Source organism: Actinoplanes sp. NPDC000266 (genome assembly GCF_042899005.1).
GTDB lineage: Bacteria > Actinomycetota > Actinomycetes > Mycobacteriales > Micromonosporaceae > Actinoplanes.
In genome coordinates this window covers 1-55,657 of record NZ_JBIAZI010000022.1, presented here as the reverse complement: position 1 = coordinate 55,657, position 55,657 = coordinate 1, and the positions used below count along the sequence as shown (strand labels likewise).

56 protein-coding genes (1 of these 56 cut by a window edge) are annotated in these 55,657 nt (G+C 70.4%); 36 read left to right on the top strand and 20 right to left on the bottom strand.

The features are described 5' to 3' along the window. Nucleotides 1–1,132, top strand: the 3' portion of a protein-coding gene (gene lepA / locus ACFY36_RS50020) for a translation elongation factor 4 (protein ID WP_499752993.1). 749 nt of this gene lie to the left of the window's left edge; only the last 1,132 of its 1,881 coding nucleotides appear in the window; the start codon falls outside the window, past its left edge; the stop codon is at nt 1,130–1,132. 81 nt (nt 1,133–1,213) lie between these two features. Further along, a complete protein-coding gene (locus ACFY36_RS50015; RefSeq protein WP_097320277.1) occupies nt 1,214–1,489 on the top strand; it encodes a GlsB/YeaQ/YmgE family stress response membrane protein in 276 nt (91 codons plus the stop codon). Between the two features lie 48 nt (nt 1,490–1,537). Here ACFY36_RS50015 and ACFY36_RS50010 read toward each other — a convergent pair whose 3' ends face one another. From ACFY36_RS50010 to ACFY36_RS50000, 3 genes are all read right to left on the bottom strand, one after another. Continuing rightward, the gene (locus ACFY36_RS50010) at nt 1,538–3,175 is read right to left on the bottom strand and encodes a PAS domain-containing protein (protein WP_499752992.1); all 1,638 of its coding nucleotides are present in this window, start codon (nt 3,173–3,175) and stop codon (nt 1,538–1,540) included. A 140-nt stretch (nt 3,176–3,315) separates the two neighbouring features. After that, on the bottom strand, nt 3,316–4,182 hold the full coding sequence (locus ACFY36_RS50005) for a hypothetical protein (RefSeq protein ID WP_499752991.1): 867 nt from the start codon (nt 4,180–4,182) through the stop codon (nt 3,316–3,318). Between the two features lie 38 nt (nt 4,183–4,220). After that, nucleotides 4,221–5,000, bottom strand: coding sequence for an enoyl-CoA hydratase-related protein (locus ACFY36_RS50000; RefSeq protein ID WP_499752990.1), 780 nt, complete (start codon nt 4,998–5,000; stop codon nt 4,221–4,223). Between the two features lie 36 nt (nt 5,001–5,036). Here ACFY36_RS50000 and hemW point away from each other — a divergent pair, with 36 nt between their 5' ends. After that, nucleotides 5,037–6,239, top strand: a complete 1,203-nt coding sequence (hemW, locus tag ACFY36_RS49995; RefSeq protein WP_499752989.1) for a radical SAM family heme chaperone HemW — start codon at nt 5,037–5,039, stop codon at nt 6,237–6,239. A gap of 35 nt (nt 6,240–6,274) precedes the next feature. Here hemW and ACFY36_RS49990 read toward each other — a convergent pair whose 3' ends face one another. After that, nucleotides 6,275–6,817, bottom strand: coding sequence for a DUF4870 domain-containing protein (locus ACFY36_RS49990; protein ID WP_499752988.1), 543 nt, complete (start codon nt 6,815–6,817; stop codon nt 6,275–6,277). A gap of 156 nt (nt 6,818–6,973) precedes the next feature. On the opposite strand from ACFY36_RS49990, the gene hrcA reads away from it, so the two are divergent. Together hrcA and dnaJ are read left to right on the top strand one after the other, a co-directional pair. After that, entirely contained in the window at nt 6,974–7,996 is a 1,023-nt protein-coding gene (hrcA, locus tag ACFY36_RS49985; protein WP_499752987.1) for a heat-inducible transcriptional repressor HrcA, read from the top strand. Between the two features lie 17 nt (nt 7,997–8,013). Next, entirely contained in the window at nt 8,014–9,156 is a 1,143-nt protein-coding gene (gene dnaJ / locus ACFY36_RS49980) for a molecular chaperone DnaJ (protein ID WP_097320270.1), read from the top strand. Nucleotides 9,157–9,415: 259 nt separating this feature from the next. On the opposite strand, the gene ACFY36_RS49975 is transcribed toward dnaJ, so the two are convergent. The 3 genes from ACFY36_RS49975 to ACFY36_RS49965 all read right to left on the bottom strand — a co-directional run bounded on the left by ACFY36_RS49975 (nt 9,416) and on the right by ACFY36_RS49965 (nt 12,257). After that, the gene (locus ACFY36_RS49975; protein ID WP_499752986.1) at nt 9,416–9,724 is read right to left on the bottom strand and encodes a hypothetical protein; all 309 of its coding nucleotides are present in this window, start codon (nt 9,722–9,724) and stop codon (nt 9,416–9,418) included. 262 nt (nt 9,725–9,986) lie between these two features. Beyond that, on the bottom strand, nt 9,987–10,817 hold the full coding sequence (locus ACFY36_RS49970) for an IclR family transcriptional regulator domain-containing protein (RefSeq protein ID WP_499752985.1): 831 nt from the start codon (nt 10,815–10,817) through the stop codon (nt 9,987–9,989). A gap of 3 nt (nt 10,818–10,820) precedes the next feature. Beyond that, nucleotides 10,821–12,257 carry an amidohydrolase family protein gene (locus tag ACFY36_RS49965; protein ID WP_499752984.1) on the bottom strand — a complete coding sequence of 479 codons (1,437 nt, stop codon included), beginning with the start codon at nt 12,255–12,257 and terminating at the stop codon, nt 10,821–10,823. A 179-nt stretch (nt 12,258–12,436) separates the two neighbouring features. Here ACFY36_RS49965 and ACFY36_RS49960 point away from each other — a divergent pair, with 179 nt between their 5' ends. From ACFY36_RS49960 to ACFY36_RS49940, 5 genes are read left to right on the top strand one after another with little or no spacing between them, the layout of a single operon-like run. Then, nucleotides 12,437–13,558: a CaiB/BaiF CoA transferase family protein gene (locus tag ACFY36_RS49960; RefSeq protein WP_499752983.1), complete on the top strand. Its 1,122-nt coding sequence runs from the start codon at nt 12,437–12,439 to the stop codon at nt 13,556–13,558. Further along, entirely contained in the window at nt 13,543–14,322 is a 780-nt protein-coding gene (locus ACFY36_RS49955; protein ID WP_499752982.1) for a citryl-CoA lyase, read from the top strand. The genes ACFY36_RS49960 and ACFY36_RS49955 overlap by 16 nt, the downstream gene beginning before the upstream one ends. 2 nt (nt 14,323–14,324) lie before the next feature. Beyond that, the gene (locus ACFY36_RS49950) at nt 14,325–15,188 is read left to right on the top strand and encodes a DODA-type extradiol aromatic ring-opening family dioxygenase (protein WP_499752981.1); all 864 of its coding nucleotides are present in this window, start codon (nt 14,325–14,327) and stop codon (nt 15,186–15,188) included. Then, nucleotides 15,185–15,547 (top strand): hypothetical protein, encoded by a 363-nt coding sequence (locus tag ACFY36_RS49945; RefSeq protein ID WP_499752980.1) that lies wholly within the window; start codon nt 15,185–15,187, stop codon nt 15,545–15,547. Before ACFY36_RS49950 ends, ACFY36_RS49945 begins: the two co-directional genes overlap by 4 nt. After that, entirely contained in the window at nt 15,544–16,506 is a 963-nt protein-coding gene (locus tag ACFY36_RS49940) for a quinone oxidoreductase family protein (protein WP_499752979.1), read from the top strand. The genes ACFY36_RS49945 and ACFY36_RS49940 overlap by 4 nt, the downstream gene beginning before the upstream one ends. A gap of 283 nt (nt 16,507–16,789) precedes the next feature. On the opposite strand, the gene ACFY36_RS49935 is transcribed toward ACFY36_RS49940, so the two are convergent. Next, nucleotides 16,790–17,638: a sigma-70 family RNA polymerase sigma factor gene (locus ACFY36_RS49935; RefSeq protein WP_499752978.1), complete on the bottom strand. Its 849-nt coding sequence runs from the start codon at nt 17,636–17,638 to the stop codon at nt 16,790–16,792. A gap of 139 nt (nt 17,639–17,777) precedes the next feature. On the opposite strand from ACFY36_RS49935, the gene ACFY36_RS49930 reads away from it, so the two are divergent. The 3 genes from ACFY36_RS49930 to ACFY36_RS49920 are packed head-to-tail and all read left to right on the top strand — an operon-like array spanning nt 17,778 to nt 19,996. Further along, nucleotides 17,778–18,233 (top strand): carboxymuconolactone decarboxylase family protein, encoded by a 456-nt coding sequence (locus tag ACFY36_RS49930; RefSeq protein ID WP_499752977.1) that lies wholly within the window; start codon nt 17,778–17,780, stop codon nt 18,231–18,233. 55 nt (nt 18,234–18,288) lie between these two features. Further along, complete coding sequence (locus tag ACFY36_RS49925; protein WP_499752976.1) at nt 18,289–19,224, top strand: hypothetical protein; 936 nt, start codon at nt 18,289–18,291, stop codon at nt 19,222–19,224. A 37-nt stretch (nt 19,225–19,261) separates the two neighbouring features. Next, nucleotides 19,262–19,996: a 16S rRNA (uracil(1498)-N(3))-methyltransferase gene (locus ACFY36_RS49920; RefSeq protein ID WP_499752975.1), complete on the top strand. Its 735-nt coding sequence runs from the start codon at nt 19,262–19,264 to the stop codon at nt 19,994–19,996. Here ACFY36_RS49920 and ACFY36_RS49915 read toward each other — a convergent pair. After that, a complete protein-coding gene (locus tag ACFY36_RS49915) occupies nt 19,984–20,829 on the bottom strand; it encodes a hypothetical protein (RefSeq protein ID WP_499752974.1) in 846 nt (281 codons plus the stop codon). The genes ACFY36_RS49920 and ACFY36_RS49915 overlap by 13 nt on opposite strands. Then, nucleotides 20,829–21,203, bottom strand: coding sequence for an S-adenosylmethionine decarboxylase (locus ACFY36_RS49910; protein WP_498657698.1), 375 nt, complete (start codon nt 21,201–21,203; stop codon nt 20,829–20,831). The genes ACFY36_RS49915 and ACFY36_RS49910 overlap by 1 nt, the downstream gene beginning before the upstream one ends. A 157-nt stretch (nt 21,204–21,360) precedes the next feature. Between ACFY36_RS49910 and ACFY36_RS49905 the strand changes: the two genes are divergently transcribed. The 6 genes from ACFY36_RS49905 (at nt 21,361) to ACFY36_RS49880 (ending at nt 28,256) form a co-directional block, all read left to right on the top strand. After that, nucleotides 21,361–22,389 (top strand): iron chelate uptake ABC transporter family permease subunit, encoded by a 1,029-nt coding sequence (locus ACFY36_RS49905; RefSeq protein WP_499752973.1) that lies wholly within the window; start codon nt 21,361–21,363, stop codon nt 22,387–22,389. Between the two features lie 322 nt (nt 22,390–22,711). After that, nucleotides 22,712–23,746, top strand: coding sequence for a FecCD family ABC transporter permease (locus ACFY36_RS49900; RefSeq protein WP_499752972.1), 1,035 nt, complete (start codon nt 22,712–22,714; stop codon nt 23,744–23,746). After that, nucleotides 23,743–24,537 (top strand): ABC transporter ATP-binding protein, encoded by a 795-nt coding sequence (locus ACFY36_RS49895; RefSeq protein ID WP_499752971.1) that lies wholly within the window; start codon nt 23,743–23,745, stop codon nt 24,535–24,537. Before ACFY36_RS49900 ends, ACFY36_RS49895 begins: the two co-directional genes overlap by 4 nt. Then, complete coding sequence (locus ACFY36_RS49890) at nt 24,534–26,060, top strand: ABC transporter transmembrane domain-containing protein (RefSeq protein WP_499752970.1); 1,527 nt, start codon at nt 24,534–24,536, stop codon at nt 26,058–26,060. The genes ACFY36_RS49895 and ACFY36_RS49890 overlap by 4 nt, the downstream gene beginning before the upstream one ends. Continuing rightward, the gene (locus ACFY36_RS49885; RefSeq protein WP_499752969.1) at nt 26,057–27,787 is read left to right on the top strand and encodes an ABC transporter ATP-binding protein; all 1,731 of its coding nucleotides are present in this window, start codon (nt 26,057–26,059) and stop codon (nt 27,785–27,787) included. Before ACFY36_RS49890 ends, ACFY36_RS49885 begins: the two co-directional genes overlap by 4 nt. Nucleotides 27,788–27,827: 40 nt before the next feature. Further along, nucleotides 27,828–28,256 carry a response regulator gene (locus ACFY36_RS49880; RefSeq protein ID WP_499752968.1) on the top strand — a complete coding sequence of 143 codons (429 nt, stop codon included), beginning with the start codon at nt 27,828–27,830 and terminating at the stop codon, nt 28,254–28,256. On the opposite strand, the gene ACFY36_RS49875 is transcribed toward ACFY36_RS49880, so the two are convergent. Beyond that, complete coding sequence (locus ACFY36_RS49875; RefSeq protein WP_499752967.1) at nt 28,239–29,189, bottom strand: ABC transporter substrate-binding protein; 951 nt, start codon at nt 29,187–29,189, stop codon at nt 28,239–28,241. The two genes, ACFY36_RS49880 and ACFY36_RS49875, sit on opposite strands and share 18 nt — an antisense overlap. Nucleotides 29,190–29,222: 33 nt before the next feature. Next, nucleotides 29,223–31,592, bottom strand: a complete 2,370-nt coding sequence (locus ACFY36_RS49870; protein WP_499752966.1) for a beta-glucosidase family protein — start codon at nt 31,590–31,592, stop codon at nt 29,223–29,225. A gap of 51 nt (nt 31,593–31,643) precedes the next feature. Here ACFY36_RS49870 and ACFY36_RS49865 point away from each other — a divergent pair, with 51 nt between their 5' ends. The 8 genes from ACFY36_RS49865 to ACFY36_RS49830 all read left to right on the top strand — a co-directional run bounded on the left by ACFY36_RS49865 (nt 31,644) and on the right by ACFY36_RS49830 (nt 39,941). After that, a complete protein-coding gene (locus ACFY36_RS49865; RefSeq protein WP_499752965.1) occupies nt 31,644–31,997 on the top strand; it encodes a histidine triad nucleotide-binding protein in 354 nt (117 codons plus the stop codon). After that, nucleotides 31,994–33,370: a serine hydrolase domain-containing protein gene (locus tag ACFY36_RS49860; RefSeq protein ID WP_499752964.1), complete on the top strand. Its 1,377-nt coding sequence runs from the start codon at nt 31,994–31,996 to the stop codon at nt 33,368–33,370. The genes ACFY36_RS49865 and ACFY36_RS49860 overlap by 4 nt, the downstream gene beginning before the upstream one ends. 149 nt (nt 33,371–33,519) lie before the next feature. Next, complete coding sequence (locus tag ACFY36_RS49855; RefSeq protein WP_499752963.1) at nt 33,520–34,596, top strand: PhoH family protein; 1,077 nt, start codon at nt 33,520–33,522, stop codon at nt 34,594–34,596. 22 nt (nt 34,597–34,618) lie between these two features. Beyond that, nucleotides 34,619–35,089, top strand: a complete 471-nt coding sequence (gene ybeY / locus ACFY36_RS49850) for an rRNA maturation RNase YbeY (RefSeq protein ID WP_499752962.1) — start codon at nt 34,619–34,621, stop codon at nt 35,087–35,089. A gap of 6 nt (nt 35,090–35,095) precedes the next feature. Next, on the top strand, nt 35,096–36,478 hold the full coding sequence (locus tag ACFY36_RS49845) for a hemolysin family protein (protein ID WP_499752961.1): 1,383 nt from the start codon (nt 35,096–35,098) through the stop codon (nt 36,476–36,478). Then, complete coding sequence (locus ACFY36_RS49840) at nt 36,471–36,851, top strand: cytidine deaminase-like protein (protein ID WP_499752960.1); 381 nt, start codon at nt 36,471–36,473, stop codon at nt 36,849–36,851. Before ACFY36_RS49845 ends, ACFY36_RS49840 begins: the two co-directional genes overlap by 8 nt. A gap of 974 nt (nt 36,852–37,825) precedes the next feature. Beyond that, nucleotides 37,826–38,779 (top strand): GTPase Era, encoded by a 954-nt coding sequence (gene era, locus ACFY36_RS49835; protein ID WP_499753029.1) that lies wholly within the window; start codon nt 37,826–37,828, stop codon nt 38,777–38,779. A gap of 82 nt (nt 38,780–38,861) precedes the next feature. Next, the gene (locus ACFY36_RS49830; RefSeq protein ID WP_499752959.1) at nt 38,862–39,941 is read left to right on the top strand and encodes an acyltransferase family protein; all 1,080 of its coding nucleotides are present in this window, start codon (nt 38,862–38,864) and stop codon (nt 39,939–39,941) included. 67 nt (nt 39,942–40,008) lie between these two features. Here ACFY36_RS49830 and ACFY36_RS49825 read toward each other — a convergent pair whose 3' ends face one another. Further along, nucleotides 40,009–40,743, bottom strand: a complete 735-nt coding sequence (locus ACFY36_RS49825; RefSeq protein WP_499752958.1) for a thioesterase family protein — start codon at nt 40,741–40,743, stop codon at nt 40,009–40,011. A 7-nt stretch (nt 40,744–40,750) separates the two neighbouring features. Next, complete coding sequence (locus ACFY36_RS49820) at nt 40,751–41,536, bottom strand: DUF4097 family beta strand repeat-containing protein (protein ID WP_499752957.1); 786 nt, start codon at nt 41,534–41,536, stop codon at nt 40,751–40,753. Between the two features lie 109 nt (nt 41,537–41,645). Here ACFY36_RS49820 and recO point away from each other — a divergent pair, with 109 nt between their 5' ends. Both recO and ACFY36_RS49810 read left to right on the top strand, forming a co-directional pair. Then, nucleotides 41,646–42,425: a DNA repair protein RecO gene (gene recO / locus ACFY36_RS49815; RefSeq protein WP_499752956.1), complete on the top strand. Its 780-nt coding sequence runs from the start codon at nt 41,646–41,648 to the stop codon at nt 42,423–42,425. After that, a complete protein-coding gene (locus tag ACFY36_RS49810; protein WP_499752955.1) occupies nt 42,422–43,204 on the top strand; it encodes an isoprenyl transferase in 783 nt (260 codons plus the stop codon). The genes recO and ACFY36_RS49810 overlap by 4 nt, the downstream gene beginning before the upstream one ends. On the opposite strand, the gene ACFY36_RS49805 is transcribed toward ACFY36_RS49810, so the two are convergent. Continuing rightward, nucleotides 43,191–43,868: an HAD family hydrolase gene (locus ACFY36_RS49805; protein ID WP_499752954.1), complete on the bottom strand. Its 678-nt coding sequence runs from the start codon at nt 43,866–43,868 to the stop codon at nt 43,191–43,193. The two genes, ACFY36_RS49810 and ACFY36_RS49805, sit on opposite strands and share 14 nt — an antisense overlap. Continuing rightward, nucleotides 43,865–44,158, bottom strand: a complete 294-nt coding sequence (locus tag ACFY36_RS49800) for an MTH1187 family thiamine-binding protein (RefSeq protein WP_097320239.1) — start codon at nt 44,156–44,158, stop codon at nt 43,865–43,867. The genes ACFY36_RS49805 and ACFY36_RS49800 overlap by 4 nt, the downstream gene beginning before the upstream one ends. Before the next feature lie 147 nt (nt 44,159–44,305). Here ACFY36_RS49800 and ACFY36_RS49795 point away from each other — a divergent pair, with 147 nt between their 5' ends. Continuing rightward, nucleotides 44,306–44,539, top strand: coding sequence for a type II toxin-antitoxin system VapB family antitoxin (locus tag ACFY36_RS49795; RefSeq protein ID WP_499752953.1), 234 nt, complete (start codon nt 44,306–44,308; stop codon nt 44,537–44,539). After that, the gene (locus ACFY36_RS49790; RefSeq protein WP_499752952.1) at nt 44,536–45,018 is read left to right on the top strand and encodes a PIN domain-containing protein; all 483 of its coding nucleotides are present in this window, start codon (nt 44,536–44,538) and stop codon (nt 45,016–45,018) included. Before ACFY36_RS49795 ends, ACFY36_RS49790 begins: the two co-directional genes overlap by 4 nt. Here the strand turns inward: ACFY36_RS49790 and ACFY36_RS49785 are convergent. Beyond that, on the bottom strand, nt 44,946–45,626 hold the full coding sequence (locus ACFY36_RS49785; RefSeq protein ID WP_499752951.1) for an NADPH-dependent F420 reductase: 681 nt from the start codon (nt 45,624–45,626) through the stop codon (nt 44,946–44,948). The genes ACFY36_RS49790 and ACFY36_RS49785 overlap by 73 nt on opposite strands. A gap of 59 nt (nt 45,627–45,685) precedes the next feature. On the opposite strand from ACFY36_RS49785, the gene ACFY36_RS49780 reads away from it, so the two are divergent. From ACFY36_RS49780 to ACFY36_RS49770, 3 genes are all read left to right on the top strand, one after another. After that, nucleotides 45,686–46,531: an aldo/keto reductase gene (locus tag ACFY36_RS49780; RefSeq protein WP_499752950.1), complete on the top strand. Its 846-nt coding sequence runs from the start codon at nt 45,686–45,688 to the stop codon at nt 46,529–46,531. A gap of 12 nt (nt 46,532–46,543) precedes the next feature. Then, entirely contained in the window at nt 46,544–48,547 is a 2,004-nt protein-coding gene (locus ACFY36_RS49775) for an NACHT domain-containing protein (RefSeq protein WP_499752949.1), read from the top strand. A 102-nt stretch (nt 48,548–48,649) separates the two neighbouring features. Beyond that, a complete protein-coding gene (locus ACFY36_RS49770; RefSeq protein ID WP_499752948.1) occupies nt 48,650–50,827 on the top strand; it encodes a hypothetical protein in 2,178 nt (725 codons plus the stop codon). Here the strand turns inward: ACFY36_RS49770 and ACFY36_RS49765 are convergent. The 3 genes from ACFY36_RS49765 to ACFY36_RS49755 are packed head-to-tail and all read right to left on the bottom strand — an operon-like array spanning nt 50,816 to nt 53,969. Then, complete coding sequence (locus ACFY36_RS49765; RefSeq protein WP_499752947.1) at nt 50,816–51,733, bottom strand: 5,10-methylenetetrahydrofolate reductase; 918 nt, start codon at nt 51,731–51,733, stop codon at nt 50,816–50,818. The genes ACFY36_RS49770 and ACFY36_RS49765 overlap by 12 nt on opposite strands. A 23-nt stretch (nt 51,734–51,756) precedes the next feature. Further along, nucleotides 51,757–52,254: a hypothetical protein gene (locus tag ACFY36_RS49760; protein ID WP_499752946.1), complete on the bottom strand. Its 498-nt coding sequence runs from the start codon at nt 52,252–52,254 to the stop codon at nt 51,757–51,759. Further along, nucleotides 52,251–53,969, bottom strand: coding sequence for a CehA/McbA family metallohydrolase domain-containing protein (locus ACFY36_RS49755; RefSeq protein ID WP_499752945.1), 1,719 nt, complete (start codon nt 53,967–53,969; stop codon nt 52,251–52,253). The genes ACFY36_RS49760 and ACFY36_RS49755 overlap by 4 nt, the downstream gene beginning before the upstream one ends. Before the next feature lie 174 nt (nt 53,970–54,143). Here ACFY36_RS49755 and ACFY36_RS49750 point away from each other — a divergent pair, with 174 nt between their 5' ends. Beyond that, entirely contained in the window at nt 54,144–54,848 is a 705-nt protein-coding gene (locus ACFY36_RS49750) for an ABC transporter ATP-binding protein (RefSeq protein WP_499752944.1), read from the top strand. Further along, the gene (locus ACFY36_RS49745) at nt 54,845–55,561 is read left to right on the top strand and encodes an ABC transporter permease (RefSeq protein ID WP_499752943.1); all 717 of its coding nucleotides are present in this window, start codon (nt 54,845–54,847) and stop codon (nt 55,559–55,561) included. Before ACFY36_RS49750 ends, ACFY36_RS49745 begins: the two co-directional genes overlap by 4 nt. Nucleotides 55,562–55,657 lie beyond the last annotated feature (96 nt).

Genomic DNA, 55,657 nt, shown 5'->3' with positions numbered 1-55,657 from the left:
CGTGCACGAGCTGCTCGAGATCGGCGTCGTGTCGCCCGAGATGGAGAAGGCCGGCGCGCTCGGTGTGGGCGAGGTCGGATATCTGATCACCGGCGTGAAGGACGTCCGCCAGTCCCGGGTCGGTGACACCGTCACCGGCAACGTCCGGCCCGCCACCGAGCCCCTCGGCGGCTACAAGGACCCGAAGCCGATGGTCTACTCGGGTCTCTATCCGATCGACGGCTCCGACTACCCGGCGTTGCGCGACGCGCTCGACAAGCTCAAGCTCAACGACGCCGCGCTGGTCTACGAGCCGGAGACCTCGGCCGCTCTCGGCTTCGGCTTCCGCGTCGGATATCTCGGCCTGCTCCACCTGGAGATCATCGGGGAGCGGCTGGAGCGCGAGTTCAACCTCGACCTGATCTCGACCGCGCCCAACGTGGTCTACCGCGTCTACACCGAGGACGCCGAGGAGAAGGTCGTCACCAACCCGAGCGAGTTCCCCAACGGGAAGATCGCCGAGATTCACGAGCCGGTCGTACGGGCCACCGTGCTGGTGCCCAACGACTACGTGGGCGCCGTCATGGAGCTGTGCCAGAGCCGGCGCGGATCGCTGCTCGGCATGGAATACCTGTCGCCCGAGCGGGTCGAGCTGCGGTACACGCTGCCGCTCGCGGAGATCATCTTCGACTTCTTCGACCAGCTCAAGAGCAAGACCAAGGGGTACGCCTCGCTCGACTACGAGCCCTCCGGCGAGCAGGTGGCCGATCTGGTCAAGGTGGACATCCTGCTGCACGGCGAGCCGGTCGACGCGTTCAGTGCGATCGTGCACAAGGACAAGGCGTACAACTATGGCGTGACCATCGCGGCCAAGCTGCAGAAACTCATTCCGCGGCAGCAGTTCGAGGTCCCCATCCAGGCTGCCATCGGCAGCCGGATCATCGCCCGCGAGACCATCCGGGCCATCCGCAAGGACGTCCTCGCGAAGTGCTACGGCGGTGACATCAGCCGTAAGCGCAAGCTGCTCGAGAAGCAGAAGGAGGGCAAGAAGCGGATGAAGATGGTCGGCCGCGTGGAGGTCCCGCAGGAGGCCTTCATCGCCGCACTGTCGACATCCGACTCTCCGGACTCCAAGGGAGCAAACAAAAAATAGGCGGTTTGGCTTTCGAGGGGGTCGGGAACTCTGGGTCTCGACGGACGCAACGAATTGCTTCACCCCCGAGAGGATCCCCCAATGACTGTCACCGGCATCATCACCGCCCTCATCGTCGGTCTCATCATCGGCGCCCTGGGCCGCCTGGTTGTTCCGGGCAAGCAGAACATCCCGCTGTGGCTGACCCTGGTCATCGGCGTCGTGGCCGCCCTGCTGGGCACGGTGATCGCTCGCGCTACCGGCGTCGCGGACACCAAGGGCTTCGACTGGATCGAGCTGTTCTTCCAGGTCGTCCTGGCCGCGATCGGTGTTGCCCTGGTGGCGGGTGTCGGCGGTCGTCGCCGCCTCACCCGATAAGGCACCAACAAAAGCGCCGGACCGAAAGGTCCGGCGCTTTTGTGTTTTCTAATACCGGAACTTGTGCTGGGCGCTGCGGCGGTTCACCCAGGCCGGCAGGTCCTCCACCTGCTCGCGGTGCGGAAGGTGCTCGGCCGCGGCGTTGCCCTCGGTGACGTTGCGCATCGTCACCACGAAACCCTGGACCAGGCGATCCTCGCGCAGATCGCGGTACGTGGCCTCGACCAGCACCCGGCCGTGGTCGGGACGGCGCAGCGCGCAGAAGATCGTCCCGTCGCCGCCGGCCGCGAACGCGCGGCGGATCTGCCCCTGGTCATCCCCGTCGACCAGGTCGGCGAAGGTGGACAGCGGGGAGAGATCATCGTCGCCCAGCAGGTCGTGCAGGCCGGGGCTGGCGTAGCGGACCCGCTGGTCCTCATCGAGCACCAGCATGAGGTCGGCTGTGTTCCGGATCACAGCTCGCAGGTAGAGGTCGCTGTCGCGGCGGCCGACCGCCTCGACCAGGCTGATCCGGTCGAGAGCCAGGGCGGCCTGGCCGGCCAGCACCTCGAGCGCGTCGCGGGCGGCGGCCAGGGCGTCGCGGCGGCCGGTCAGCACCAGGGCGCCGCCGCTGGGCCGGGCCACGGCCAGCGGCTCCAGCCACAGCGGGCAGATCAGGATGCCCTCGGCCGAGGGCGACTCGTCGGCCCACCAGCTGCGCGTGCGACGGCCGGCGGGGGCGGGCGGCAGGGCCTCCAGCGCCATCTGGCGATCGTCGGTGGCGAAGACCACACGCCGCACGGTCTGCTCCGGCAGCAGGATCGCGACGGCGGAGCGGAGCGCCTCGTCGACGGCCGGCAGGTCGGCCGCGGCCACCAGATCGGCGCTCGCGCCGCGCAGACCGCGCTCGCGGGCCAGGGCCCGGCTGTTCAGGGTCACCGCGTCGGCCAGGCGGGTGATCGTCAGGGTGAGGGTGATCGCCGCCGCCACCGCGATCGGCACGCCGTCGTCCACAGTGCCGGTGAGCGCCTCGATCATCAGGACCAGTGGCGGGGTGGCCACCGACAGGACCAGCAGCGCCGCCCAGTGGCCGCGCCACGCGGGCGGGCGCGGGGTCTCCGGCATGGTGAGACGGGCCATCGACGGGTGCAGGGCGGCCAGGCCCCAGGCCACGTAGAGCACGCGATAGCCGGTCTCGGCGGCCGTGCCCGGGCTCAGCGGATAGATGATGTCGCCGGCCAGCATGCCCAGCGCGCCCAGGAGCAGCAGCATGGCGGCGATGTTGCGGCCGGTGGCCAGGTTGAGGCGCACGGCCACCCCGACCAGCAGGACGGAGCCGATGACGTCGGCGGCCGAGATGCCGCCCAGCTCGGACATGCCGCCGAACACGAAGACCCACAGGACCAGCAGGCTGGCGCAGGCGAACGCGAGCAGGTCGATCAGCCGGGCCCGGTCGTCGATCGCCGAGCCGCCGCTGGTGAACCGCAGCAGCGCGCCGGCGACCAGCGCGTACATCGCCAGATAGAACGCGTCGGCCAAGCCGTGATCACGCAGAGCGAAAAAGACGTCGCCCGTGGCCAGCGCCGCGACCGCGGCGGCCAGCAGCAGCCAGGGCCCCAGCCGGGCCGGACGGTAACGGCGGACTCCCGCCAGGATCGCCAGACAGCTGCCAGAACCCAGAAGGATCCACTCGATCGCCCTCGACACGTCCTACTTAGTACCAGGACGGTAGCTGTCTGTCCACGTCGATGTATACGCTACGCAACTGCGTACCGAAAACGGCCAACACCACTCAGAGTGAGGGAAACGCCGTCCGAAATTTCCGGCCACACACCGAAAATCGGACGTCAATCGAACACTTCGGCGATCACGCGGCGGCTGTCGGCGCCACCCTGCGCGGTCGCCGCCTGCCACTTGCCGTCCGGCGCGTGCCACTCGAGATCAGCGAAACGTACCCGTTCGAGGCCGGTCGCCGAGGCATGAGCGACGAGCCAGTGGGCATAGCGCCAGCCGGCGTTCACGTCGGCCACCGCGACGGTCAGGCCGGCCGCCGGCCCGGTGGTCGCCGACTCGGTCAGGCCCTTGCCCCAGTCGAGCCGCAGGCCCTCGAGCAGAGCGGCCGACGCGGCGGCGCCGCGCAGCACCGGCGAGCCGCTCACCGAGCACTCCACGGCGCCGGTCGCCCGCCCGGTCAGCGCCCTGGCCAGCACGGCCGACTCGTCGGCCCATTTCTCGTACGCGTTGGGATAGGCCGAACGCTGCACCTTCTGCGCGGCGTCGGTGACCCGCATCTTCTGGTAGCCCTTGACCTTCTTGAGCGCGGTGTAGAACTTGTCGGCCGCGTACCTCGGGTCCTTGATCTTCTCGACCGTGCCCCAGCCCTGGCTGGGACGCTGCTGGAAGAGCCCGACCGAGTCGCGGTCGCCGGTGTCGAGGTTCTCCAGCTTCGACTCCTGGAGCGCGGTGGCCAGCGCGATCACCACGGCCCGCTCGGGCATGCCCTTGCGCACGCCCACGGCGGTGATCGTCGCGGCGTTGGCCATCTGCACGTAGTCGAGCGTGACCTCGCCGTCGGCCCGCACGACGCACTCGGGGCCGATGGTGGGCAGCTTGAGGCCGCCGGAGAACGAGCGGACGACGGCGAACACGCCGAGCGCACCGACGAGCGTGACCACCGCCAGCGCCGCCACGACCGGTGTCCTGCGCACCCACACCCCCAAGGTTGTTCAGGCAACAAGAGTAGTCAACGAGATCACCCCTGCCTGGTCACTGGGACCCAGGCGGCGTCGCGCTTCTCCCGGAAGGCGGCGACGCCCTCGCGGCCCTCGGCCGAGCGGAAGTATCCCGCCGAACGCTGGGAAAGTTCTGCGAGCTCCTCACGGACGCTTTCATGAGGCGTACGGCGGAGAAGTTGTTTGGCGCCCGCAAGCGCGAGTGGCCCGCCTCGCACCAGGCTGGCGCAGTACCGCGAAATGGTCTTGTCGAGATCGTCGGCCGTGGTGACGGCGGTGACGAGGCCGATCTCCCTGGCCCGGAACCCGTCGAAGACGTCACCGGTGAGATAGAGCTCGGCGGCGGCCCGAGGGGCCAGGCGGGGAAGCACGGTCGCGCTGATCACGGCCGGGATGACGCCGAGACGTACCTCGGAGAAAGCGAATGTCGCCTCGTCGGTGCAGACCGCGATGTCGGCGGCGGCGATCAGGCCGAGCCCGCCGGCCCGGGCCGGTCCGCCGACGCGCGCGACCACGGGCTTGGGGAACTCCCAGAGCGCGGCCAGGACGTCGGCCAGGAGCTCGGCCGGGACCCGGCCGGTCTCGCGGGCCTCGGCGGTCTCCTTGAGATCGGCGCCCGAGCAGAAGACGGGGCCGGTGTGCGAGAGGACGACGGCCCGGACCGAGACGTCGGTCAGGGCCTCGGCCAGCGCGTCCAGAAGCTCGCGCATGAGAGGGGTGGAGAGAGCGTTGCGGTTCGCCGGGCTGTCCAGGGTCATGGTGGTCACCCCGGCGTCGGTGACGGTACGGACCAGAGCCATGGCGGCACCCTAACGGGCGGCGTGCACACTTGACGGATGGCCGGCGCACTTCCCGATGGTTCACCTGTCCCTTCCGACGGGTCGCTTCCCGCTACCGCGACGGCGGAGGTCGGCCGGAACGGGTTCGCCGTCTATGTCCACGTGCCGTTCTGCGCGTCTCGATGCGGATACTGCGACTTCAACACGTATACCGCCGCCGAGCTTGGGGGAGGGGCGAGCCGGGATTCGTACGCCTCGACGGTTTTGCGTGAGTTGAAGCTGGCCTCTAGCGTCATAAATCCGGAAAAAGTGGACACGGTGTTCTTCGGGGGAGGGACGCCGACGTTGCTGAGCGCCGACGATCTCGGGCGGATCCTGAACGGGATCGACGAGACGTGGGGCCTGGCACCCGGGGCCGAGATCACCACCGAGGCAAATCCGGAATCTGTGGACTTGTCGTATCTGCGCACGCTGCGGAAGCACGGCTTCAACCGGATCTCGCTGGGCATGCAATCGGCGGCGCCGGGAGTGCTGCGCATCCTGGATCGCAAGCACACGGCGGGACGCGCGCCACAGGCCGCTCGTGAGGCCCGCGAGGCCGGCTTCGAGCACGTCAACCTCGACCTGATCTACGGAACACCGGGTGAGACAGCCGACGACTTCGAGGCGTCGCTGCGGGCGGTGATCGACGCGGGCGTCGACCACGTCAGCGCGTACTCGCTGATCGTCGAGGACGGCACCCGGATGGCCGCCCGCATGCGGCGCGGCGAGATCCCGTACCCCTCGGACGACGTCGCCGCCGACCGCTACCTGGCGGCCGAGCGGGCCCTGAGCGGCGCCGGCTTCGAGTGGTACGAGGTGTCGAACTGGGCCACCTCGGACGAGGCCCGCTGCCGGCACAACCTGCTCTACTGGACCGGCGCCGACTGGTGGGGCCTCGGGCCGGGCGCGCACAGCCACGTCGGCGGGGTTCGCTGGTGGAACGTCAAGCACCCGTCGACGTACACGCAAAGGCTTGACGAAGGTGTTTCTCCCGGCCAGGCGCGTGAGCTGCTGACCGGCGAGGACCGGCACGTCGAGGACGTCATGCTGCGGGTACGCCTGCGCGAGGGGATCGCCCTCGACCGGCTCGACCAGGTGGGCGCGAAGCAGGCGCTGGCCAACGGGCTGCTCGACGCCAAGGCGTACGAGAAGGGCCGTCTGGAACTGACCCTGCGTGGCCGTCTGCTGGCCGACGCCGTGATCCGCGACGTCGTATAGGAAATTGAAGCGCCGGGCCCCCGTGCCCGGCCGAACTACTTGATGAGCTTCAAGGACATCGGATAGTCGTACGGCTCGTTGTTGATGGCCTTCACGCCGGCGATGATGCCGAAGATGATGGCGATCAGCGCGGCCGCCGCGATGATGATGAAGCCGATGCCGATGCACGAGGTCACCCAGCCGATCAGGGTGGCGATCGCCCAGGTGATCTGGAAGTTGAGCGCCTTGACCGACTCGGCGCGCACCGACGGCGACTGGTTGCCCTTGGCCAGCAGCGAGATCAGCGGGGCGATCCAGCCGGAGAGGCCACCGCCCAGGAAGGCGCCGGCGGCGCCGCCGAAGTGGGCGACCAGGATCCACGTGCGGTCGTCCTGCGTGGGGCCGCCGTAGCCGCCGTATCCCGGCTGGTAGCCCGGCGGAGGCTGCTGCTGATAACCGGGCGGGGGGCTGTATCCCGGAGGCGGCGTGTAGGGCGGCGGTGTCGATCCGGAAGTCGGGTCGTTAGCCGCATAAGGGTTGAACGGCCTGGTGGGGTCATTCGGGTTCGGCTCACCAGGCGGGCGAGGCGGTTCAGTCATGGCTGACACGGTAGGGCCGCACTTCAATGCGGTCGAGGGCGACATGCTGATCAGGTGGATGAATAGACAGTGCACTCGATCATCGCGCTGCCGTCCACGGCGACGTAGACTGGCACTCTGTCATCCGGAGTGCCAAGCCAGTGGGGGAGGGGTCATATGAGTCTCGATGACCGCAAGCTCGAAGTGCTTCGCGCGATCGTCGAGGACTACGTCGAGACCCAGGAGCCCGTCGGCAGCAAGGCGCTGGTCGAGCGCCACCAGCTGGGCGTCTCCCCGGCCACCGTGCGCAACGACATGGCGGTGCTCGAGGAGGAGGGCTACATCCGGCAGCCGCACACCAGCGCCGGCCGGGTGCCCACCGACGCCGGCTACCGGCTGTTCGTCGACCGCCTCTCCAAGGTCAAGGCGCTGAGCCCGGCCGAGCGGCGGGCCATCGAGCGGTTCCTGATCGGCGCGGTCGACCTCGACGACGTGGTGCACCGCACGGTGCGCCTGCTCGCGCAGCTCACCCGTCAGGTCGCCGTCGTGCAATACCCGTCGCTGGCTCGCTCCTCGGTGCGTCACCTCGAGCTGGTGCCGATCTCCACCACGCGCCTCATGCTGGTGATGATCGCCGACACCGGCCGCGTCGAGCAGCGCCTGGTCGAGCTGCCCGGCCCGGTGCCGGCCGACGACGTCACCGACCTGCGCCGCCGTGTGAACGAGAAACTCGCCGGTAGGAAGCTCGCCGAGACCCCGCCGCTGGTGCAGGGCCTGGTCGACGACTGCGCGCCGGAGAGCCGGGCCACGATGGCGTGCCTCGCCTCGGTGCTCCTCGAGACATTGGTGGAGCGCAGTGAGGAACGCCTCGCGTTGGCGGGTACGGCTAACCTGACAAGAGGGGGCGTGCTGGACTTCCAGGGCACCCTCCGGCCGGTCCTCGAAGCCCTCGAGGAAGAGGTCATCCTGCTGAAGCTGATCGGCGATCTGGAACCGAGCACCACCAGGGTCCGGATCGGCGACGAGAACGAGATCGACAACCTGCGGTCGGCGTCCGTGGTCAGCACGGGGTACGGCCCCGGTGCGACGATCGTCGGTGGGCTCGGTGTGCTCGGCCCCACCCGGATGGACTACCCCGGCACCATCGCGACCGTGCGCGCGGTGGCACGCTACGTGGGCGACCTTCTAGCACAAAATTGACGAGGATTGCGGAGCCCGTGGCCAAGGACTACTACGGCATTCTCGGCGTGAGCCGGGAAGCCACCGACGACGAGATCAAGCGCGCCTACCGCAAACTGGCTCGGCAGTACCATCCGGACGTCAACCCGGACCCGGAAGCGCACGAGAAGTTCAAGGACATCAACGCGGCGTACGAGGTCCTGTCCGACGACCAGAAGCGCCAGATCGTCGACCTGGGCGGCGACCCGCTCGCGCCCGGCGGCGGCATGGGCCCCGGCGGCCCGGGCGGAGCCGGCGGCCCGTTCGTCGGTTTCCAGGACATCATGGACGCCTTCTTCGGCACGGCGGCCGGTGGCGGCGGCCGTGGACCGCGCCCGCGCACCCGCCCAGGGGCCGACGCGATCCTGCGGCTCGAGCTCGACCTGAACGAGACGGCCTTCGGAGTGGAGGCGCCGATCACGGTCGACACGGCGGTGCTGTGCACGCAGTGTTCGGGAGCGGGCACGGCGCCGGGCACCCACCTGGCGACGTGTGAGACCTGCGCCGGCCGGGGCGAGGTGCAGAGCGTGCAGAGGACATTCCTGGGCCAGGTCGTGTCGTCGCGCCCCTGCGCCACCTGCCAGGGCCACGGCACGGTCATCCCGCACCCCTGCCCCACGTGCGCCGGCGACGGCCGCGTGCGCACCCGCCGCTCGCTGACGGTGAAGATCCCGGCCGGCGTCGAGGACGGCATGCGCATCCGCCTGGCCCAGCAGGGCGAGGTGGGTCCCGGTGGCGGCACCCCCGGCGACCTGTACGTGGAGATCCACGAACGCCCGCACGACGTCTACTCCCGCAAGGGCGACGACCTGCACTGCCGCGTGACGCTGCCGATGACCGCGGCCGCCCTGGGCACCCGCCTGACGATCAAGACCCTCGACAGCGAAGAGGGCATCGAGGTCAAATCGGGCACGCAGCCGGCAAGCACGCTCCGCATCCGGGGCAAGGGCGTGCCCCACTTGAGGGGCCAGGGCCGAGGCGACCTGTTCGTGCACTTGGACGTCAAGACCCCGACGAAGCTGACCGCCGACCAGGAGCGCATGCTGCGCGACTTCGCCAAGACCCGAGGCGAGGACGTGGCCGAGCTGAGCAAGCAGGGCGGCTTCTTCAGCCGCATGCGAGACGCCTTCAACGGCCATTAATTCAAGGTCAAGGTCATGTCGTAGCGGGGTGGGGCGTACGGTCCGCTGCTCCCGCCGAGGGCCGCGACGGGGTGAGCTGGGCGCTGGCGCGCCCAAACCGCTCACCCCGCCACGGCGACGTGCGTGAGCGGTGACGCTCAAAAACCCGACCTCAGCCCGCGACCGCTGCCCGGTCTCAGCCCGCGGCGGCCGCTTGGCTGGTTTCAGCTCGCCGCGGCGGCTTGGCTGGTTTCAGCCCGCGGCGGCTGCTTGGCTGGTTTCAGCCGGCGACGCGGCTGCTCGCCCGGTCGAGGAGCAGCGGGATGAGCTCGGCTCGCCAGGTGTCCAGGTGCACGGCGCCGCTGGAGATGCCGCCATGCGCGAACTCCTCACGGACCACCCACTCGGTGGTCTCGGACGCCAGGTTGACGCTGACCAGCCGATCGAACTCGGCGTAGAGCAGCCGCTCGATCTCACCGAGGGAAGGCGGCAAGTAAGTGGTGGCCAGGCGCTCGGCCATGGCCCGCCACACCCACGGGTCGCCCCGGAGACCCCAGCGCGGCGGCTCGGGATCGAAGAGTTCTGACACCACCTTCATGAAATTCACTCATACCCGCCGATGACCCGGATCAAGCGGCGGTGTGCACAGTCTGCAAGCGTGCCCAGCCCGGCCGTGGCCGCCGGCACGGCTGGTGGTGATTGGCTAGGTTGTGGTTGCCGGCTCAGCCGTGGTCGCTGGGCCAGCGGGTGGTTGCCAACCCGGTTGTGGTTGCCAGCTCAGCTGTGGCTGCCGGGTCGGGTTGGGGTTGCCGGCTCAGCTGTGGCTGCCGGGTCGGGTTGGGGTTGCAGGCTCAGGCTGTGGTCGTCGTGGCGGGGACGGCGACCGTGGTCGTGGGGACCGCGGCGAGCCGGGCGTAGTCGGCGCTGATCTCGGCGGCCGTGCGCAGCAGGTGGGGCAGGTGTTTCTCGACCAGGGTCTCCACCGACGTCTCGGCCGCGTGCACGGTCACGTTGATCGCCGCGATCACCTGGCCGTTGCCGTCCCGGACCCCCGTGGCGACCGACCGTATCCCGGGCGCCAGGTCCTGGTCGGCGAGCGCCCAGCCCCGGGCCCGCACCTCCAGCAACGCCGTCATGAAGGCGTCGAGGGTAGGCCGGTACCGCGCGACGATCCCGGACCGTGAGTGCTCGGCCAGGATGTCCGGCACGAACCGGGGCTCCTTCGCGGCGAGCAGCACCTTGCCCATCGACGTCGCGGGGGCCGGGAACCGGGTACCGATCGAGACCGCCAGCGTCACGATCTTCGGCACCGCGACCCGGGCGACGTAGACGATGTCGCAGCCGTCGAGCTGCGCCATCGAGGTGGACTCGCCGGTGGTCGCGACCAGCTCCTCCATGTGCGGGCGGGCCACCTCCCAGAGGTTCAGCGAGTTCACGTACGCCATACCGAGTTCCAGCACGCGCGGCGTCAGCGCGAAGCCGCGGCCCTCGCTTCGCGCGTAGCCGAGCGCCTCCAGCGTGAGCAGGATGCGGCGGACCGTGGGCCGGGCCAGGCCGGTCTCGGCCGCGATGTCGCTCAGCGTCATCGACGGCTGACCCGGGCGGAAGGAGCGCAGGACGTCGAGGCCGCGCGCGAGCGCCTCGATGAAGTCAGGCCCAGCGCCCCTTCCGGTATCGGTCATCTCCTAATGCTTCCACTGCGCCGAACCGGCGTCCCACTCGGTGTACTGGTACGGGTTCTCGCGGATCGCCGTCTCAGGCACATCGGGGTTCATCCCGCGCCGCCAGGCCTCCTCGCCCATCGTCTCGCGCAGGTAGTCGACGGTCGCCTCGACCTTGGCCCGGGCCGCCGCCAGGTCGACGCCGACGAGCCGGCCGTCCTGTTTCACGACCCGGCCGCCGACCAGCACGGTGTGCACGTCGCCGCGCTGCGCCTGGAAGGCGACGTGCCCGTACGGGTGGAGCACCGGGAACATCACGGGCGAGGCCTCGTTCGTGATCAACACGATGTCGGCCTGCCGGCCCGGAGTGAGCGCGCCGACCTGCGAGTCCATGCCGAGCGCGCGAGCGCCGCCGCGGGTCGCCCACTCGACGACGTGCTCGGCCCGCAGGTGAGCGTGGGTCACCGTCTCCTGCTTGGAGTGGGCCTCGAGATGTTCGCGCGAGCGGTCGGCGCCGAGCGTGGTGCGCATCGCCGAGAACAGGTCGCCGCTCCACCAGACGCTGGTGTCCATCGACAGCGAGACCGGGATGTCGTGGTGGCGCAGCTGGTAGGTGGGCGGGTAGCCCTGGCCGGCGCTCTGCTCGCTCTCGGTGGAGACCGAGACGGAGCCGCCGGTGGCGGCGATCCGGTTGTACGAGTCGTGCGTGAGGGTGGCGGCGTGGACGTACACATTGGTGGGGCCCATGAAGCCGTTCTCGTGCATGAGCCGGATGCCGTCGTCGTTCGTGGCGCCCCAGACGCCGGCGTGCGTGGTCACGGCGGCGCCGAGCTCGCGGGCGACCTCGAACGCGGCCTTCTCGGGGAAGGAGGGGTCGCCGGTGACGTCGAAGGCCATCTGGAAGCCGGCCAGCTTGCCGCCGTCGACGCGCCGGCGGTAGAAGTCGCGGAACGTGTCGGAGGTGGCCCACTCCCACGGCCCCTGCTGGATGTTTCCGTACGCCAGGACGAACCGGCCGGGCACGGCCTCGAGCGCGTCGACCGCGGCGTCGGCGTGATCGGCGGTCTGCAGGCCGTGTGACCAGTCGACGGTGGTGGTCACGCCGGCGTCGATCGCCTCGATGGCGGCGAGCAGGTTGCCGGCGTGGATGTCCTCGGGGCGGAACAGCTTGCCCGACTCCAGGTAGTACCAGACGAAGTACTGCGTGAGGGTCCAGTCGGCGCCGTAGCCCCGCATGGCGGTCTGCCACATGTGCCGATGGGTGTCGATCATGCCGGGCATGATCACGCCGCCGGTGGCGTCGATCTCGAGGGCGCCCTCGGGCGCGGTGAGGCCGGTGCCGACCTCGGCTATGCGGCCGTCGACAACGAGCACGTCGGCGCCGGGGAGAACGGTATGTGAGTCGTCCATGGTCAGTACCAGGCCGTTACGCAGGATGGTCGGCCGGCTGTCAGTGCTCATCGCAGCTCCTCTCGGACGCTCGTCCGCCACGCGGACAACGAGTTCGCGCCAGTCTTCTCCCGGCCTCTTCGCGGTGTCAATGGTTTGTTTCGTGCAGATCAACAAGGCGTTGACAGCGTGCAGATCTTGGTCGAGGCTGGTCCGGCGGACAGATGTCCGCAGAACGGCGGTTGGGATCGATGGGACCATTGAACGGCTTGCTGGTGGCGGATTTCTCGAGGATCCTCGCCGGGCCTTACGCGACGATGCTGCTGGCCGACCTCGGCGCGCAGGTGATCAAGGTGGAGGGCCCGGGCGGCGACGACACACGCACGTGGATGCCGCCCACCCGCGACGGCGTCTCGACGTACTACCTGGGCATCAACCGCAACAAACGCTCGATCGCCCTTGACCTCAAGGATCCCGACGACCTGGCCGCCGCGCGTGAGCTCGCCCGTCGCGCCGACGTCATGATCCAGAATTTCCGGCCCGGCGGCCTGGCCCGCTTCGGTCTCGACTACGAGTCCGTCGCCGCGGCCAACCCCGCGATCGTCTACGCGAGCATCAGTGGCTTCGGGTCCGGCGCCGGCGCCGACCTTCCCGGGTACGACCTGATGATCCAGGCCATCTCCGGTCTGATGAGCCTCACGGGCGACCCCGAGGGCCCGGCCTACCGCGCCGGCATCTCGGTCTTCGACGTGATGGCCGGCATGCACGCCAACATCGGCATTCTGGCCGCCCTGCACTCTCGCGCCGAGAGCGGGCGTGGCCAGCACATCGAGGTCAACCTGCTCAGCTCGGCTCTCTCGGGCCTGGTCAACCATTCCAGCGGGTACGTCGCCGGCGGCACCGTGCCCTATCGGATGGGCAACGCGCACCCCAGCCTGTTCCCGTACGAGCCGCTGCCCACCGCCGACGGCGAACTGATCGTCATCGCCGGCAACGACGGGCAGTTCCGCAAGCTGTGCCAGGTGCTCGGCCTGCCCGACCTGCCGTCCGACCCGCGCTTCGGCCGCAACCAGGACCGTACGGCCAACCGCGCCGACCTGCGCCCGTTGCTCGTCGAGCGGCTGATGACCCGGACCAAGGACGAGTGGTTCCGCGACCTGATCGCGGCCGGCGTGCCGTGTGCGCCGATCAACACGATCGACGGCGGGGTGGCGATGGCCGAGGAGCTCGGGCTCGACCCGGTCGTCACCGTGGGCGACGTGCCCGGCGTCCGTAACCCCATCACCTTCTCCGGGACCCCGGCGCGGTACGAGCTGCCGCCGCCCGGCCTGGACGAGCACGGCGAGGAGATCCGCAAGTGGCTGAGGAGCTGACCTTTCCGACCGGCATCGGCACGTCGACGCCGACGAGCATCTCGCTGCTGGGCCAGGACCTCGCCGCCGACCTGATGGGCAAGGTCGGCTTCGGCGAGCTGGCCTACTGGCTGGTCGCCGGCCGGCGACCCACCCCGGGTGAGGTGCGCGTCTTCGAGGCGGTGCTCGTGGCGCTCGCCGACCACGGCTTCACGCCGACCGCGATCGCCGCGCGCCTCACGTACCTCTCGGCCCCGGAAGCGTTGCAGGGCGCCCTCGCCGCCGGTCTCCTCGGCGGCGGCTCCCGGTTCCTCGGGGTGACCGAGGACTGCGGCCGCTTCCTCGCCGACACGCTGATCGAGGCCGGGACCGAGCGCGACTACGACGTCATCGCGCTGGAAGCCGTGCGCCGCGCCAAACAGGAGGGCCGGTTCGTCCCAGGTCTCGGCCATCCGGTGCACAAGGACGAGGATCCGCGCACGCCCGTGCTGATCGCGATCGCCGAGGCGGAAGGACTGCGTGGCCCGCACCTGCGCCTGTTCGAGGCCATCGGGCGGGTCCATCCCCAGGTGCTCGGGCGCAAGCTGCCGCTCAACGGCGCCGGGGTGTGCGGCGCCGCTCTCGCCGACCTGGGACTGCCCACCGACCTGCTGCGGGGCTTCGCCCTGCTGGCCCGGGCGGCGGGTCTGCTCGGGCACCTCGCCGAGGAGCGCCGCCGGCCGCTCGGCATGGAGATCTACAAAACCGTCGACCGTAACGCCGTCTACGAACCCCGAGAGGACTGACTATGGCCAGCATCGTCGCGGTCATCGCCTCCACCCATCACCCGTTCTACTACAAGGCCAGCACGGCGACGGGGGAGGACAGGCCGCCCTTCGCCGACGAGTGGACCCGCAAGATCCTGGCGTTCCGCGAGACCCTCACCCGCGCCAACCCGGACGTGCTGGTCATGGTCGGCTCCGACCACTTCCATCAGCTCTGGCTCGACAACATGCCGCAGTTCCTCGTTGGCAAGGCGCCCTTCTACGACGCGAACTGGTACAACGAGGAGCGCGAGTTCGGCCTGCCTCGCATGCTGCTCAAGGGCCAGGAAGACCTTTCGTCGCACGTGTTGCGGGCCGGCCTCGACGCCGGGTTCGACCTGGCGTTCAGCAACGAGCTGCGGATCGACCACAGCATCACGTGCCCGATCATCACACTGCGGCCCGAGGCCGATCTGCCGATCGTGCCGATCTACACCAACATCTTCGCGCCGCCGCTGCCGCAGCCCTCGCGCTTCGTCAAGCTCGGCGAGACCATCCGGCAGATCGTCGAGCAGTGGCCGTCCGACCTGCGGGTCGCGATCATCGGAACCGGCCATCTGTCGCTGGAACTGGGCGGGCCGCGCCAGTTCGGTCCCCACGGTCCCGACCCGGAATTCGACCGGCGGGCGGTCGAGTGGATCGCCAGTGGCGACCTCGACAACTGCCTGCGCGAGGTGACGCTGGAAAGCCTCCACTCGCCGGGCAACGCCACTCACGGGTTCATGGACTTCATGCTGATGATGGGCGTGGCCGGAGCGGGCGCCAAGGCCCATCACGTCGACACGCTCGACCTGTTCCACACCATGGAGGCCTACTTCACCTGGTATCCGAACGGAGTTCCGGCGTGAGCAAATACCTGCTGAACAAGTTCCTGTACACAGTGGATCGCGATCCGGAGCTGGTGGAGCGGTACCGGGACGAGCCGCGTGAGATGGTGACCTGGTGGGAGGCCGAGCGGGCCAACTCGGTGCTCAACTGTCACACCGGCGAGGCGAGCACGTGGCTGCGCTTCTCCGACGCCGAGCGGGAAGCGCTCATCGCGCACGATCACGTGCGCCTCTTCGAGCTGGGCGCGCACCCGTTCCTCACGCTGACGCTGTTCATCGCGATGTTCGAGCGGGACAACACGGAGCCGCTGGAATATCAGAAGGCGTTCGGGGTGCGCCTGGCCCACTTCGCGCTGCCGTACCCGGACATCGCGACATGATCCGCGCGGCCGTGCTGACCGTGTGCGGGTCGCCGCCGGCGGCGACCGAGCGGCCCGCGCCGTCACCCGGCGACGGCCTCCTGCCGATCACGGTGGCGGCCGTGCCGATCACCCCGCTCGACCTGCTCTGCGCCTCGGGCACCAGCTATTTCGGTACGCCGGCGACGCCGTACGTGCCGGGCGTGCAGGGTGTCGGGCATCGCGAGGACGGGACGCCGGTCTGGTTCGCCACCACGGCCGGCATGCGCCCCGGTGACGGCAGCATGGCCGCGCAGGTCGTGGTGCCGGCGGACGACGTCGTGGAGCTTCCGCCGGACGTGCCCCTGCCGTTGATCGCGGCCCTGGGGTTGTCGGCGGTGGCGGCGCACTCGGCACTGATCCGCTCGGGCGGGCTGGCCGCCGGTGAGCAGGTCGTCGTGCTCGGAGGCGGGGGAGTGGTGGGCCAGGCCGCGATTCAGCTGGCATTGCTGGCCGGTGCCCGCCGGGTCGTCGCGGTGGCCCGGTCGGGAACCGCGCGAGATCGAGCCGTCGAGCTAGGTGCGGCGGCGGCCGTGCCGTTCACGCCGGGCGATAATGTGTCCACTGTGGCCGACGCCCTGCGGGAAGCCGTGGACGGGCCGGTCGATCTCGTGCTCGATCCGGTCTTCGGGGTGCCGGCTGCGGCGGCGCTGCGGGTGTTGCGTCCGGGCGGGCGCCTGATCAACCTCGGTAGCGCGGCCGGCGCGGAGGCACCGTTCGAGTCGGCGGTCCTGCGCGGCGGCTCCCTGCGGATCATCGGCTACACCAACAACGCGCTTTCGCCCGCCGAGCGGGCCGAGTCACTGCGTGCGATCGCCGGCCACGCGGTGGCGGGTCGGCTCGTCGTCGATCACGAGGTGGTGCCGTTCGAGTCCGTCGCCGAGGCGTGGCAGCGGCAGGCGAAGGGGGAGGCTCGTGGCCGCATAGTGCTGGCGTTCTGAGATCTCCGCATGTCGATCATCGGTTGGGGGAACTTCACCTCTCGCGGCCGTCGCTGTCCGCTTCCCTCCGGTGTCCCGGCCCGGGCGGCGCGCCACCTCCTCCCGTTGCGCGGCCATGCGGAGCCGGTTGTTCCGAGGCGCCCTCGATCCCCGTCTCCCGGATCGAGCGAAGGGTGAGGTGCCGCCACACCTCACCCGACCCGATCCGGGAGGCGGCCCGGCCGCCGGCCGAACGCCGCGCGGGCTCCGGCGTGGTTTGGGCGGGCCTGGTCCGGTGTTGCGGCTACAGCGGGTTGATCGTCAGCGTGGACAGGTGGGAGGGGTCGGCTATGGCTTGCATGGCGGTGATGTGGCCGGACTCGAAGGTGAGCAGGACGGCGATTCGGGTCTTGCCGCCTGGGGCTACGGCGATGCCCACGGTGCCGTTGATGAGGGCGGTGACTGCGGCTGCGGCTCGGCCCGAGAAGAACTGGGCCACGAGGGTTGAGCCCTCTACCTCGGCGGGGGCGCCCAAGCGGCGGCCGGCCTCGTCCACCCGGAGGCGGACGTCGGGGTCCAGCAGGCTCAGCAGTTTGACGAAATCGCCGGCCCGGGAAGCGGCCAGGAAGGCGTCTACGAGGTCACGTCTGGCCGGCTGATCCGCGGGTGCGGGCTGTGGTGAGGGGGACTGGATGCGGCGGCGGGCTCGGCTGGCCAACTGGCGGGTGGCTTCGGGGGAGCGGGCGACTATGGGGGCGATCTCGTCGAACGGTACGGCGAAGAGGTCGTGCAGGACGAAAGCCAGGCGCTCCACGGGGGACAGTGTTTCCAGGACGACCATCAGGGCCAGGCCCACCGAGTCGGCCAGCAACGTCTCCTGTTCGGGGGTGGGAGCCGTGGGGTGTGTGGGAGGTTCGGTCTCGTAGGAATCCTCGCGGCGCGTGGTTCGGGAGCGCAGCATGTCCAGGCAGACCCGGCCTACCACCGTGGTCAGCCAGGCGTCCAAATTGTCGATCGTGTCGGGGGCGGTGCGGTTCAGGCGCAGCCAAGCCTCCTGGACGGCGTCCTCCGCCTCGGTTGTTGAGCCGAGCATGCGGTGGGCCACGGCTCGCAAGCGTGGGCGGTTCGCCTCGAAGCGGTCATGCACGTCCATCCTCTGGTGCCTTTCTGACGACGATCGTGACCGATTCATGTGGCGGGCGCCACATCGGTCACAGAGTGGCTCTCCGGTCCGTCGACCTGCCGACGGATGAGAACGCGCGGATGTGACGCGCCCAGTCGGAGGAGACATCATGCAGGCACGGCTCGAGAACCCGGCGGAACTGCTTCCGGACGCGGTCAAGGCGATCAACCTGCTCTACAAGGCGGCGCACTCGGCGGGAGTGCCCAGCAGCACTCTGGAACTGGTGCATCTGCGGGCCAGCCAGATCAACGGCTGTGGGCCCTGCGTCGACTCGGGAGCGCGGGCCGCCCGCAAGAACGGTGAGACGGACGAGCGGCTCTTCGCGATCGCCGTGTGGCGCGAGACGCCGTACTTCACCGATGCCGAACGGGCGGCGCTCGCCCTGGCCGAGTCGGCGACGCGGCTTGCCGACCGGTCCGATGCTGTGCCGGACGACGTCTGGGACGAGGCGGCCAAGCATTTCGACGACAGTGGACTGGCGGCGATCGTGTTGTGGATCGCCACCACGAACCTGTTCAACCGGATCAATGTGACGACCCGGCAGCAGGCGCCGCAGAATTGGTGAGGCATCGGCCGTTCGGCCATGGAGCCGCACGTGGTTACGGGACTAGCATTCCGTCATGACGGGGAGCGATGTCCCCCGCGGCGTTCGGGTGATCACGTTGCTGGCCTGGCTGATGGTGCCGGCCGGAGTGCTGCTGGTGTCCGCCGGGGTGCTCGACCTGACGTGGTGGGCTTCCGGCGACGCCGCGCGGCTGACCGCGATCATGACCGAGATCAAGGATGAGTACGGGGTCAACGAGCCCGCGCTCCTGCGGAACGGCGACGGAGCGGTCACCTTGATCGTTCTGGGGATCGCCGCCATGGCGTACGGAATGTTGGCCCCGATGATCCGTCGCGGCCGGAGATGGGCGCGGAGTTGGGCGCTCGGGGTGGGGTTCGCGTTCTTCCTGATCGCGATCATGGGCATCGGGGCCGACGCGAGCCAGCCGAGCTATCTGCGGGACTACTACGAGACGCTGACCTGGACCACGCAGACGGAGCGGATCGCCGAGATCAAAGCGGTGCTCTATCCGGCCTGGTACCAGTGGTTCGAAGACTTCGCTCAAGGGCTGGGCGCGCTGGCCGCCCTGGCCGTCGTGGTCGGACTGTCGTGGGCGGCGGTGGCACACGCCGACCACTTCGTGGGGTTCCGTACCGGCGCGGCCACCACCGACGGCAAACCGGACGAGTGGGACGCCGCGCTGACCCGCATCCGCAACAGCGGCGGCATCGACGCGGTCCGGGACGACGAGAGGCGCGGCGGCCCGGCGACAGGCCGCAGCGGCTCGCCGACGGAACGCAGCGGCTCGCCGACAGAACGCGGCGGCGGCGGGGCGGTCGCGGGCGCCACGGCCGGGATGAACGGCAGCCGTGACGCCGGCGGCTCGATCAACGGACGCGGCGCGGTCAGCGGAGGCGGTGCGGTCGGGTACGACGACGACATCGACCGGCTCTACCGGCGGCCGCCCAGGAAGAACGGGAACGCCGGGCCCGAGACGGGGAAGGGTGACTGAGCGGCGGAGTGGCAGCGCGGTTCGGTAGCGTGCGGGAGTGTCTGCGCCGCTCTTCCTGGTTGATGCCCTGCCCGTCGGGGCCACCTGCACGCTTGACGGGCCCGAGGGGCACCACGCCGCCACCGTTCAGCGGCTCCGGGCCGGTGAGCCGCTGATCCTCGCCGACGGGCGTGGCGGCAGCGTGACCGCGCGTGTGACCGCGGTGGGCAAGGGCAGCGTCGACGTCGAGGTCGTCGAGCGCGAGCTGGTGCCGGCGCCCGATCCGCGTCTGGTCGTCGTGCAGGGCATCGCCAAAGGTGACCGTGGTGAGCTGGCCGTGCAGGCGATGACCGAGATCGGCGTCGACGAGATCCTGCCGTGGGCGGCGTCCCGGTCGGTGGCCCAGTGGCGTGGCGATCGGGGCTTCAAGTCGCGCGACCGCTGGGCGTCGACCGCCCGCGAGGCGGCCAAGCAGGCCCGCCGCGCCTGGCTGCCCGAGGTCGGCGGCGATCCGGACTGCTCGACCAAGCAGGTCACCAGCCGGCTCTCCGAGGCCGCCGCGGCCTTCGTCCTGCACGAGGAGGCCACCGAACGTCTCACCACAGCGGACCTGCCGGGACAGGGGGAGATCGTTCTGGTGGTCGGTCCCGAGGGTGGCATCAGCGACGCCGAGCGCGACACCTTCGTACAAGCCGGTGCCGTTGCCGTTCGTCTCGGCCGTGAAGTGCTGCGCACCTCGACGGCGGGCGTCGCGGCCCTCTCGGTCCTCTCGGCCCGGCTTCAGCGCTGGTAGGGCGCCGTCAAGGGGCGGCGGCGCTCCAGACCCGGAAGGGCGATGTGCGCGTCCAGGCCCGAGCCGGTGGAGACCTGGTGCGAGATCTTGGCGCCCAGGCGGCGGATCACCAGGCGGCGGAGGCCCTTGGCGCGGATCTCGCCGCTGAACGGGGCGCCCAGGCGGCGGAGCAGGCGGCTCTGCCGAGCCAGGGACGGCTCGATCTCGGCGAATGGCACGTGCAGGGCCATCGTCGACGGCGAACCGAGGTAGGCGAACGGGACCGAACCGGCCATCGGGACGAACGGAACGCCCAGGAGGGCCAGGTTGCGGTGGGCCCGGTGGTCCAGCAGGGCGACGAGATGCCGTACGCCGGCGCGGTGTCCCGCCTTGAGGAACGTGCGATAGAGCAGCGAGCTCACCATCAGGCCCGACTTCCCGCCCCGATAGGCGGGCAGCACGCCGACGGTGGCGAAGTCCCAGATCCGGCCGTCGTGCATCTGGTGCGCGGCGACGATCTCGGACAGGTCCTGGCCGATCAGGTCGGGCGCCTCGTCGAGCGTCTTTCCGCCGCCGTCGATCACGCGCCCGGCGCCCGCCGGCATGCCGGTGCGGCGGTCGAGGACCAGAAAGAAAAGGCTGCTTTCCTCGTACGGGCCGTACTCGGCGGCCATCTCGTCGGCGTCGTTGCCGAACGTCTGCTCGAACACCTGGCGCTCGACCGTGCGGGCCACCCCGGCCATCGGGTCGGACGGGCCGACGGCCAGGGCGACGAAGCGGCCGGCCGACGGGTGCGCGTCCAGCGCGGCGGCGGAGAGCAGGCTGACCTCGGAGAACGAGAGCGAGTAGGACATCAGAAGCCCTTCGCGACGATCTCGGTGGTGCGGAAGTACTCGGCCGTGAACGCCACGACCTTCTCCGGGTCGAAGGCCTTGCAGGTGTAGATGTCGACGCTGAAGAACGAGACCGGGCGCTCCCACGAGTAGAAGTGGGCGCCCGAGGTCTCCCAGTGGATCCAGCCGGCCCAGCCGTACAGGTCGCTGCAGTGGGTCACCGGCTCGATCAGCGTGATCATGTCGGTCACGACCGAGAGCTTCGACAGGTAGTCCTTGATGTGCTCGGCGGTGATCACATACGTGGGGTAACCCTCCACGACAAGACGCTGACGGTGGATCATCGGCGCGAGGTCACGGTACGTGGCGTCGGCGTGCAGGACGGGGAGCGTCATGGGAGCGTTCCTTACGGGTGAATCGGACCAACCAGGCGTCTCCCACTATAGGCTGAAATTACGGAGAGTGAAAGCGGCTCTCATCACACAGAGTCACAAGATCGCCGAACATGAAGGTGATCACGGAACGGAGAGTTGGTTAGGCTAGCCTTCCGTCATGGTTCTGACGCGCGCTGCAACATCCGCGCGCCCGGACACCCGGCGCGGCCCGGGACTGGTGGTCGCGATCGCCGTGCTCGCCGCGGTCTGCGCCCTGAGCGTCGCCGTCGGCACCCGGACGATCCCCCCGGGAACGGTCTGGGACGCCTTCGCCCACTACGCCGGCACTGACGACCAGACGATCGTTCGCGAGCTGCGCGTGCCCCGGACCCTGCTCGGACTGCTCACCGGCATCGCGTTCGGGTTGTCGGGCGCGGTCATCCAGGCGGTCACCCGCAATCCGCTGGCCGACACCCAGATCCTCGGCGTCAACTCCGGGGCCTCGCTGCTGATGGTCTTCGCGGTCGGCTTTCTGGGGCTGACCGAGGTGAGCCGGTACCTGTGGTTCGGCTTCGGCGGGGTGGCGGTCGCGCTCATCCTGGTCTACCTGCTCGGCTCGGCCGGGCGTGGCGGTGCGACCCCGATCCGGCTGACCCTGGCCGGCGTCGCGCTCGGGGCGGTGCTCGACGGCGTCTCGGCCGGAATCCGGCTGGTGCGGCCGCGCGCGTTCGACTACCTACGGTTCTGGGACGCGGGCTCGATCGCCGGGCGGCCACTCGACGTGGTCGTCACGATCCTGCCGTTCATCCTGGCCGGCACGCTCCTGGCGGTGCTGGTGGCGAAGGAGCTGAACGCGGTCGCGCTCGGCGACGACCTGGCCCGCACGCTCGGTGCGAACATCACCCGTACCCGGATCCTGGCCGTGCTCTCGGTGATGCTGCTGGCCGGGGCGGCGACGGCGGCGGCCGGGCCGATCGGCTTCGTGGGCCTGATGATTCCGCACCTGGTGCGCGGATTCGCCGGGCCCGATCAGCGCTGGATCTTCGCCTACACGATCGTCTGCGGGCCGATCTTGATGCTGCTGGCCGACATCGCGGGCCGGCTCGTCATCCGGCCCGGCGAGTTGCCGGTCGGGCTGGTGACCGCTTTCGTGGGCGCTCCGGTCTTGATCTGGTGGATCCGCCGGGCCAAGGTCGGTACCCGATGAACGTGGATCAAGCCGGCCGGCGCCGGCACCCGATGAACGCGGCCCGTGGCGGCGGCCGTCGGCGCGCGGTGGACATGGATGGAGCAGTGCGGCGCGCGGTGGGCGCGGATGAGGCGGGTCGGCGCGCGGTGGGCGCGGATGAGGCGGGTCGGCGCGCGGTGGGCGTGGACGGAGCCGGCCGCGGGCGGCGCGTGGTGAGGGTGGCGCGTGGCGGTCGCGGTGGAAGCGCGACAGGCGTGGGTGCGGCCGGTCGGTGCGTGGATGTGGGTGCAGCCGGTTCGAGTGTGGCGAGCTTGGATTCGCCGGGTGGGGCCGGGCGTTCATGAGCGTTGATTTCGGGCGCCGCACGATTGTGCTGCGGCCGGTGGCCCGCGTGCCGGTGCGGCCACTGGTCGTCTGTGTCGTTCTGGCCGGTGTGGCTCTGGCCGTTGCCGTGCTGGCACTGTCCACTGGGGAGTTCACGGTTCCGCCCGGTGAAGTGGTCAAGGCTCTGACCGGGCAGGGCGAGGGGGCGTACCGGCTGGTCGTCGTCGATTGGCGGTTGCCCCGGGTTCTGCTGGCGCTGATCGTCGGAGCGGCGCTCGGCGTGGCCGGGGCGATCTTCCAGGCGCTCACCCGGAATCCGCTCGGCAGTCCGGACGTGATCGGCTTCAACACCGGGGCCTACACGGGGGTGCTGGTCGCCACCGTCACCGTCGGGGCCGGCTACGCCGCCACCGTGACCGGCGCGCTCGTCGGCGGGCTCGCCACCGCGGCCGGGGTCTACCTGTTGGCGTACCGCCGCGGGGTCCAAGGGTTTCGGCTGATCATCGTGGGGATCGCGGTCAGCGCGGTTCTCGTGTCGGTCAACCAGTGGTTCATCATGAAGGTGAAACTCCAGGTGGCCGTGTCGGCGGCGATCTGGGGGCAGGGGACACTCAACGGGCTCGGCTGGCGCAGCGTCGGCCCGGTCGTCGTGGTGCTCGCCGTGCTGGTCGTGGCGTTGATCGCGCTCGGCGGGCGGCTGTCCCTGCTGGAGATGGGTGAGGACGCGGCCGCCGCCCTCGGCGTGCGGGTCGAGGCGTCCCGCCTGGCCTATCTGATCATCGGCGTCGGCCTCACCGCGGCCACCACCGCCGTGGCCGGGCCGATCTCGTTCGTGGCGCTGGCCGCGCCGCAGCTGGCACAACGGCTCACCCGCACGTCCGGGATCGCCATGATGCCCGCCGCGGCGATGGGCGCGCTGGTGCTGGTCGTCAGCGACTGGCTGGCGCAGCACGCCTTCGCGCCGACCCAGTTGCCGGTCGGCGTGGTCACCGTCGCGGTGGGCGGGACCTATTTCGTGTGGATGCTGCTGCGGCAGGGGAGGAAGCAGTGAGTCTCGCGGCGCATGACGTCACGGTCGGCTACGACCGGAAGACGATCAGCGAGCATTTGAGCCTGGAGGTGCCCGAGGGCAGGTTCACGGCGATCATCGGACCGAACGCGTGCGGGAAGTCGACGCTCCTGCGGGCGCTCTCCCGGCTGCTCAAGCCGCGGTCGGGCACCGTCCTGCTGGACGGGGCCGACATCCACGCCAAACCGGCCAAGCAGGTCGCGCGCCGGCTCGGGCTGCTGCCGCAGACCTCGATCGCCCCGGACGGCATCACGGTCGCCGACCTGGTCGCCCGCGGCCGGTTCCCGCACCAGACGCTGATCAGGCAGTGGACCGCGGCCGACGAGGAGGCCGTGGTCGAGGCGATGGCCGCGACCGGGGTCAGCGAGCTCTCCGGCGAACTGGTCGACACCCTCTCCGGCGGGCAGCGCCAGCGGGTCTGGGTGGCCATGGTGCTCGCCCAGCGGACACCTATCGTGCTGCTCGACGAGCCGACCACCTTCCTCGACATCGCCCACCAGATCGAACTGCTCGAGCTGTGCGTACGGCTCAACCGTGAGCAGGGCACGACGATGGTCGCGGTGCTGCACGACCTGAACCAGGCCGCCCGCTACGCCGACCACGTGGTGGTCATGAAGGACGGGCGGATCGTGTCACAGGGCGAGCCCACCGACGTGATCACGGCCGAGCTCGTGGGCGACGTCTTCGGACTGCCGTGCCGGATCATCACCGATCCGGAGGCGGGCAGCCCGCTCGTCATTCCGAGACGCAGCATCCCCCGGCAGCGGCCGTGAACATCCTCTGGCGGGCGCTCGCCCGCAACCGGGGCAAGGTCTCACTCGGCACCTTCCTCATCGGCGTGCACCAGGCCTGCGAGGCGCTGGTGCCGATCCTCATCGGGGTGATCGTCGACCGGGCGGTGGCCACCCGTGACCTGGGCCAGCTGGTGCTCTGGGTAGGCGTGCTGGCGGTGCTCTTCCTGGCCCTGACCACGGCCTATCGCATGGGCGCGCGCCTGCTGATGCGGGCGATCGCCGACGAGGCCCACCTGCTGCGGCTGGAGGTCGCGGCGAAGGTCCTCGACCCGCGGACCGAGGTGCGCACGGGCGACGTGCTGACGATCTCGACGACCGACGCCGACACCACCTCCTATCTGCTGGACTATCTGCCGCGCCTTTTCGGCGCGCTGGTCGCCACGGCCATTTCGGCGGTCGGGCTCTGCCTCATCTCCGTACGGCTGGGACTGGTCGTACTTATAGGGACACCTCTGGTGCTCCTGGCGTTGCAAAGGGCGGCTCCCAGAATCACGAAGCGGGTCGCGGCCCGGCAGGAGGTGGCCGGGCGGGCGGCGTCGCTGGCGACCGATCTGGTGACCGGGTTGCGTCCTTTGCGGGGAATCGGGGCGCAGGAGGCGGCGGCCCATCGCTATCGCGAGGTGAGCGGGGAGTCGCTGGAGGCGACGCTGCGGGCGGCGCGGACGATGGGGCGCTTCCAGGCGGCCTCGTCCACCGTGAGCACGCTGCTGGCCTGCGGGATCGCGATCCTGGCGGGATGGTTCGCGCTGAGCGGGCGGATCACTCCGGGCGAGCTGGTGACCGTGATCGGGCTGGCGGCGTTCCTCGGCGAGCCGTTCGGGACGCTCTCGGCGGCGCCCGGGTGGATCGCGTCGTCGCGGGCCTCGGCCGAGCGGATCGCGTCGGTTCTCTCCGTTTCGCCGGAAAACCCACCCCCAGGTCAAATTCCCATTCCTTCCGTACGGGGTGGGGAGTGCGTCGGCGTGGTGGCCGAGTCGGACGCGGCCGCTCTCGTCGAGCTCTTCGACGACGGTTCACCGGACGTGCTGGTCGCGCCGCATCATCCCGAGCTCTTCTCCGGCACGATCCGGCAGAACCTGATCAACCCGGAGAAATCTGGCCTGGCCGACGTGCTCGGGGCGTCGGCGGCGGACGACGTCGTGGCGGCGCATCCCGACGGACTCGACCACGCGATCGCGGATCGGGGCGCGGCGCTGAGCGGAGGGCAGAGGCAGCGGCTGGCGCTGGCCCGCGCGCTGCTGGCCGAGCCGAAGTTGCTGGTGTTGCACGAGCCGACGACGGCGGTGGACGCGGTGACCGAGCACGCGATCGCACGGGGGATCCGGGATCTGCGGCACCGGCCGGGCTCGACGCTGGGCACGCTGCTGGTCACGACGAGCCCGGCGCTGCTGGCGGTCACCGACCGCGTGATCGTCCTGCGCGACGGCGAGGTGGTGGCCACGGGCACGCACGCGTCGCTGGCCGCCACGGACGAGACCTACCGCGCGGCGGTGCTCCGGTGAGCGATCCTTCTCTGCCCATCGCGTCGACCGGGGAGACGTGGGCCTGGCTCTGCCGGCAGCTGCGGCAGCGCAAGGGGGAGCTGGCCCTCACCTTCGCCGTCGGGCTGGTCGCGGCCGGGGCCTCGGTGGTTCCGGTCACGGCGCTCGGCCGGCTGGTCGATCTCGTACGGGACGACGCCTCGCATACGAGCCTCGTGCCCATCGCCGTGATCGTCGTCGTGGCCGCCCTCATCGGCGGTATCGCGGCCGGCACCACCACCACCCTCGTGAGCCGGCTCGGGGAGCGCATCCTGGCCCGGCTGCGGGAGGAGACCGTCGGGGTCGCGCTGCGCCTGCCGGGGCAGACCCTCGACCGGGCCGGGCGCGGTGACCTTCTCTCCCGGGTCGGCGCCGATGTCGCCGCCGTCGGCAACGCCGCCGGCGAGGTGCTGCCGACCGTCATCTCGGCGCTGTTGCTCGGCGTGCTCAGCCTGGCCGCCATGTTCGGGCTGGACTGGCGGCTCGGCGTGGCCGGGCTCGCCGCCGTACCCTCCTATCTTCTGGCTCTTCGCTGGTATCTGCCGCGGTCGGCGCCGATCTACGCCGCCGAGCGCTCGGCCATCGGCGCCCGCTCGCAGTTGCTCATGGAGAGCCTTCAGGGTGTGCGGACCGTGCACGCCTATCGCCTGGAGCGCCGCCACCTGAACTCGATCGACGACGCCTCGGCCCGGGCCCGTGATCTGTCGGTCGGCGTTTTCACGCTCTTCACCCGGTTCGTCGGGCGGATCAACCGGGCCGAGCTGCTCGGCCTGGCCACGATCCTGGTGGCCGGTTTCTGGTTCGTGCGGGAGGGCTGGGTCACCGTCGGTGAGACCGCGGCCGCGGCCGTGCTCTTCCACCGGCTCTTCAACCCGATCTCGATGATCCTGTTCACCTTCGACGAGATCCAGGCCGCGGGGGCGGGGCTGGCCCGGCTGGTCGGTGTGGGCACGCTGCCGGTCGCGCCGGCGGGGACGGCGCCGTTGCGTACGGCCGAACTGACCTTGCGGAATGTGACCTTCGGCTATGACGATCGGGTCAAGGTGCTCGACGGGATCAGCCTGCGGGTCGCGCCCGGTGAGCGGGTCGCGCTGGTCGGCTCCACCGGCGCCGGCAAGACGACCGTCGCCTCCATCGCCGCCGGCATCCTGCGGCCCTCGGAGGGCACGGCCGCCGTCGGTGGCGTGCCGGTCGACCAGCTCGCGCCCGGCATCGTGGCGATCATCAGCCAGGAGACGCACGTCTTCGCCGGGCCGCTGATCGAGGACCTGCGGCTGGCCGCGCCCTCGGCCGACCGGGAGGAGGCCGAGGCCGCCCTGGAGCGGGTCGGCGCCCTCGACTGGGCCCGCGCCCTGCCCGACGGCCTGGACACCATGGTCGGCGAGGGCGGTCACCCGCTGACCGCCGCCCAGGGCCAGCAGCTCGCCCTGGCCCGGCTCGTCCTGCTCGACCCGGCCGTGGCCGTGCTCGACGAGGCCACCGCCGAGGCCGGCAGCGCCGGCGCCCGGGAGCTGGAGGAGTCCGCGCTGTGCGCCACCAAGGGCCGGACGACCCTGCTGGTCGCCCACCGGCTCACCCAGGCCGCCGGGGCCGACCGGATCATCGTGCTCGAACACGGCTCGGTGCTGGAGGAGGGCACCCACGACGACCTGGTCGCGGCGGGCGGGCGTTACGCCACGCTCTGGTCCGCCTGGCAGAGTCGCGGCTGACTTCGCTCAAGCGCGCCGGGCGGGAGCCGATGGTGGGGCCATGAAGCTGTCCTTCAAGCTGGATGACTCGGGCATGGCGAGCTGGCGCCCGGCCGACGATCCGGTCGTGCTGGTGGCCGACGACGACGAGGACGTCCGCGACCTGATGACGTTCAAGCTCGAGCGGGCCGGCTTCCGCGTGATCGCCGCCGACAACGGCGCGACGGCCCTGGACATGGTCCGCGCGAACCGCCCGGACGCGGTCATCCTCGACATCGACATGCCCGGCCTGGACGGCCTCACCGTCTGCCACCAGTTGCGCGCCTCGGCCGCGACGACCGGCATCCCGGTGCTCATGGTCAGTGGCCGGGCCCGCGACCTCGACGTGGACTTCGGGTTCCACGTCGGTGCCGGTGACTACGTGGTGAAGCCGTTCAAGCCGGACGACCTGCTGCGCCGCCTGCGCCTGCTGCTACTGGGCGGCTCGTGACAGCTGGGGCACCAGCTCGTCGATGGCGTAGAGCAGCGCGTCCGGCCCGCTGTAGGACAGCGCACCGGCCAGCGGCGACTCGAACGGCGTGTAGATCGTGCGGTCCTCGGTCACGACCTTCAGCCGGCTGAAGACCGGCGAGGCCAGCATGGCCTCCTTGGTGGCGCCCTCGACCAGCAGCACGTCGCGGTCGAGCAGGTCGAGGCGTTCCTCGCTGACCTCCTCGCCCTGTTCCTGGGTGGCGAAGCCGAGCGCGTCGAACAGGCTGCGCCGCGGGTCGCCCTGGGGCAGCAGCCAGTGCTGGCCCTTCTCGGGGCCGTAGTCGACGACCAGGGTCTTGCCGGCGAACTGCGGATTGGCCTTCTTGGCCTCGGCCACCTTGGCGTTCACCTTGTCGACCAGGGCCCGCGCCTCGGCCTCTTTACCGAGCGCCTTGCCGGTGGTCAGCGTCTGCACGTCCCAGGGCGTCTCCTCGTCGGGGTACTTCGACGACTGGATCACCGTGGGCGCGATCTGGGACAGCTTCTCGTACGTCTCCTTGGTCACCGTCTCGTAGATGGCCAGGATGAGATCGGGCCGCTCCTTGATGATCGCCTCGTAGTTGATCTCGGCCGAGAACGTCGGCAGCTTGGCGCCGTTCAACTTCGCCGAGACCCAGGGGTACGACGGGTACTCGGTGAACCATTCCCGGGTGCTCACCGGAGTCGTGCCGAGCGACAACGCGAAGTCCTGGTCGTTCCAGCCGACCGTGACGACGCGCCGCGGCTCGGCCTTGATCGTGGTGCTGCCGAACTTGTGCTCGATCGTCACCGGGAACGCCGCCGCCCCGGCCGGCGTGACGGCGGCCGGGGCGGAAGTGTCGCCCCCGCAGGCGGCCAGGCCGGCACTCAGCAGTGCCGCGGCCGCCAGCGAGGCGAGGGCGCGAAGTCTCATCGAAAGTGCTCCTCACTGAAAAGTGAGGTTAGGCTACCCTTCGATCGACAGGGTGGCGGTCACCTGTGGGGCGTCCACCGCGCGGCCGGCGATGATCCGGTACTCGCCAGGCATCCGCTTCCAGCCGCCGTCCCAGATCTCGAAGACGCGCGGGCGCAACGGGATCCGTACGGTCACCGTCTCCTCCGGGTGAGCCTCCACGTTGGCGAAACCGGCCAGCCAGCGCTCCGGCCGGTTCGGGTCGACCGGCGACGGCCCCACGTAGATCTGCACGACCTCCCGGCCGGTCCGCGCGCCCGTGTTGGTCAGGGTCACGACCGCCTCGCTCTCGTTGACGGCCATCTCCTCGTACCGCCAAGAGGTGTAACCCAGACCGTGACCGAAGGCGTAGAGAGGCGCCACGCCCGAGCGCAACCAACCCCGATAACCCACAAAGACGCCTTCGTCGTACGACACCACGCCGTCGCGCGGCTCGACGGCCAGCACCGGGCAGTCCTGCTCCTCGCGCGGCCAGGTGGTGGGCAGGCGCCCGCCCGGCTCGGCCACCCCGAGCAGCACGTCGGCCAGGGCGGCGCCCGCCTCCTGACCCGGGAACCAGGTGAGCAGGACCGCCGCCACCTCCTCGGCCCACGGCATCAGCACCGGGGAGCCGGCGTTCACCACCACGACCGTGCGGGGATTGGCCGCGGCGACCCGCGACACCAGCTCGTCCTGCCGGCCCGGCAGCGCCAGCGACGCCCGGTCGAAGCCCTCCGACTCGACCTGCTCGGTCGTGCCGACCACGACCACCGCCACGTCGGCGCCGGCGGCCAGGCGCACCGCCTCCTCGATCATCCCGTCCGCGTCGGGCGACGGCGGGCGGTGACCCAGCGTGGTGGCGACCGAGTGGGCCAGGCCGCGTTCGAGCGTCTGGCGGAGTACGACCGGCACCGGCACACCGGCGTCGAGCTCGACGGTGACCCGCTGCTCGCGCGGTGACAGGAGGAGGTCGGCGCGGCCCGTGCCCGGCGGGTGCAGCGAACCCTCGTACAACACCTGGGTGTTGACCGTCAGCTCGAACGTGCCGAAGCCGGACACGGCGAAGGTGTGCTCGCCCGCGACGTCCGGGACGAAGGTGGCCTCCAGCACGATGGACTCGACGTCCTGGGGATCGAGGCCGCCGGGCAGCGAGCCGATCCAGCGGACGGCGGCCGGGTTGACCGTGAACGCGTGGGTGCCGACCGTGACCCGGGTGTCCGACCACTGCGGACCGTGGGCGGCCGGGAGGAACGGGCGGGGGTCGGCGCCGATCGCGTATTCGACGTCCACTCCGGACAGAGCCCTCGAGAGGCCGTCGAGCGGGGAGATCGTGTGGGGTGGCGAGACCTGCGCGCTGCCGCCGCCGAGCACCCGGGCGTCGGTCGCGAGAGCGCCGATCACGGCGACCTTCGTGAGGGCGGCCGCTTCCAGGGGAAGGGTGTAGTTCTCGTTCCTGACCAGCACGAACGAGCGCGCCGCGACCTCGCGGGCGACTTCGTCACCATCGTACTTTTCTGGATTTACCGGAATTGGTCCCAGTGCGCCGACCCGTTGCGCCAGCCTCAGGACCCGCCGCACCTTGTCGTCGACGAGTTCCTCGGGCACTTCGCCGTTCTGCACCGCCGCGACCAATTTGCCGCCCCACGGGTTCTCCAGCGCCGGCATGGCGATGTCCAGGCCGCCCAGGGCCGCGCCGACCGTCTCGCGGGCCGCCCGCCAGTCGGAGACGACGATGCCGTCGAAGCCCCACTCGTCCTTGAGGACGCCCTGCTGGAGCGGGCCGTTCGAGGCCATCGGGAGGCCGTTCACGGCGTTGTAGGCGCTCATCACGCCCCAGCCGCCTTCTTCGACGACACGCTCGAACGGCGCCAGGTAGATCTCGCGCAGCGCCCGCTCGGGGATCCGGACGTCGACCTCCATCCGGTCGGTCTCGAAGTCGTTGCCGACCAGGTGCTTGACCGTCGTGCCGACGCCCTCGCCCTGCACGCCGCGCACGAAGCCGGCCGCGATCTCGCCGCTGAGCAGCGGATCCTCCGAATAGCACTCGAAGTGCCGCCCGTTCAGCGGCGTGCGCTGCATGTTGACCGTCGGGCCCAGCAGCACGTGCACACCCTTGCGCCGCGACTCCAGCCCCAGCAGCCGGCCCGCCCGCTCGGCCAGCTCGACGTCCCAGGCCGCGGCCAGCGCCGTCGGGCTCGGCAGCGCGATCGACGGGTCGTCCGGTGCCCAGCCCACGCCGCGTACGCCGATCGGCCCGTCCGACATCACCAGCGAGCGCAACCCGATCCGCTCGATCGCCGGCAGCGACCAGAAGTCCTGCCCGGCCAGCAGCGACACCTTCTCCTCAAGGGTCAACTGCCCGAGCAGCTGCTCGACATCGTCCATGGAAGCGCTCCCATCCCTGTGGTTCACGCGAGTGAGCTTAAGATCCCTCAGGTGGACACCGACTGCCTGTTCTGCCGCATCGTCGCGGGGGAGATCCCTGCGACGGTCGTGCACGAGACCGACACCACCCTCGCTTTCCGGGACATCGACCCCAAGGCGCCGGTGCACGTGCTGGTCATCCCGAAGAGCCATCACCCGGACGTGGTCACCCTCGCGCGGCGGGATCCGGCCGCCTCGGCCGATCTGCTGAGCGCGGCCTCGGCCGTGGCCGAGGCCGAGGGGCTGCTCGCGGACGGTTTCCGGTTGCTCTTCAACACCGGGGTGTACGCCGGGCAGGAAGTGTTCCACGTGCACGGTCACGTTCTCGGCGGCGAGCCGCTCGGGCCCATGCTGGCGCCCCGATGAGCGCCGAGGACCGCTACGAGCGCGCCACCCGCAAGGCACAGGCCGACGGCCGCGTGCCCGCCCTCTCGGTCGCCCTGCACCGGGCCGACCGCGAGCCGTGGGTCTTCACCGTCGGCGACTCCGGAAACCCGGGCCGCCCGCTGACCCCCGACACCCGCTTCCGGATCGGGTCGATCACCAAGACCTTCACCGCCGTGCTGGTCCTGCAGTGCCGCGACGAGGGGCTGCTCGACCTCGACGACCCGATCGCGAAGCACCTCGACGTGCCCGCGCACGGCGACGCCACCGTCCGGCGGCTGCTCTCGCACACCTCCGGGTTCCAGCGGGAGCCGTACGGCGACGTCTGGGACACCCTGATCGCCCCCGACGACGCCGGCCTGATCGCCGAGCTCGACCGGGCCGAGCGGGTGCTGCCCAACGCCCGCCGCTTCCACTACTCCAACCTCGGCTTCGCCGTCCTCGGCCAGCTCGTGGCCAAGCTGCGCGGCGGCACCTGGGCGACCGTGCTCCAGGAGCGGATCCTCGACCCGCTGCGCCTGAGCGCCACCACGCTCGAGCCGCCGGCGCAGGCCGCGGTCGGCTTCATGGTCGACGCGTACTCCGACGCTGCCCGGCCCGAACCGCAGACCGACCTCGGCGGGGTCGGCCCGGCCGCCCAGCTGTGGAGCACGGCGAGCGACATGGCCACCTGGGCGTCGTTCCTGGCCCACCCCGAGCTCGCCGACCCCGACGGCAAGGTGCTGGCCGCGTCGACTCTCGAGGAGATGCGCTTCCCGGCCACCACCACGAACGAGACGCTCTGGAGCATGGGCTGGGGCCTCGGCCTCATCCTGATCCCGCATCCCAAGCGGGTGGTCGACGTCGGCCACGACGGCGCGATGCCCGGCTTCCTGGCCGGCGCCTACGGCCGCCGCGGCAACGGCGTGCCGGCCGGGCTGGCCGCCGCCGTGCTCGGCTCGTCGGGCACGGCCGGCGAGATCAACGACCTGGTGCCGGAGCTGCTGAAGCTCTCGGCCGAGCTCGACCCGGCCGACATCCGGCCGTGGCGTGCGGCGCCGCCGGCCCCGCCGGAGTACCGCTCGATCCTCGGGCCGTGGTGGGGCGAGGGCTCCCAGTTCGTGTTCTCCTGGCACGACGGCGCGCTCCAGGCCCGGTCGGCCGAGGTGCCGGCCGACACACCGCCGGCGGTCTTCGAGCCGCTGCCGGGTCAGCCCGACGTGCTCCGGACCGCCTCCGGCCGTGAGGCCGGGGAGCTGCTGCGACTGACCCGCTCCCCGGGCGGCGAAGTCGTCCGGATGCACTGGGCCACCTATCGGTTCGCCCGCGTGCAGGAGGGCTTCGACGGGGGCCGGGCCTCCGACGGGCCGTTTTGAGGTGCTGCCCGGCGATAATGGCATCGGCGTCCGGGCGGCCGAGCGGATACGATGGCACGATCCTTCGAAGCACGCCGCCGTTGCCCACCAGACGAGGCCAGGGTGACGCAGAGAACGAGAGCAGGTGCGGAGGCCTTCCAGGCCGCCCTATGACCGGTACGCCGAACCCTTCCAGCGCAGGCTCCAGCAGCTCGGCGCGGGTGCAAACCAAGATCTCGGTCGCCGACCCGAAGATCATGGTGAACCTCCTGGGTGCCAAGGACGAAATCCTGCGGCTCATCGAGCGAACTCTCGCCAGCGACGTCCACGTCCGCGGCAACGAGATCACCATCACCGGCGATCCCGCCGAGAACGCCACCGCCGAACGCCTGTTCTCCGAGCTCATCGAGCTCATCGAGAAGGGCGAGACGCTCTCGGTCGACTCGGTGCGCCGCACCGTCGCGATGCTCGAGGACGAGACCGCCGAGCGCCCGGCCGAGGTGCTCACCCTCAACATCCTGTCCCGTCGCGGCAAGACCATCCGTCCCAAGACGCTGGGCCAGAAAAGGTACGTCGACGCCATCGACGAGAACACGATCGTCTTCGGTATCGGCCCGGCCGGTACCGGTAAGACGTATCTCGCGATGGCCAAGGCCGTGCAGGCGCTGCTGGCCAAGCAGGTCAGCCGCCTCATCCTGACCCGCCCGGCGGTCGAGGCGGGCGAGCGCCTGGGCTTCCTGCCCGGCACGCTGAACGAGAAGATCGACCCGTACCTGCGGCCGCTCTACGACGCCCTGCACGACATGCTCGACCCCGAGTCGATCCCGCGCCTGATGGCCGCGGGCACGATCGAGGTCGCCCCGCTGGCGTACATGCGTGGACGGACCCTTAACGACGCGTTCATCATTCTTGATGAGGCTCAGAACACCACGCCGGAACAGATGAAGATGTTCCTGACGCGTCTGGGTTTCGGGGCGAAGATCGTTGTTACCGGTGACGTCACGCAGGTGGACCTGCCGGGTGGGACCACCAGTGGTCTCAAGGTCGTGCGCGAGATCCTGCAAAATGTCGAGGACGTCCACTTCGCCGAGCTGTCCAGCTCCGACGTGGTCCGGCACCGGCTGGTGGCGGAGATCGTCGACGCGTACGCGAGGTACGACGCCGAGCAGGAGCAGAGCTCAACTCAATCCGTCCACGCCGTGCCGGGGCGGGCCGCCAGCGGCGGCCGGTCCGGGCGACGGCGCTGATCCAAGGGGTAAACGCACCACTATGTCCATCGAGATCGCCAACGAGTCGGGAGTCGAGGTCGACACCGACGCGATCCTCGCGGTGGCCCGGTACGCGCTCGACGAGATGGGGGTCAACCCGCTCGCGGAGCTGTCGATCCTGCTCGTCGACATCGAATACATGGCCGAGCTGAACCATCGCTGGATGGGTGGTGACGGGCCCACCGACGTTCTCGCGTTCCCGATGGACGAGGGCAGCGTCGACCACGGTCCCGGCGAGGCCGGCGCCGGTGAGCCGGCGCTGCTGGGCGACATCGTGCTCGCCCCCGAGGTGGCCGCGAAACAGGCCGCCGCGGCCGGGCACTCCGCCGCCGACGAGCTGCACCTGCTGACCGTGCACGGCGCGCTGCACCTGCTCGGTTACGACCACGCCGAGCCGGAGGAGGAGCGCGAGATGTTCGGGCTGCAGAACCGCCTGCTCCAAAGCTGGCGGGCCGGCCGGAAGACCGGCTGACGCGCCGTGGACCCCGCCAATCTAATCGCGGCAGGCTCGGCCGGCGTCTCGGCCGGCCTGCCGGACCTGCAACTGATCATCTTCGCGGTGCTGCTGGTGCTGCTGGCCGGCCTCGCCTCGATGGCCGACGCGGCCCTCGGCTCGGTGTCGCCGGCCCGCGCGGCCGAGATGGCCCGGGAGGGTGAGCGTGGGGCCGGTGCGCTGGCCGCGGTCGCCTCCGATGTCGTACGTCACCTGAATCTCCTGCTCCTGCTGCGGCTGCTCTGTGAGCTGACCGCGACCACGCTGGTCGCTCTGGTCGCGGTGGACAGCTGGGGCATCGGCTGGACCGCCGCCCTGGTCACCGCGGGAACGATGACCGTGGTGAGCTTCGTGGTGGTGGGGGTGGCCCCGCGCACGGTGGGGCGCCAGCACGCGTACGCGGTGGGCCGCGCGGCGGCGCCGCTCGTGCGGTGGCTGGGCAAGGTCCTCAACCCGCTGGCCTCGCTGCTGATCCTCATCGGTAACGCGGTGACGCCCGGCAAGGGCTTCCCCGAGGGACCGTTCGGCAGCCAGGTGGAGCTGCGGGAGCTGGTCGACCTGGCCGAGCAGCGCGGCGTCGTCGAGCACGGCGAACGCGAGATGATCCACTCGGTCTTCACGCTGGGCGACACGATCGCCCGCGAGGTGATGGTGCCGCGCACCGAGATGGTGTGGATCGAGGGCTCGAAGACGCTCCAGCAGGCGCTCTACCTGTTCCTGCGCTCGGGCTTCTCGCGCATCCCGGTGATCGGCGAGAGCGTCGACGACGTGCTGGGCCTGCTCTACCTGAAAGACGTGATCCGGCGCACCCAGTCGGGCGACCCGGCGTCGACGGCCGAGGCGGTGGCCGACCTGATGCGGCCGGCGACCTTCGTGCCCGAGTCGAAACCGGTCGACGACCTGCTGTCGGAGATGCAGGCGGCCCGCACCCACCTGGTCATCGTGGTGGACGAGTACGGTGGCACGGCCGGTCTGGTCACGATCGAGGACATCCTCGAGGAGATCGTCGGCGAAATCACCGACGAGTACGACGTCGAGCGCCCGCCGGTGGAGCACCTGCCCGACGGCGCGGTGCGGGTGACGGCCCGGCTGCCGATCGAGGATCTCGGCGAGATCTTCGGGGTGGAGCTGCCGGCCGACGAGGTCGAGACGGTGGGTGGCCTGCTGGCCCAGGCGCTGGGCCGGGTGCCGATCCCGGGCGCGACCGTCGACGTGGGCGGCCTGCACCTGGTCGCCGAGGGAACCACCGGCCGGCGCAACCGGATCGACTCGGTGCTGGTGCGCCGGGTCGAGCCGCAGCCGGACGAAGAGAAAGCCGAGTCGCCTGCCGACTCCGAGGACGAGGAAAGACAAACCGCGGATGCCTGACACTTTCGCCGCTGCCGCCGTTCCGGCGAGCGACGGCGGCGCCTTGAGCGCCGAGGACAACAAGCTGGTCACCCTGGCGCGATCGGCCCGGGCCCGGGTGGGCGCGGCCGAGGGCGCGGCGGTGAGGGACCAGGACGGGCGCACGTACGCGGCGGCCACGGTCGCGCTGCCGTCCCTGCAGATCAGCGCCCTTCAGCTGGCGGTGGCGTCGGCGGTGGCCTCGGGCGCGACGAAGATCGAGGCAGCGGCGGTGGTGACCGAGGCGGACGACCTGGAAGGCGCGGGCCACGCGGCGGTGCGCGACCTGGCGCCGGCGGCCCCGGTGCACGTGGCGGGCCCGTCCGGAACGCTCCGCGGAACGGTGACGGCATGAGCGACGCACGCGAGGACCGCCCGGGCACGGCACGCCAGAGCGACGAGCGCCCGGGCGCGGTGCGCCGGAGCGACGACAAGGGCCGCGGTCAGCGGACCACGGACGGCAAGCGTTCCAGCGCCGGAGGAAAGCGGGCCGGCGCCGAGGGCAAGAGGCCTGGGGCCGAGGGCAAGAGGCCTGGGGCCGAGGGCAAGAGGCCTGGGGCCGAGGGCAAGAGGCCTGGGGCCGAGGGTAAGCGGGCCGGCGCTGATGGCAAGCGGCCGGTGGCTGACGGGGAACGGCGGCTGACGGCGGGGGAGCGGAACGAGCTTCGCCGGCAGGAGCGGCGCGTTGCCCGCCGGGCGGAGAGCGCGGGCGGCTCGGGATCGGGCCGCGGCGCGGGTCAGCGCGGCGGCGCGGGTCAGCGTGGCGGCGCGGGTCAGCGTGGCGGCGCGGGTCAGCGTGGCGGGGCGGCTGGGCCGGGTGCGGGTCAGCGTGGCGGTGCCTCCGGGTCGGGTGCGAGTCAGCGTGGCGATGCGTCCGGGTCGGGTGCGAGTCAACGTGGTGGTGCCGCTGGGTCCGCTGCGCGTGGTCGTGCCGCAGGGCCTGGTTCGGGTGCGCGCGGCAGTGCGGGAGAGCTGCGCGAAGGTCAGCGTGGCGGTGCCGTCGAGGCGACGGAGCGCGGCGGTGCCATCGAGTCGGGTGTGCGCGGCGGTGTGGCCGGTCAGAGCGCGCCTGCGCGTGGCGGGTCGGGTCAAGGTGTGGCTGGGCGCCGCGGTGTGTCGGCCCGGGGTGGGGCGGGTGCCGGTAAGGCGCCTGACACGCGGCCGCGGGATGTGACGCTTGCCGGGGACGCGAAGGTTCGGAAGCCTCGGGCTGGTGCCGGCTTCGGCCGTGGGCGGTCCGCCGGAGGTGAGAAGGCGGCGCGGCCTGAGTCTGGCGTGACGGACACGAGGCGTAAACCGGAAATTGTTGCTCAGAGTGACTCCCGCAGTGTGGACGTCACCGAGCGTGGGCCCCGTAAGAAGCGGCATCGTCACCAGGAAGCGTCGCGGGCCGAGGTTGTCGACGACGTTTACCGCGCCGGGTTCGCGTGTTTCGTCGGGCGGCCGAACGCCGGCAAGAGCACGCTGACGAACGCGATCATCGGGCAGAAGATCGCCATCACGTCGAACAAGCCGCAGACCACGCGGCACGTGATCCGGGGGATTCTGCATCAAGAGAACGCGCAGCTCGTACTGGTCGACACGCCTGGTCTGCACCGTCCGCGGACGCTGCTCGGCGAGCGGCTGAACGATCTTGTGCGCGAGGTGTGGAGCGAGGTCGACGTGATCGGCGTCTGCTTCCCGGCCGACGAGCCGGTGGGGCGTGGCGACCGGTTCATCTCGGCCGAGATGGCCGAGCTGAAAGCGACGATCATCGCGGTCGTGACCAAGGTCGACCTGGTCGATCCGGCGACGCTGGCCAAGCATTTGCTTGCGGTGAGTGAGCTGTACGATTTCGCCGAGATCGTCCCGGTAAGCGCGGTGTCCGGGCATCAGGTGCAGACGCTGGTGGACGTTCTCGTCAAGCACCTGCCGGAGTCGCCGCAGCTCTATCCGGACGACGTGCTGACCGACGAGCCCGAGCAGGTGCTGATCGCCGAGCTGATCCGCGAGGCCGCGCTCGAGGGCGTTCGCGACGAGCTGCCGCACTCCATCGCCGTACTCGTCGAGGAAATGATGGTCGAGAACGGCGTCACGAAGATCTTCGCGGACATCTACGTGGAGCGGGACAGCCAGAAGTCGATCGTGATCGGCGCCCGGGGAGCGCGTCTCAAGGACGTCGGCAGCCAGGCCCGCACGGAGATCGAGAACCTGCTCGGCACCCGCGTGTATCTCGATCTTCATGTTCGGGTAGCGAAAGAGTGGCAGCGGGACCCACGGCAGCTGCGTAAGCTAGGTTTTTGATCTAAATAGGACAATCTTTCAATTATGGGATAACTCACGCTGATTTGCGGGTCTGGTCCGGAATTGGGTAACAACGAACCCTATGCGGAACCGGTACCTGGACCTCTTGCGTGCCGTGGCAACCGCCCGGGTGGTGATCTACCACTCCAGCGGCTGGGCGGCCCTGACGATCGTCTTCCCGGCCATGTCGGTCATGTTCGCCCTGGCCGGGAGCATGATGGCGGCCTCCCTCGACCGTTACGGCCCGTGGGCGGTCGAGCGGCGCCTGCACCGGCTGCTGCCGGCGCTATGGGTGCTGGTGGGCGTCGCCGTCCCGTTCATGCTGATCGGCGGGATGGCCTGGGACTGGAAGGTGCTGCTCTGGGCCTTTCCGGTCGAGGACCCGCCGGCCGCCGGGTTCTGGCTCGAGGGCCTGGCCGCGATGTGGTACCTGCGGGACTTCCTGTGGTTCGTGTTGCTGTCCCCGCTCGTACTGCCCCTGTTCCGCCGTTTCCCGATCCCGACGCTCCTTGCCCCCTACGCCGGCCTGGCGGTGATCACCTTCGCCGGCCTGACGCCGCCGGCGATCTTGAGAGACCTTTGCCTGTACGGCAGCGCGTGGCTCCTGGGCTTCGCCCACAACGACGGCATGCTGACCCGTCACGGCTTGTCGCGGATCCGCTTCCTCTACCGGTACCGCTGGTGGCTGGCCGGCACGCTGGGCGCCGCGGGCGCGGCCTGGGCGCTGACCCATCCGGGCCCGCGAGGGCTCGACCTCAACGACATCCCGCTGGCCAACGCGCTGTGGTCGACCGCGTTCATCCTGATCGCGCTCAGCGTGAACCCGCGCATCCCGTCGTGGCGGGTGCTGACGGTGCTGAACGCCCGAGCGCTGACCATCTACCTGTGGCACGTGCCGTTCATCCTGCTGGTGGTACGCCTGGCCAACGCGACCGGCCTGCCCATCTTCGGCTGGGTAGGCATCTCCTGGCGCCTGATCCTGGTGACGGCCATGCTGGCCGTGGCCGTGATGGCCGTGGGCTGGATCGAGGACCTGTCAGCGGGCCGCCGCCCGTCCCTGCTGCCGGGCCGCCGCCCCCGCGCGGTCCCGGTCTCCCCGGCGCCCGCCTTCACCGACATGGCCGTCACCGTGCCCGCACCCCGAGCCCGAGCGACTGAGTAAGCCACTTCCGCCCGACAACGACTGTTCTGCCGGAATGGCGCTGGAAAGACGACGCCCTGCGGCGCCTTCAGCGGGAGCGCACGACCAAAGGCTGGGTTACCTGGCCCAGCGCGCCCTCGGCGTCGTACAGCTCGCCGGTGCACAAACCCAAGCCGTCGTCGCTCAGGGCTGTTCGGCAGGACAGGTGGACCCAGTCGCCGGACGGGGCTCGCAGCAAGGCTGTGCTCATGGTTGGCGGGATCGACAGCCACTTGTCCAAAGGGAGGACCGCCGATATGCCGTTGGCCGAGTCGGCGATGATCAGGGCCCGGTCCTGGCCTGTGAGGTCGGTGCCGTCCACCAACTCGTGCTTCACCCTGGTCCAGAGGCTTGTCTTGTCCGTGGCCCGCCACTCGATGGCCTGACCGTAGCCCCAGTCCGGCTTCTCCGGGAAGAAGACGTCGGCCGTTGCCGGCAGCGGATCGGCCGTCGTGGTCTCCGTGATCACGGGTGGCTGCGGGCCGGGGGCGATGTGCCAGGCGCGGGCGATCACCGCCGTACGGCCGTCAATGATCATGTGGGCTTCGTTGAGGGTGGTGAGCCGGCCCGGCTTGAGCGGGGACACCTCGATCCGGAGATCCTTGCGGGGGATCGGGCCCAGGAAGTCCACCGAGATGCGGGCCAGGCGCTGGCCCTCGACGGTCAGCAGCCGGCCCAGCAGGGCGGCCGGTGGGCCGCCGTGCTGCATCTCGGTGTCCCACGGGCTCTCGGTCGACTTGGTCGGGCGGAACCGGTCGTCGCCGAGCGGGAGATAGAAGCTCATGCTCCGATCATGGCGTTGCGACCAGCATCGCGTCACCACTGGCCGTGCGCAGATCGATCGTGTTCTTGGCCGCCGGGTCGCTGGTGAGGCCCTGCACGCCGTCGTCGCCGGAGCCGGTCTGTGTGGTGATCTTGTAGGCGCCCTGCGGGACCCGCACGTTGACGTCGCCGCTGGTGGTCGTCGCCTTCACCGAGGCCGGGACGGTCAGTGAGGCGTTGATGTCGCCCGAGGTGAGCTTGAGGTCGAGCGCGCCCGCCGCGTCCAGCACGTTCACGTCGCCCGACGTCGACTGGACGGTCACCTTGTCCTTGGCGTTCAGAACCCGTACGTCACCCGAAGTCGCTCTCAGAAGCACCGGACCCGCCGGCTCCTGCAGGGTGATGTCGCCCGACGTGAGCTTGATGTCGGTGGCGCCGACGCCGGTCAGGAGGACGTCACCGGAGCGCAGATCACCGCGCACGGCCACCCCGGCGGGGGCCTCGACCTCGTACGACACCGAGCAGTCGACGCCGCACGAGGTGTCCAGCAGCAGGACCGAGCCGTCGAGCCGGTAGGAGTCGCCGGGGTCGGAGCTGTTGCGGATCACGCGCTTGATCGTGGTCTCGGACACGGCGCCCGTGGTGATGGCCACGTCACCGGCGCCACCGGTCAGGCGGATCTCGGTGATCTTCGTCTTCTCGACGTCGTTGTAGGTCAGGGTGGCCCCGACGACCCCGCCGCACGCGGTCAGGCCGGCCGTGGCGGCGCCGATGAGGACGAGGATCCCGGTGCGCCGGGCCCAGGTGGTGGTCATGGTTGTGACGCTATGGCCCCGCCACCCGGTGGCACCATCGGAGCCCTCCCCGAGATGACCCTGAGATCCGGGTCAGGGTCTGTCGTACCCACGGGGCAGAATGACTGTCGTGCCCGCCGGATACCGACGCCATCTCTACCGCGACGACGCGGTGGTCCTGCGCGTGCAAAAGCTGGGCGAGAGCGACCGGATCATCACGCTGCTGACCCGCCGCCACGGCCGCCTGCGCGCGGTCGCCCGCGGCGTGCGGCGCACCACGTCGCGCTTCGGGGCCCGGCTCGAGCCGTTCGGTCACATCGACCTTCAGCTGGCCGGGTCGCCCGAGGGGGTGGGCAGCGCGCTGCATTCGGTGAGCCAGGTCGAGGCGGTCGCGCTCTACGGCAAGCAGTTCCTGGGCGACTACCCGCGATACACGGCGGCCAGCGCGATCGCCGAGACGGCCGAGCGGCTCACCCCGGTCGAGCGCGAGCCGTCGCTGCGGCTGTTCCAGCTCACGCTGGGCGCGCTCAAGGCCCTGGCCGTCGGTGAGCACGCGGGCAGCCTGGTCCTCGACGCCTATCTGCTGCGCGGCATGGCCGTGGCCGGCTGGGCGCCGGCCATCGCCGAGTGCGCCGTCTGCGGCACGCCCGGGCCGCACGGGGCGTTCTCCGTCCCCGCGGGCGGATCTGTCTGCCCCGATTGCCGTCCGCCGGGCGCGGCCCATCCGAGTCCGGCCACACTGGGCCTGATGTCCGCTCTGACGGTCGGCGACTGGTCGATCGCCGACGCGGCCGAGGCGGGCGTCCGCCGCGAGTGCAGCGGCCTGGTCGCCGCCCATCTGCAATGGCACATGGAGCGGGCGCTGCGCTCGCTCCCGCTGGTCGATCGACGGGAGAGTCCCACCGCATGACGCCGCGTCCACCCACTCCGCACATCTCCGGCGTGACGCCGCCCGCGCTGCCCAAGGCGGCGCTGCCCAAGCACGTCGCGATCGTCATGGACGGCAACGGCCGCTGGGCCAAGGAGCGCGGCCTGTCCCGCACCAAGGGTCACGAGCAGGGCGAACACTCGCTGTTCGACACCATCGAGGGCGCCATCGAGCTGGGCATTCCCTATCTTTCGGCGTACGCCTTCTCGACCGAGAACTGGAAGCGTTCGCCCGAGGAGGTGCGCTTCCTCATGGGGTTCAACCGCGACGTGATCCGCCGCCGCCGCGACCAGCTGGTCGACCTCGGCGTCCGGGTCGTCTGGTCGGGCCGCCGGGGCCGGCTCTGGAAAAGCGTGATCTCCGAGCTGGAGACGGCGCAGGAGATGTCGAAGAAGAACAAGACGCTCACCCTGCAGTTCTGCGTGAACTACGGTGGGCAGGCCGAGATCGCCGACGCGGCGGCGGCGATCGCCCGCGAGGTGGCCGCGGGCCGGCTCGACCCCGAGAAGGTGAGCGAGAAGACGATCGCGAAACACCTCTACCACCCCGAGGTGCCCGAGGTCGATCTCTTCCTGCGCCCCTCCGGTGAGCAGCGCACCTCGAACTTCCTGCTCTGGCAGTCGGCGTACGCGGAAATGGTCTATCTCGACACCCTCTGGCCCGACTTCGACCGCCGCCACCTCTGGTATGCCTGCGAGTTGTACGCCAGCCGCGACCGCCGCTTCGGCGGCGCGCTGCCCAACCCGGTCAGCCCGACGTAAGAAGCGCCACGGTCGCGTCCACGTCGGACAGATCAGGCAGCACGGCGTGGGCGCCGGCCGCGGCCAGCTCCTCGGCGGCGGTGGACCCGGTGGCGACGGCCACGGCGAGAGCCCCGTTGGCCAGGGCGGCGGTGACGTCGTTGACGGTGTCGCCGATGACGACGGGCCGGAAGCGCTCGCCGTACTTGGCCTCGGCCCGCTCCAGGCTGCGCCGCACCAGCGTGGCCCGCACGGCGTCGTCGGTGCCGTAACCGCCCACCTCGTCGTCGAAGGCCGCGCTCAGCTCGAATGCGGCCACCTTGGCCCGCGCGACCTCCGGCACGTTGCCGGTGACCAGCGTCTGCACGACACCGGGCTGCGATTCGAGACGAGCAAGGACTTCCCGTACGCCTGGCATGAGCGCACCCTGCACGGCGAAGAGATGCTGGGTGCTCTGGACGTTCTCGACGTACCGGAGGAAGAACCGCTCAGGGGTGCAGTCGGTGACCCCATGAGTCGCGAAGACCTCGGCGCAGATGTCCATGTCGGTCCGCCCACCGAAGATCGGCGTCTCCCGCCACGGCACCCCGGTGAGCTCGGTGAACGCCGCCTTCCAGGCGGTGGCGGCCACCCCGCCGCCGCGCAGCAGCGTGTAGTCGATGTCCCACATGACGAGGCGCTTCACTCGGAGAGCACCTTCTCGATGTAGGCGACCTTGGACGTCAGCCCGTCGGTCACACCGGGCCGGATGTCGGCCTTGAGGGACAGGCTGACCCGCCCGCCCTTGGCCCCGACGGCCTCAACGGCCTGCTTGACCACGGCCATGCACTCGTCCCATTCACCCTCGATGGTGGTGAACATGGCATCGGTCCGGTTGGGCAGCCCCGAGGCCCGCACCACCCGAACAGCTTCGGCGACCAGGTCACCCACGGACTCACCCACGCCGATCGGCGTCACAGAAAAGGCAACAAGCACCCCACCATCGTCTCAGCTCCACCCGCCTTGATCACACCGAACCCCTGTTCGAATTCGGGCCAGCTGAGGCGTTGCCGCGCCGATGATGCATGACTATTCTAGTCATGCGTCAGCTTGACATGAGTCCGAGCCGCTATATTCGAGGAGGTGAGCGGCACCATGGGAGCGTTGATGGGCAAGATCGAGATCGAACTTGACGACGAAACGCTGGCCGAGGCCGCCGCATTTCTAGGAACGTCAAGCCCGGAAGACACCGTCAAAGCGGCGGTGCTCGACGTCGTCGAAGGCAAACGCCGCCTCGAGGCATTCGATCGGCTGACTGAGATGGCGGAGGCCGGCGACTTCGATCACTTGCGTGACAAGAAGACCTATCGACGATGAAGGCGCCGACATATCTCGTCGACACCAGCGCCTTCTTCCGGCTGCTCCGCAACCCCGAGCTCAGTGCCATTTGGTATACCGAGATGAGGCACGGGCTTTTCGGGGTTTGCGAGATCACCGAGCTGGAGATCCTTCATGGCGCTCATTCCCGAGCGCATCGGGATCGGCTGGAGGAGGTCCTCAAGAAGTCCTATCAGTGGATCGTCATGCCGGACCGCGTCTGGCCGCGGGCAAAGGTGGTGCAGCGGCTACTCACGCACGGCGGCAGTCACAAATCGGCTGGCCCGGTCGACTTGCTCGCCGCGGCGGCAGCAGAGGAGCACGTCACCAGATTGCCGCAGTCACCGGCCAAGACGTGCTCTGGGTCGCGGAGCGCGGCTCGATCGACTGATGGACGGTGCCGCCGTCAGCGTTGGGCGGCGGCCAGCGCCTCGCGGATGGTGGTGGCGTTGGCCGGGGTGCCGATCGGGTTCTCGTAGGTGCCGTACGGCGGGCCGTAGACGGGCTGGCCGGGCTCCTGGCGCCACGAGTCGGCCAGGGAGCCTGTGTCGACCGTGTCGTATCCGATGGCGTTGAGGAAGTCGGTGGTGGTCTTCTTGGCGGCCTCGTCGTCGCCGGCGATGGGGAGGGCTGAGCGCTCCGGGGAGTCGGCGGGGCGGGCGAGGGAGGCCAGGTGGTTGAAGTTGATGTTGTTGAAGACCTTCACCAGCTTGGCGCCGGCCAGGTGGTCCTGCTCCAAGGAGGCGCTGGTGGTCTGCTTGGTGTCCAGGGCCTCGACGTTGCCGTCGCGCTGGGGGTAGTAGTTGTTCGTGTCCAGCACCACCTTGCCGGCCAGTTCGGCGGCGGGGAGCTGGGTGAACGCCTTGAACGGGACGCTCACCACGACGATGTCGCCGGCGGTGGCGGCCTCGGTGGCGGTGGCGGCTCGGGCCTTCGGGCCCAGCTCGTCGACGAGGTCCTTGAGCGTCTCGGGGCCGCGGGAGTTGCTCACCACGACGTCGTAGCCGGCGGCGACGGCCAGCCGTGCCACGGTGCCGCCGATGTAGCCGCTGCCGATGAAACCGATTGTCGTCATACTCGGCGACAACCCTCGGCGATCGTCATTGATTCCGACCAAGAACGGGTGTGAGGCGCTAGCGTGCCACGGTGACGAATGCGGACGCGGCGGGCACGTGGAAACTCGGGGACACCGTTGTCAGGCGGATGGGGTTCGGGTCGATGCGGCTCACCCCGCGCCGGGACACCTCGGTCGCGATCAAGGTGTTGCGGACAGCGGTCGAGCTCGGGGTCGACCACATCGACACGGCGGCCTTCTACGTGTCGCCGGGTGGCGTCCTCGACGTCGGTGACGGTGACCCGCGCTATGCCACCGAGTTGATCCGGGAGGCGCTCAAGCCGTACCCCCAAGGATTGGTCATCGCGACCAAGGTCGGTCCGTGGGCCGAAACGGGGGCCGGCCTGCGGGCCCACGTCGAGGAGAACCTGCGGCGGCTCGGAGTCGAGCGGCTCGACCTGGTCAACCTGCGGCTGACCCGGCGGGGCGGCTCGGTCGCGGAACGGTTCGGGGTGCTGGCCGACCTGCGCCGCGAAGGGCTCATCCGTGACCTCGGGATCTCGAACGCCACGCTCGAACAGGTGGATGAGGCTTCCGCGATCGCGCCCGTGGTGTGCGTACAGAACAGCTATGCCCTTGATCTTCGGCGGGATGACGAGATGGTGCCGGCGCTGGCCGAGAGGGGCATCGCCTTCGTGCCGTTCTTCGCGATCGCCGGGCCCCGGCGCGAGGACGGGGCGAGTCAAGACCATGACGAGGCCGTACGCCGGGTCGCGCGCACGCATGGGGTGACGCCTCACCAGGTGCGGCTCGCGTGGACGCTCCATCAAGGACCGAACGTGCTGGCGATTCCCGGCACGGGCGACGAGCGGCATCTGCGGGAGAACATCGCGGCCGGTGCGATCCGGCTGAGCCCGGAGGAACTGGCGATGCTCTGAAAGAATTCGCGGATGGGCCGAGCGACCGCGCAGGTGGTGCTCGGCGTGGTGGGCGGGATGATCATCGTGCCGGTCGCGGTCAACGTGGCCACCGGCGGGGAACTGCCCGGCGCGCTGCGGCCTTTCGGGTTCCTGCTCTGGCCGGCGGCCGCGCTCTGCCTGCTGCTCATCATCGTTCTGGGGCTGGGGGACAGGCGGCGGCCACCGCCGCGGCGGGACGATCCGCGCAATGCCGGGCTCGCGCTGGCGCGGGTGGCGCACTACGTCGAGCAGCGGCGGAGCGGGCTGCTCTCGGCGCGGATCCCGCTGACGTTGGACGAGCGGCCCGGGGCGGTGCGGCGGCCGGTGCATCTGGTGCAGCGGATCGGCGGCACGGAGTTCCAGATCTCCGGCGAGGCCGGCGGGGTCGGCGTGATCGATGTCTTTGATCAGATGAGCGGGTCGATGCTGATTCTCGGTGCGCCGGGGGCGGGGAAGACCACGCAGCTGCTCGACCTCGCGGCCGCGCTCCTCGACCGGGAAGGTGAGCGGATCCCGGTCGTGCTGGACCTGGCCGACTGGTCGCAGCCGCGGTGGTCGTGGCGGCGGCCGGACCGGGCGCCGGACGACTTCCGCAGATGGCTCGAATCGCAACTGGACGACCGTTACCGGATTCCGGCCGCGGTCGCGCGGGCCTGGCTCGACGACGACCGGTTCGTGCTGCTCTTCGACGGGCTGGACGAGGTGCGGGAGTCCTATCGCGACCGTTGCGTCTCGGAGATCAACAAGCTGGAGGCGGCGAGCGTCGTCGTCTGCAGCCGGGAGGCCGACTACGAGCGGCTCACCGAGCGGCTGAGACTGCAGGGCGCGGTGGTGATCCGCCCGCTGGCCGGCGAGCTGCTGACCACGCCGCTGATGTTCGACGTGGTGCGCATGGCCGGCGGCGGCCGGGACACGGGGGCGCTCTTCGACGCGTACATCGTGGAGATGCTGGCCCGGCGCCGGGGACAGGAGACCGAGTCCCCGGAGCGGGCGTTGCGGGCCGTGCGGGCGCTCGCCCAAGCTTCCGTACGTCTCGACGCCGGCGCCCGGGTGGCCCGGCTCAACTTCGTCACCCTGGGCGAGGCGCTCGACGAGCCGGCCGCCCAGGTCGCCCGCCGCCGGCTGCTGCCGCTGGGCGGCACGATCGGCGCGATCATCTGCTCGGTGACGATGGCCCTGTTCGCCGGATGGGTTCCGGGCATGGTCGTCGCCGCCGTCTCCGCGGCGCCGTTGGTGATGTGGCGTCCCGAGCCGCCGTCGGCGCGATGGCGCTTCCGATGGCCGGTCGTGATCGTCTACGCGCTCGCGGTGGCCGTGACCGGCTCGGCGGTGTCGGCCGCGCTGGTGTGGTGGTCCCGGCACAGCACGGGATCCTGGCAGGCCGCGACCGTCATCGACATCCTGATCGCGCTGGTCGCGGTGGCCATGGTGGCCCGGGCCGGATTTCTGGGGAGGCGCGCCTTCGTCCTCCTCCTGGCCTACGGCGTGGTGGCGGCCGTCCTCGTGGCGTGGCGCGGCCTCGGTCCGGGAGCGCAGACCGGCCTGGTGGTCGGCGTGCTGACGGCGACGAACCTGGCCCTCTTCTCGCTCACCGTGTGCTTCCCGTCCGGCCCGCCGCAGCGCCGGCACCTGCCGACCCGGCTGGCGGTCCTGGCCATCACCGCCGCCCCGCTGCTGGCCACGTCGACCTGGTGGACGGCCGCTTCCGGCCCGGCACTCGGCGGCTTCGCGGCCGGCCTCTTCGCCGGGCTGTCCTTCGGCGCCTTCTTCGCGGTGGTTCCCGCCCCGGGCGTACTGGCCTGGGTCGCCCTGCGCGCCGTCGGCGAGCCCTATCCGTGGCGACCAGGTCTGCTGCGCTTCGCCGCCGACCGGAGCCTGCTCGTCGACACCGACGAGGGCCACCGCTTCGTGCACCTGCTGATCCGGAACCACCTGGCCGCCTGTGACCCGGCCGAGCTCGGCGCGGCCGTGGAGCGGCGCCGAGCCGAGCGGTGAGAGTGGCCCTTTCGGTGTATTGCGGTCCGGTTGCCCATTACGGAGACAATCGATGTCCCTCGTCGCGGCGGAAGGGTGCGGATGGGCCGAGCGGTGTTGCGGGTGCTCCAAGTCCTGTTCGGCGTGGTGGGTGGCCTGATCGTGGTCCCGACGGCGATCAATGTGACGACCGGCGGCGAGTTGCCGGAGCGCCTGCGGCCGTTCGCGGGCTGGCTGTGGCCGGCCGCCGTCACCTGCCTGGTCCTGGTCGTCGGACTGGAGCTGTGGGACAAGCTCCGCCCGGGCGGATCGGAGATCTCGCCGCACCGGCCGGATGATCCGAAGAACATCGGGCGAGCGCTCAAACAGGTGTCGGCCTACGTCGGGGCGCGGCGCGGTGGGCTGCTGGCGGGACGGATATGGCTGCACTTCGACGAGCGCCCGTCCGCGGTTCGCCAGCCGCTGCACATGGTGCAGCGGGTAAGCGGCACGGAGTTCCGTCTCTCGCCGGAGACCGGAATGATCGACGTCTTCGATCAGATGGACGAGTCGATGCTGATCCTGGGTGCTCCCGGCTCGGGCAAGACGACCCAGCTGCTCGACCTCGCGGCCGATCTGATCGTCCGCGCCGAACGGAACGGCGGGAAGGTGCCGGTCGTCCTCGACCTCGCGAGCTGGGCCCGGCCACGGCGACGGTGGCTGCCGTGGCCGCGCCGGCCTGACCGCGGTCCCGTCGGCTTCACCGAATGGCTGATCTCCGAACTCCAGCGCCACTATCGGATCCCGGTCCCGATCGGCCGGGCCTGGCTCGACGAGGGCCGGCTCGCTCTGTTGCTCGACGGCTTGGACGAGGTCCGTGAGGAGTTTCAGGAGCGGTGTGTCGCCGAGATCAACGCGGTGCAGACGGGAACCCGGCTGACGCAGGTCGTGGTGTGCAGCCGGGAGGCCGACTACGACCGGCTGGCCGCGCGCCTGCGGTTGCAGGGCGCCGTGGTCATCCGTCCACTGGCGAAGGAAGAGGTGGTCGAGTTCCTGGCGGCGTCGAGCCGTTCGCCGGCCGAGGCGGCCGCCGTTCTCGACGAGGACGCCGACCTGTGGGAGCTGCTGACGACGCCGTTGATGCTCAACGTGGTGATGCTGGCTCAAGGGCAGGAGAACTGGCAGGCAGTCGTCCGGCAGGACGACCCGGCGGAGCGACGGCGGCTCCTGTTCGACGCCTACGTGGTCGAGGTGCTGGCGCGGCGCCGCAACCGTGAAGTGGAGATTCCCCGGCGCGCCGTCCAGGCCGTCCGCACCCTGGCCAGGGCCTCCGCCGGGCGACGCGAAGGCGTCGGGGTCCCCCGGTTCGAGGTCGACGGCGAGGGCCGCGGACGAGTGTTCCCGGAGCCCGCGGTCGACGTCATCCGGTTGTGGCTGACTCCGCTCGGATGCACCATCGCCGCCCTGGTCAGCGTCTCCGCGGCGACCGTGTTCGTCAGCGCGTGGGCGGGCTGGGCCGTCGCGGTCGTCCACTGCCCGTTCCTGCTGGTCGTGTCGTGGGGGTATCGGCCGTCCGCGCGCCGCGAACTCGCCGGCAAGGCCGCTTTCGCCGGCTATCTGGCCCTGGTGACCGTGACCACCGCCGTGTGCGCCACCGGCCTCATGCTGCTCGCCGAGCGCGTACCGGTTCCGCCCTGGTGGGTGACCTTCCTGCTCATTCTGGGCGGGACGGTGCTCCTCGGCGTTTCGACCGGCAACACCCTCCGCTACGGGGTGATCGGCTTCTTCGGCGCGCTGCTCGTCGCGCCGCTGGTCAGCGATCGGGCGACCGTGCAGGGCGGCGTCATCGGCATCCTGACCGTGCTCACCGTGTTCTGGCTGGTGCTGAACGAGACCGTCTACGAACCCGCGGACGAGGAGAAGGACGATCCGGTCCTCCGCCGGATCCGGCGGGTACGGATCGCGGTCAGCATGCCGTTGCTGTTCGCCGTCCCTCTGGCCGGAACATGGAACGGGCCGTTCTGGTCGTTCCTTCTGGGCGTGGTCATCGGCGCGGTCATCGGCCTCATGATCGCCTTGCTCTTCTTCGTTCTCGCCCGGTCGGTCCCGCTGCGGTTCGCGTTCCGGATCGCCGGCGAACCGAATCCGTGGCGGCGGTCCTTCCTGCGGTTCGCGGTGGATCGGATGCTGCTCGTGCGAACGGAGTCGGAGTACCGCTTCGTCCACCTGCTGATCCGGGACCACCTGGCCGCCTGTGACCCGGTGGAGCTCGGCGCGGCCGTGGAGCGGCGCCGCGCCGAGCTGGCGGGGTCAGCCTCGTAGGAGGGTGGCCACCTCGGCCGCCAGGTCGGTGGCGGCCTCGATCTCGGCCCGGCGGATGGAGACGCTCTCGACGTGGAAGCCGAACGGCAGGCCCAGGCGGGTGCAGAAGCCGTGCAGGTCGCGGGCGATGGCCATGGTCTCGCGGTACGAGTCGGCCAGGGGGTCGGCCGAGTGGCTCAACGTCGTGGCGAGCCAGCGCGGAACGTCCACGCCGAGCCACTTGAGGAACTCCAGCGTCTTCTCCGAGCCGCACAGGGACAGGGTGAAGATGACCGGGCGGGGCATCAGGTCCTGGGCCGCGCACTCGTAGAAGTAGTCCGTCAGCAGGTTCTTCGTCTCGTTCAGGTCGTAGATGACCTGGGTGACGAAGAACGTGCTGCCGCGGCGCTGCTTGGCGATCATGCGGTGGTGCTCGTCGCCGTTACGGGCGTGCCGTTCGCCGATCACCACGGAACCCAACGGCAGGTTCGGCCGTACGGCGGCACGCAGCTCCTGGGCCTGGCGCAGCGTCGTCCGTACGTCCTTGTCGCCCGAGGAGGGGCCCACGAAGACGCTCAGCACGTTGGCGCCGGCCGAGGCCATCCACGCGCTCAGGTCGTCGGGGGCGTATTTGCCGACACAGCGGTAGATGACCGCCGGCCTGTCCCAGGCGCCCAGGAACGAGCTGTGGAAGACCGCGGGGTCCATGGTCGGCAGGTAGGGGAACGGGCGCTCGTCCGGGTTCCGGTCCGACTCGTCGTCGATGTCGTACAGGATGAGGCCGTCGAGATCGAGGCCGGCCAGCCGCTTCACGGTGACCTCGGCGATCTCCTTGACCTTCTCCGGTGTGGCGCTGCGGCGGGGCGGGGTGATGCCGAAAAGCATCACCCCGCCCGTGGCCTGCTCGAGCTTGGACTGCAGAGACATCCGACCAGCGTAGAAAGCGCTGGTCAGTGGTCGGCGCAGCAGGGGGTCGGATCCCGCGTTTCGAACGGCACGAGCACTCCGCCTACGGCCGGGGTCGTGGTCAGCACCAGATCACCGTTCCGGTATTGCGGTCGTACGAAGTCGCGCGTGTCCAAAATGTCTGTCTCGGCCGCGACGCCGGAGCCCAGCACCTCGACCCGGTCGATCGCGCTGATCTTCAGGACCTCGCTGACCGTGAGCCGGCCGACCAGTCGGTCACTGCCCGGAAAAATCACTGCTCGCCCGAATTTTCCGGACGACGCCGCGTCGGCCGCTCCCTGAAGCTCGGCAGCGGTCTCGAACTCGCCTGTCACGCTGATCGCGACGTGCGGGAACGGGCTCTGCACCATGTGCGTGCAGGCCAGCGACGGCGGCGGGTCCAGCGACAGGATCCAGTGGTCGGCTTCCGCCGTCGTGCGGTGACCGAGGCTGACCCCGGCCACCGACGGCGGCGTGGACGCCACTGAGCGGTACAACGTCACCGGCCCGACGGGAGGACGAAGATCGGGTTGGTGTAGAACCACAGGTCGCCCCACGGGTCGGCGTCGCCCACGACGTCGAGCTTGGGACCGTTGGCGTCGACCGACGGGCCGAGCAGGCCGGGCTGCGTGCGCTTGCCGTCGGTGCCGCGGACGCGCACGTAGAACGGCTTGTCCAGGCGGCCCAGAGCGAAGCTCAGCGACACCTTCTTGGCGCCGGCGCTGATCTCGAAGGACTTGACCACCTTGGTGTCGGGGGCCTGGAACGAGTCCTTGTCCTTCACCGGTCCGGTGATGGTGCCGACGATCACGTCGACCCGCTTGAGGACCGGCACGAACTGCGCCCAGTTGGGCACGTCCTGCAGGTCGATCTCGAGGGTCAGCTCGGTGCTGGTGCCCCGCTTGACCTGGTGCACGCCGCCGAGCGGGGTGCCGGTCGAGGAGCGGCGGTCGCCGGCCGTACGGACCCGCGCGTCCAGGCCCTTGATCAGACGGCCGTGGTCGACCCAGACGCGGCCGGCGCGCAGGCCGTCCATGACCGCCTTGTAGCCGAACGAGGTCGCGCCGACGTTCGTACGACCGTAGAAGCCCGGCCAGAAGTCACCGGCGGTGGTCAGCGTCTTGCCGGTGTAGACCGGGTCGTTGTACTTGCCGTTGGCGTCGAAGTTGCTGTCCGGTCCCCGGTCCGACTGGTCCAGGTAGTTGACGTGCGAGTCCGAGTTGACGGTGATCCACCACGCCTTGCCCTCGGCGAGCAGGCTGTCCCAGAGGCCGCCGACGGTGGCCGTCATCCAGTCGAAGCCACCCCAGGTGCGGTAGCTCTCCAGCGGGTAGCCGGCGTACGACGCGGCCGACGGGTTGTTGTCGTAGTAGCCACGCGCGCCGCCGCGGCCGTACGGGGCCGGGATGCCGGCGGCCTGGTGGCCGGGCGCGCCCTCGAAGCCGACGGCGACCGACGGGTCGGCGTCACGCCAGTTGCGGATCTCGTGCGGCGAGTCGATGCCGCGCCGGGCCGGGTGGTTGGCCAGGAACAGCGCGCCGTCGATCTTGCGGGCGCGGACCTGCGAGCCGAGGAACTTGATGCCGGCGATCGCGGCCGCCTCGTTCTGCTCGGTCGTGTTGGTGGCCGGGAGCAGGTTGCCGTCGTACGCGTTCTCGAACTGCTTGAGAACCGAGACCTCGTTCTTGCTCGGGGTCACGAAGACGGTCGCGTGCTCGGCGGCCGGGATGTTCCACTCCAGACCCTGGAAGGTGAGGAGGTCCTTGTACTCCTCGCGGGTCTTGACGATGTCCGGGTTGACCTTCTCCACGCCGATCTTGGCGTGCGCGACGCTGCCGTGGTCGGTGATGACGACCCAGTCCAGGCCGAACGCGCGGCCGTGCCCGGCCTGGTCGATCACCCGGTACTGGGCGTCCGAGCTGTACTGCGTGTGGATGTGGTGGTCGCCGGCGAGCCACTTGAACCCGCCCTTGTCCGAACCACCGCCCACCGGGCCGTGCGAATGCGGCAGGCCCGCGGCCTGCGCGGCCGTGGGCACGGCGAGCACGGAGGCGGCGGCGCCGGCCCCGAGCAGGCCCGCGCCGCGCAGGAAGCCGCGCCGGGAGACGTCGGACGGCGAGAGCTCGCTGTCCGGGATGCTCAGGTCGAGAGCGGGGGCGATGTCGCCTCCGGCGCTCTCGTGCGTGTGGTCGTGATCGTGGTCGTGGCCGTGACCCATGACGATGTTTCTCCCAGCTGAGAGATAGACACATGCTCTTCCCGGCACACGTTGTCCGGATCACGCCAACGCCCGCTGTCGATCTAGTGAAGTACGGGAAAATTACTTTCGTAAGGTCGATCGCTGCCGTTGGTGTCGGGTGCCGGGGGTGCACCCGCTCATAGCGTTCGGCGCATGGCGATAACGCTGGAAAAACTGACTAAGAGGTACGGGCGGACGCTCGCGGTCGACGGTCTCGACCTGGAGGTGCGGCCGGGGCGGGTCACGGGGTTCCTCGGGCCGAACGGGGCCGGCAAGTCGACCACGATGCGGATGGTGCTCGGCCTGGACCGGCCGACGTCGGGGAGCGCGCTGGTCAGCGGCCGGCCCTATGCCGAGCACCGGTGGCCGCTGCGCGAGGTGGGCGCGGTGCTGGAGGCGAAAGCCGCGCATCCGGGGCGTACGGGCCGTAACCACCTGCGGGCGATGGCGCGCAGCAACGCGATCCCGGACCGCCGGGTCGGCGAGGTCCTCGAGATGGTGGGGCTGTCCGACGTGGCGGGGCGGCGGACCGGGACGTACTCGCTCGGCATGGGCCAGCGGCTCGGGATCGCGGGGGCGCTGCTCGGTGACCCGGCGGTGCTGATCCTGGACGAGCCGGTGAACGGGCTCGACCCGGACGGGGTGCGGTGGATCCGCGGGCTCCTGCGCGACCTGGCGGCCGAGGGGCGGACCGTCTTCGTCTCCAGCCACCTGCTGACCGAGATGCAGATGACGGCGTCGCATCTCGTGGTGATCGGCAAGGGGCGGTTGCTGGCCGACGCGCCGATGGACGAGTTGCTGGGCGGGCATGGCTCGCTCGAGGACGCCTACTACGAGCTGACGGAGAGTGCGGCATGAGGGCGGCGATCAGCTCGGAGTGGACGAAGCTGTGGACGACGCGGACGATCTGGTGGGCCCTGCTGGCGGCGTTCGTGCTGATGGCGGCGGCCGCGGGACAGAACGCCCTCTACGTCGAGAACGGCGACGTGCCGGCGTCGTCGGCCGGTGATGTGGCGGTGCTCTCCGTCGCGATCGCGCAGTTGGCGTTCGTGTCGCTGGCCATGCTGGTCATGACCAGCGAGTATTCGGCGCAGACGATCCGGGCCACGCTGAGCTGGATTCCGTCGCGGGGCCGCCTGTTGTCGGCGAAGGTCGTGGTCGTCGCGATGGTCACGCTCGTCGGGGGCCTGATCGCCGGCCTGCTCGGTGGGGTGGTCGCCGCCGGCATCTTGGGCAACTCGTCCGATATCGCGGGTGACGCCACGAAAATCGGGATCTACCTCGCGCTGCTGGGCGTGCTCGCGACCGGGCTGGCGGCGGCGCTGCGCGGGCCGGTGGTCACGTTGGTCGTGCTCCTCATGGTGATCGTGGTGGTCCCGCCCCTGTTGCAGATCCCGGACATCTCCGTTTTGAACGGCATCGCGGATGCCTTCCCCGGCGTCGCGGGCAATCACTTCCTGTCCGGCGACTCCAGCCCGTACCCCCAAGCCGTGGGTCTTGTGATCCTCATGGGATGGACTCTGGCCGCCGTCGGAGTGGGGTGGCGCGTGCTCAAGCGCCGCGACGCCTAGATGTGCATCTGCCAGAGTCGGTTTACATCTGGGTCTGAGTCTTCTGCTTGAGTCTCTCGAAAGGGGTTTGGCCGTCCAGGGCGCCGTGCGGGCGGT

Excerpts from the sequence above, each read along its gene's own strand:
- ACFY36_RS49745 (WP_499752943.1), top strand. The coding sequence starts at position 54,845 with ATGAGGGCGGCGATCAGCTCGGAGTGGACGAAGCTGTGGACGACGCGG.
- ACFY36_RS49930 (WP_499752977.1), top strand. The coding sequence starts at position 17,778 with ATGCAGGCACGGCTCGAGAACCCGGCGGAACTGCTTCCGGACGCGGTC.
- ACFY36_RS49950 (WP_499752981.1), top strand. The coding sequence starts at position 14,325 with ATGGCCAGCATCGTCGCGGTCATCGCCTCCACCCATCACCCGTTCTAC.
- ACFY36_RS50015 (WP_097320277.1), top strand. The coding sequence starts at position 1,214 with ATGACTGTCACCGGCATCATCACCGCCCTCATCGTCGGTCTCATCATC.
- ACFY36_RS49840 (WP_499752960.1), top strand. The coding sequence starts at position 36,471 with ATGCCTGACACTTTCGCCGCTGCCGCCGTTCCGGCGAGCGACGGCGGC.
- ACFY36_RS49940 (WP_499752979.1), top strand. The coding sequence starts at position 15,544 with ATGATCCGCGCGGCCGTGCTGACCGTGTGCGGGTCGCCGCCGGCGGCG.
- ACFY36_RS49915 (WP_499752974.1), bottom strand. The coding sequence starts at position 20,829 with ATGTCCTACTCGCTCTCGTTCTCCGAGGTCAGCCTGCTCTCCGCCGCC.
- ACFY36_RS49960 (WP_499752983.1), top strand. The coding sequence starts at position 12,437 with ATGGGACCATTGAACGGCTTGCTGGTGGCGGATTTCTCGAGGATCCTC.
- ACFY36_RS49910 (WP_498657698.1), bottom strand. The coding sequence starts at position 21,203 with ATGACGCTCCCCGTCCTGCACGCCGACGCCACGTACCGTGACCTCGCG.
- ACFY36_RS49810 (WP_499752955.1), top strand. The coding sequence starts at position 42,422 with ATGACGCCGCGTCCACCCACTCCGCACATCTCCGGCGTGACGCCGCCC.
- ACFY36_RS49925 (WP_499752976.1), top strand. The coding sequence starts at position 18,289 with ATGACGGGGAGCGATGTCCCCCGCGGCGTTCGGGTGATCACGTTGCTG.
- ACFY36_RS49775 (WP_499752949.1), top strand. The coding sequence starts at position 46,544 with ATGGGCCGAGCGACCGCGCAGGTGGTGCTCGGCGTGGTGGGCGGGATG.
- ACFY36_RS50000 (WP_499752990.1), bottom strand. The coding sequence starts at position 5,000 with ATGGCTCTGGTCCGTACCGTCACCGACGCCGGGGTGACCACCATGACC.
- ACFY36_RS49970 (WP_499752985.1), bottom strand. The coding sequence starts at position 10,817 with ATGACCGATACCGGAAGGGGCGCTGGGCCTGACTTCATCGAGGCGCTC.
- ACFY36_RS49855 (WP_499752963.1), top strand. The coding sequence starts at position 33,520 with ATGACCGGTACGCCGAACCCTTCCAGCGCAGGCTCCAGCAGCTCGGCG.
- ACFY36_RS49870 (WP_499752966.1), bottom strand. The coding sequence starts at position 31,592 with ATGGACGATGTCGAGCAGCTGCTCGGGCAGTTGACCCTTGAGGAGAAG.
- ACFY36_RS49750 (WP_499752944.1), top strand. The coding sequence starts at position 54,144 with ATGGCGATAACGCTGGAAAAACTGACTAAGAGGTACGGGCGGACGCTC.
- hemW (WP_499752989.1), top strand. The coding sequence starts at position 5,037 with ATGGCCGGCGCACTTCCCGATGGTTCACCTGTCCCTTCCGACGGGTCG.
- ACFY36_RS49825 (WP_499752958.1), bottom strand. The coding sequence starts at position 40,743 with ATGAGCTTCTATCTCCCGCTCGGCGACGACCGGTTCCGCCCGACCAAG.
- ybeY (WP_499752962.1), top strand. The coding sequence starts at position 34,619 with ATGTCCATCGAGATCGCCAACGAGTCGGGAGTCGAGGTCGACACCGAC.
- ACFY36_RS49880 (WP_499752968.1), top strand. The coding sequence starts at position 27,828 with ATGAAGCTGTCCTTCAAGCTGGATGACTCGGGCATGGCGAGCTGGCGC.
- ACFY36_RS49755 (WP_499752945.1), bottom strand. The coding sequence starts at position 53,969 with ATGGGTCACGGCCACGACCACGATCACGACCACACGCACGAGAGCGCC.
- ACFY36_RS49875 (WP_499752967.1), bottom strand. The coding sequence starts at position 29,189 with ATGAGACTTCGCGCCCTCGCCTCGCTGGCGGCCGCGGCACTGCTGAGT.
- ACFY36_RS49820 (WP_499752957.1), bottom strand. The coding sequence starts at position 41,536 with ATGACCACCACCTGGGCCCGGCGCACCGGGATCCTCGTCCTCATCGGC.
- ACFY36_RS49830 (WP_499752959.1), top strand. The coding sequence starts at position 38,862 with ATGCGGAACCGGTACCTGGACCTCTTGCGTGCCGTGGCAACCGCCCGG.
- ACFY36_RS49905 (WP_499752973.1), top strand. The coding sequence starts at position 21,361 with ATGGTTCTGACGCGCGCTGCAACATCCGCGCGCCCGGACACCCGGCGC.
- ACFY36_RS49790 (WP_499752952.1), top strand. The coding sequence starts at position 44,536 with ATGAAGGCGCCGACATATCTCGTCGACACCAGCGCCTTCTTCCGGCTG.
- ACFY36_RS49765 (WP_499752947.1), bottom strand. The coding sequence starts at position 51,733 with ATGTCTCTGCAGTCCAAGCTCGAGCAGGCCACGGGCGGGGTGATGCTT.
- hrcA (WP_499752987.1), top strand. The coding sequence starts at position 6,974 with ATGAGTCTCGATGACCGCAAGCTCGAAGTGCTTCGCGCGATCGTCGAG.
- ACFY36_RS49990 (WP_499752988.1), bottom strand. The coding sequence starts at position 6,817 with ATGACTGAACCGCCTCGCCCGCCTGGTGAGCCGAACCCGAATGACCCC.
- ACFY36_RS49965 (WP_499752984.1), bottom strand. The coding sequence starts at position 12,257 with ATGAGCACTGACAGCCGGCCGACCATCCTGCGTAACGGCCTGGTACTG.
- ACFY36_RS49935 (WP_499752978.1), bottom strand. The coding sequence starts at position 17,638 with ATGGACGTGCATGACCGCTTCGAGGCGAACCGCCCACGCTTGCGAGCC.
- ACFY36_RS49860 (WP_499752964.1), top strand. The coding sequence starts at position 31,994 with ATGAGCGCCGAGGACCGCTACGAGCGCGCCACCCGCAAGGCACAGGCC.
- ACFY36_RS49900 (WP_499752972.1), top strand. The coding sequence starts at position 22,712 with ATGAGCGTTGATTTCGGGCGCCGCACGATTGTGCTGCGGCCGGTGGCC.